Raw genomic sequence first — 57,671 nt, forward strand, 5'->3', positions numbered from 1 at the left:
GGGCGCGCGGGTCGGGCGTGACCAGGCTGTCGCCCCCGCCGTCGTTGTTCACCGCCGTACGTTCGACGACCCCGTGGATCCGGTCCCCGTCCGCCAGGGCGCGTTCCAGGGGTTTGAGGCAGACGGCGGCCACGCCCTCGCCCCGGACGAAGCCGTTGGCGGAGGCGGCGAAGGCGGCGCAGCGGCCGTCGGGCGAGAGCCCGCCGAAATGGGTGAGACCGACGGAGACGTCGGGGGCCAGTATCAGATTGACGGCGCCGACGATCGCGGCGTCCACCTCGCCCTGCCGCAGCGCCTGTACGGCCAGGTGCAGGGCGACCAGGGAGGAGGAGCAGCCCGATTCGACCGTGAGGCTCGGGCCGCGCAGCCGCAGGAGATAGCTGATCCGGGCGGCGAGCACGTCCAGCGCGCCGCCGACCAGACTGTGCTGGGTGGGCGGAACGCCGCGTTCCGTACGGAGGATCTCGTAGTCGTGCCACGAGGCGCCGACATAGACCCCGGTCCGGGAGCCTTCGAGATCAGCGGGGCGTAATCCGGCGTCCTCCACGGCGCGCCAGGCGGCCTCCGCGAGCAGTCGCTGCTGGGGGTCCATGTCGGCCGCTTCCCTCGGGGAGATCCCGAAGAAGCCCGCGTCGAACTGGTCCACTCCGTCGAGGAACCCGCCGACTGCCTGCACGTCCTTGCCGGGGTCGAGGGGACGGGCGGTGTCCCAGCGGTCGGCGGGTACGGGGCGGATGGATTCCCCGCGCCCGGTCATCAGGGTCCACAGACTCTCGGCGTCGGGGGCTCCGGCGAACCGGCCCGACATTCCGACAACGGCGATGGCGTTCGTATTATCCCGCATAAGATAATTCGTCCTTTGCCTACTGTCGCACGGCGAGGAATACGCGGAGTGTAATGCCGTGCGAGGATGTCGTGCACGGGTTCGGGTCTGCCCGTTTCCCGGCGTGGCGGCGCCCGATATCCGGCTCGTCCGCTTTTACGGCGGCCCGCCACCGTTCACCCCCGCCTGCCTGCGTTCCTTCTCCTCCACCGGGCCGAGATGCGCTGGTCAGCGGGGTGTGGAAGCAGGGTTTCGGGCGATCGCCGGGTGAAGATCCGATTGCGGCCGTCCAAGTGAAGAATTTCAAATCGGGTGCCGGCCCCGCGTTTCGCGAGGGACTTTCCCGGATATCCCGGGAGGAAATTAACCGTGCGCGATAACCACTGCCCGTGCTGCGGAAAGCACCGGGTGATCTTTCGCCGGAAAAGGGGAGATCCACGGACGGTGTTCCGGCCCCGGGTACGGGGCGCCGACGAATTTCCCGCCCCCGGGCGGAGGACTGTACGCCGCGTGGCCGGGCGCCCTGGAGTGTCCAAGTGAGGATTGTCCGTGGTGCTGCCGGTTTGGCTAACCGTCGGTCTGCTGCTGACTTGCCCCACTCCCGGGGGCCCCTCGCTGAGGGACAGGTCAGTGGTCGTCCCGGTCGAGAAGTAGGCGCACGAAGTCGTTGACGGGTCCGATGATGTCGAGGTCCTGGTCGAGCACCCACTGCAACTGGAGCCCGTTGAGCACGGCGTGGAAGAGCACCGCGGCGCTCTCGGGGCTGAGGTCGGCCCGCAGCCGACTGTCGGCCGCCTTGTCATGGAATCCCTGAGCGAACTGCGTGCGGCCACGTTCGTATCGCTCGACGAAGTAGTCGTGGGCGGGATGGTCCGTGCGAGAGGACGCGGCGGCGAGCTCGATCCACAGGCGCATCAGCTCGGGGGCCTTCTGATGGTGGCGGATGAGTTCGCCGAGGTAGGGCGCGAGTTGCTCCAGCCTGTCGACCTGCGCCAGGCCCCACTGCCACTCCTCGGAGTCCCGTTCGGCAAGTACCTCGGCGAGAAGCTCGTCCTTGTTGCGGAAATGATGGAGGAGGCCGGCGTGGGTGATGCCGGCCCGCTCCGCGATGTCCCGCAGGGAGGCTTTTGCGTAGCCGTTCTCGGCGAAGCTGTTGCGTGCTGCCCGTACGATCTCCGCTCGGCGGGCCGGTGTCTTGGCGTACGGCCCGCGCGCCTTTGCCTCACCCATGGTGCGCTCACCCTTTCAAGGAAGCCCGTTCGGACAGTTCCCGCGCAGCGACTCGGCATTAAAAGTTACCACATGGTTAGGATTTGCTGCGTCGGGTCTCGGGGGTGGGTGAAAGATATCGCCCCGGTGATGCGCGTCGATCGTGCGGATCGTGTGCTCGCGGCATTCGGACACAGGCGGGCCGGCGCTGAAGGACGGCACGGTTGAAGTGCGCTTCGGTGGGGGCCTCGCCGTTGGGGCGGCGGGCCATCAGGGCGATCGCGAGGTGGACCGTGGTCAGCGCAATGCGCTGACGGGCTGGGACCGTGTGTTCCGGTCGCTGCGCTGTCCACGGCGACCGACCAGGTACGCGGCCAGGGCGAGGAACGCGGCAACGGCGATGAGGGCGCAGACAGCACCCCAGCCCAGCTGTACGTAGGCGCGGGTGCCGGGCCACGACCCGGCACTGCCGCCGAGGAAGGCGCACGTCATGTAACCGGTGTTCAGACGGTTGCGGGCCTCGGGGCGCAGGGCGAAGATACGGGCCTGGTTGGCGACCTGGCCGCACTGCACCGCCACGTCCAGCAGGAGCAGTCCCACCGCCAGCGCCACGAGCCCCACCGCTCCGCCCAAGGAGCCCGCGGTGAGCACCGTCGCCGCGGCCATCGCGGCCAGGAGGGAGTCACAGCCCGCGGGGCCCGCGATGATGCTCGCCCACCAGCTTTCACCAGCGAGCGAACCGGGTCGGTCGCATGGACCGGGCATCGGCCGGCTCGAACAGGACCTCCGAACGCCCGGTCGCCCGCAGGGCGCCCGTACGTACGGTGGTTTGCCCACGCGACTGATCAAGTACGAGACGCCGTTCGAGAACGCCGGTCATTCTCCACGCCCCTTCGCCACAGAGCGAGTGGCACGGAAGATGCCTGCCGTGGCGGTCTCTGTGGTGCCGTCAGGGAAGACGACGCGTGCGGTGGCGGCCGGCGGCACGTCGACGGCGATGGTCAGTTCGTCGCCGGCCATCCGCCACTCGACGGTGATCGTGCCCTGCGGGGACTCGTGCGTGCCCCGGGCCCACTTCAGTGACGGGTGGGTGACGGGCGCGACCTCGAAGGTCTCCCAGGCGACCGACCCTGGTACCTGCCGCAGCCCCAGCGTGTGGGTGTGCAGGAAGCGGATCACGGCGCCCTTGCTGTAGTGGTTCAGGGAGTCGTGGGCGTCTCCGTTCTCGTCGACGCCCTCCCAGTCCTCCCAGATGGTTGTCGCGCCGCGGTCGAGCAGGTACAGCCAGGACGGGGCGGTGCGCCCGAGGAGCAGCTCGTAGGCGATGTCGGCATGGCCCGTGTCGCAGAGCACGGGGAGCAGGTCGCCGGTGGCGAGGAAGCCGGTGCCGAGGTGGGTGTCGGCGGCGCGGATCAGCTCGACGAGGCGCGCCGCGGCGGCCCCGCGTAGCTCCTCGGGGACGAGCCCGAGGGAGAGCGCGCGTACATAGGCGGCCTGGGTGTCGCCGGCGGTGCGTCCGTCGGCAGTGAGGAACTCGGTGCGCCAGGCGTCCCGGACGCGCTCGGCGGTCTCGGTGTAGCGGGCCGCGTCGCCGGTGCGGCCCAGCACCCTTGCGACGCGGGCGAGGGTCGACGTCGAGCGGTACAGGAACGCCGTGCCCACCTCGCCCTTGTCGCTCATGAACCACGCGAGGGGGTTGGTCCGGATCGGGTCGACGCGGGTGCCGTCGGCTGCCTTCGCCCTCGGCTCGGTCCACTCGCCCCAGTGGAAGGAGCCGTCCCAGAGGTACTGCTCGTGTGGCAGCGGCTCGGCGGAACGTTCGATACGGGACTGGTGGCGGGCGGTACGGGCGGTCCGCAGCGCCCACTCGACCCAGCGGACCATCGCCTCCGCGTTCTCGGCGAGGGCCTCCCGGTCGCCATAGGACTCGTACAGCTCCCAGGGGACGGCGACGATCGCGTCACCCCACCCGGCCGAGCCGGTCATCATGGCGAACCGGTCGTCGAGGTGGTGCTTGATGCGGCGGCCGTCGGGCGAGAAGTTGGCGATCCGGCCGTCGGACAACTGGTCGTCGCGGACCGAGCGGAGCCACTTGCGGCTGAAGCCGAGGACGTCGTACAGGCGCGTGGCGGTCGGCACGAAGACCTGGTAGTCGCCCGTCCAGGCGAGGCGTTCGCGGGTCGGGCAGTCCGTGGGCACATCGACGGCGTTGCCGCGGAAACTCCAATCAGCGATCTGGTGAAGGCGGTTGAGGTCGTCGTCGCCGCACGCAAAGGTGCCGGTGCGGCGCAGATCGGTGTGGACGACGCGCATCGTGAGGCTCGCGGCATCGAGCGGGGCGCCGTCGCGGCGGATACGCGCGTACCGGAAGCCGTGCACCGTGTGGCGCGGCTCGAACGTCTCGCCGAGGCCTGCGGAGACGGCCTCGTCGCGCTGGACGAAGGGAACCGGGTCCTCGCCGGGGCGCACGGAGTCCAGGTGGGCGGTCGTCAGGTCGCCGTCGGCTCCGACGTGCTCGCCGTAGTCGACGACGGTGCGGGTGTCTGCCGGTCCGAGGTCGCTCAGGGCGATCCAGCCGGAAGCGTTCTGCCCGAAGTCGGCGATCCAGAGGCCGTCTTCGAGTTGCTTGACCGAGTGTGCCGGACGCGACTCCATGATGCGGACGGGCGGCGCCGGCGACCAGTCGACCGAGGGCGCCTCGACCTGGTCGACGAGGACGGGCTGCCCGCTGCCGGGCCCGCCGCGGAAGTCGGTGGTCTGGCCGTCCATGAGGTCGGCCCGGGTGATGGCCGACGGTGTGCTCCGCCAGGTCTCGTCGCTGCGGATCACCTGGTGCGAGCCGTCCTCGTACGCGATGTGCAGCTCGGTGCGTGCGCCGAGCCGTGTCCCCCACCCGGCCGGCCGGCGGAACGCGCCGACCTGGCCCCGGTACCAGCCGTCGGAGAGGACGATCTCGATCACGTTTCCGCCCGCCCTGACGGCGGCCGTCACATCCGATGCCTGGGCGTAGAGCGTGCGGTCGTAGGAGGTGGACCCGGGCGACAGTTCGGCGGCGCCGGCCCGCTCGCCGTTCACGTACGCCTCGTACACGCCGAGCGCCGTCGCGTACAGCCGTGCCGAGCGCGCCCCGGCCCGTGCCGCGAACCGGGTCGTCAGGGCGTGGGCCGGACGCTTGCCATAGCCGGGGTCGCCGGATTCGGCCGGCGATATCCAGCGCGCCTGCCAGTCCTCGTCGAGGAGGCCGACCTCGAACGCGTGCCACTCCGACCACGCCGACGGGTCCTCGGTGTCACCGGCCCGGACCCGCCAGGCGACCTGCCGGCCGCTGCGCAGCGCCGCCCAGGGCCAAGGGAAGAACCGGTGTCGGCCGGGCGCGGTACGCACCGCGCGCTGCTGCGTGCCGTCCACGGTGCACTCCAGCTCGTATCTCTCCGCGCGTCCCGCGTTTGACGGCGGCTTCCACGACAGGCGGGGTGCGGGGCCCGATACGGCGAACTGGTCACCGCCGCTGTCAATGCGCAGGTCGTACGGTGCGTTGTTCATGCCCTGCCTTCCTGGCCTTTTTCGGAACTCGATGAACTCTGTTGTCTCTCAGGACGGTTGCCGCGGCGCGCGTACGGCTGGGGCGCCGCCCGGCGAGGGGGAAGAACGCCCCGCTACCGGACCGACGTGACCTTGAGCTTGATGATCAGGCCGCCGATCAGCGCGAGGACCGCACCGCTCAGGTAGAGCTGCGTGTAGTTCTTGTCGCCGCCCGTGACGCCGATGGTGATGATGAGCGGGGCGATCAGCGGGGCGATGGCGCTGGGGATCTTCTGCGCGAACGCGACGACCGCGAGATAGCGGCCGGCCTGGGCCCGGTCCGGTAGGACGGCGAACACGATCGCCTGGTCGACGGCGCTGAACACCGCGATGGCGAGTTGCATCAGTACCGCGCCGACGATGAGTTGGGGCAGCGAGTAGGCGAACGCCTCGATGACGGCCCCGGCGACAAAGATCGCGGAGCCGATCAGGGTGAACAGTTTGCGCCGGCCGAGCTTGTCGGAGAGGAAGCCGCCCCCGATGGCGCCGCCCGCTGCTGCCAGCACCCCGATGGTTCCGATCGAGGCCACGACGCCGGCGACCTCCTTGATGGGCAGGTCGAGCCGTTGGGCGTAGAAGAAGGTGCCGAAGGTGGTGTTGAAGTACAGGCCCATGAAGAAGACGAAGCGGCCGAGCCAGTTCCAGCCGAAGTCGGGGTACTTCCGGGGATCGAACCCGTAGCTGGCGACCAGGCCCCTGAGGGTCACAGCGCTCGTGTGGACGAGTGCACGAGAATCTCCTTCCGGCTTGAAGACCGGGAACAGCAGCAGCAAGGCAGCTCCGAGGACGCCCGGGACCAGGAACACCAGGAGGGTGCTGGAGGCTACCGCGTAGGCGATGCCTATGCCGATCACCGGTGCGATCTGGCTCGTGACGCCTGTCATGGCCGAGATACGGCCGCGCTGTTCCTCGGGTACGCGGTCGGCCTGGATGTTCTGGATGGCCTGCCCGGCCGTGGACCAGCCGACCATGCCGACAGCCCACGCCAGGCCCACCAGGAGGACGGTCGGTGCGTTGGCGATACCGAAGAGCGCGACGACGCCGAGGACCGTCCCGACGATCAAGTACGGTGTTCTGCGGCCGAGGCGGGAGCGCGTCCGGTCGCTCCAGAAGCCGATCAGGGGACTGATGACCAGGTAGACGAACTGGGCGGACCCGGTGACGTAACCGAGCAACTCCTCCCGCCCGGGGGCGAGGTCGGAGATCCGCAGGGCGAGCGAGTAGGACAGCGGCACCATCAGGGCCAGCGAGGCCCCGAAGTTGGCGATCATCATCCAGGCGATGTACCCCGCGCCGATTCTCTTCAGCGGCGGGGCCTCGATCCCGGAGGCAGGGGGCCCGGCCGGCTCCTCTTGCTCGTCCTTCGGCGGCCCTCCCGGCTCCTCGCCGCCGTCCTTCGCCGACTCGGTCGGCGGGGGTCCGGCCACGCTGATGTCGCGATCGTTGTGAGGCATGAGGGTCCCTTCGTCTCGTGAAGGCCAGGTGGCACGGCCGTTGGCGGAGGACGGCACACGGGCTCGTGGATGAAGCGGATGAACTGGTGGGGCTGAACGCGGAGCAACGCGTTGTCGGGCCCGCCTGACGATCGGCTGCCACCGGGTACGGGCACTACTGGACCGACCAGCCCCCGTCGGACGGGAGGACGGCGCCGTTGATGTTGATGCCGTCGTCACTGAGCAGAAAGGTGATGGAGGCCGCCAGCTGTTCGGCGGTGGCCAGGCTCGGAATCGCCTGCTGGAACGGGGCGAGGCGGGCTGAACCCGTCCGGGAGAGGTGCGCGGGCATCGGGATGCCGGTCGCCACGCCCCCGGGGGCCACCGCGTTGACCCGGATGCCGTGCGGACCGTACATGAAGGCGGCGGACCTGGTCAGGCCGAGGACACCGTGTTTGGAGACGGTGTACGCGGTGCCCGAGGAGTTGCCGCGTAGCGCCGCTTCCGAGGCGACGTTGACGATCGAGCCCGCACCTGCGGCGATCATGACCGGCAGGACCGCGCGGGACAGTTTGAAGCCGCCGGTGAGGTTGATGCCGATGACGCGATCCCAGACCTCGTCGGAGGTTTCGTGGACCGGTGAGAAGTCGTCGTTCACACCGGCCACGTTGGCGAGGGCGTCGATGCGGCCGTCGGCAGCCGTGACGATCCGGTCGATGTCATCCTGTCGGGTGATGTCGCCGACGACGACTGTCGCACGGTCGGGGAAGGACGAGGCGAAGGCTTCGAGGCGCTCGGCCGAGACATCCGCAGCGATCACGCGGCCGCCTTCCCGCGCGATGCGCGAGGCGGTCGCCCGGCCGATGCCGGCGGCCGCGCCGGTGACGATGACGGTCTTGCCGTCGAACCGTCCGGGCGTGACACGCTCGGTCCACCCGCCCGGCTCGTTCTCTTCGGTGGGCACGACGCCGTCGTTGACACGCAGCACCAGTTCGTCGACGACCGCCTGTGGCAGCTGCCCCTGGCTGACGACGACAAGTTGCTGGAGCGGGAGCGTACGGACGGGGGCGAGCATCTCCTGCGGTACCCCGGCCTGGTCCAGCAGCGCCTGGATGAGCGGCGCGCCTTTCGGGTGGGCCAGCCACGCGTCGATGGTGCTGTGCGCGGTGAGCGGCGGAGGAGGGGGAGTGGGCATGGTGGGGCGTCTCTTCTCAGTCGCTGGGGCGGGCGGCATGCCGCGATGGGAACGGGTCGGCGAGTGGTCGTACGGATCGCCGACGGCCCTGGCGGACCAGGGAGAGGGGAACGGGGAGAAGCGTCAGCCGTCGGTGGCCTGGCCGGGCTTGCGCCCGCCCAGGCCGTGCCAGCGGCGGCGGAGGGCGAACGCGGCCGTCTTCGGTTTGCGGTCGCGGGTGAACACGCCCTTCTTGTTGCCGTCGACGCGGTGGATGCCGGCGGAGGTCTGGAAGTCGGCGAAGTTCCAGACGTGTTCGCCGACGAACTCGGGGATGCGGTCGAAGACGCGGTGATACATGGCGAGGTAGTCGCTCTGGTACTCCTCGCTCCACGGGGTGTCCCAGACGGAGTGCAGGCCGGACTGCGTGTCGGCGCCGTACTCGGACATCATGACCGGCTTGCCGAAGCGCTCGGCCCAGCCGCGAAGGTCCCGCTCCAGGTACTGCTCGGCGGTCGCGAGGTCGCCGGTGAAGAGATACCAGCCGTAGTAGCGGTTGATGCTCAGTACGTCGAACAGGTCGCCGAGCAGGTCGTTCTGCGGCGTCGCGAACATGACCGCGGCGTAGGTGAGCGGGCGGGTCGGGTCGAGTTTGCGAGTCAGTTCGACCAGCGGCTCGAAGTACTCGCGGGCGCCGTCCTCGTTGGAGGCCGGCTCGTTGGCGAGGCACCACATCACCACGCTCGGGTGGTTCTTGTCCCGTTCGATCAGTTCTCGCAGGTGCTCGGCGTGGGCGTCGCGGGTGGTCCCTCCGAAGTTCTCCGGCGCGAAGGTCGGGGTCGGCGCGGCGCCGGTGAGACCACCCATGACACCCAGGTTGAGGCCGACGGCGGCGGTCTCGTCGATGACGACGATGCCCTGCCGGTCGGCGTAGTCGAGCACCTCCTCGGCGTACGGGTAGTGCGAGGTGCGGAAGGAGTTGGCGCCGGTCCACCGCAGGAGCTGGAAGTCGTGGACGAGGTAGGCGTCGTCGTGGCCCTTGCCCCGGACGGGGGTGTCCTCGTGCTTGCCGTAACCCGTGAAGTAGAAGGGTTCGCCGTTGATGAGGAACTCGGTGCCCCGTACTTCGACGGTGCGGACCCCGAAGGGCTGGGTGTAGCTGTCGACGGTCTCGCCGTCGGCGACCAGCTCCACCACGAGGTCGTAGAGGTAACCGGCGCCGGGCTGCCAGAGGGTGACATCCTCGATGCGGAGGACGCCCTCGGGGCCGTGTGCCTCCGCCACGGTCCGGCCCGCCTCGTCGACCGCGCGCACCTGGACGGCACTCACGTCGGCGGCCTCGCCGGCGGTGTCCACGTGGTAGTCGACGGTGCCTGTCGCGCCGTCCCGTCCGGTGACGACCGTGACGTCCTTGACGAAGGTCAGCGGTGTGCTGCACAGGCGGACCGGGCGCGCGATGCCCGCGTAGTTGTAGAAGTCGTGCAGGTACGACTGGCGTGCGCGGCCGTCGGGGCCGGTGGAGACGGTGCCGGGCGGGATCGTCTCGTTCGTCAGCCGGTTGTCGACGCCGACGGTGAGCCGGAACTCCGCGCCGGGGTGGACGATTCCGGTCAGGTCCGCCTCGAACGGGGTGTAGCCGCCGGTGTGTTCGGCCACGAGCCGGTCATCCACGTAGACCTGCGCGGCATGGGTGACGGAGCCGAAGCGCAGAATCACCCGCTCCTGCGCCCAGCCGCGCGGCACTCGCACGTCGCGCTGGTACCAGGCGACACCGACATGGTCACGGATCTCCGGATCGACGAACAGGTCGTTGTAGCTGGCGGGAACGGGGGCTTCGAGGGGCGGGGCGAGCCGCGAGGTCCACGGAGCGGCACCGGCGTGGGGGGCGAGGGCGAACCGCCAGAGGCCGTCGAGGCTGACTGTTTCGCGGGTGGGGCTGGTGCGGGGAGAGAGCATGGGGCTCCTATGGAGGACAGGTTCGGCCGGGGATCAAATCGTTCCTCCGGCGTCCGCGAGGAGCGTGCTCCCCGTCATGAAGGCCGAGAGGTCGCTCGCGCAGAACAGCACCACACGGGCGATGTCGTCGGGGACGCCGAGCCGGCCGAGCAGGCCCGGACGCATCACGGAGGTGATGTCCTCGGAGTCCGTGGGGGGCACGGCCGCCGCTGCCGCCGCCATGTTCCCCTCTGTCGGCACGTACGTCGGTGCGACGCCCAGGACGCGGATTCCCAACGGACCGAATTCCAGGGCAAGTTGTCGAGTGATGCCGCGGGCCGCATGCTTGGAGCCGACGTAGGCGGCGAGCCCGGGGGCCGTTCCCCGAAACCCGGCCGTGGAGACGACGTTGACGATGACGCCCCCGCTTTTGGCCTCGTGCATCCGGCGCGCGGCCTCCCGGCATCCGAGGAAGACACCGCGCGTATTCACGGCGAACACCTGGTCCCAGGTCCCGTCGGACATCTCTAGTGCGGGAACGTTGGGAAAGATCCCGGCGTTGTTGACCCAGATGTCGATCCCGCCGAGCTCCCGAACCGCGAGGTCGGCGGCCGCGGTGACGCTCCTGGCGTCGGTGACATCCATGTGGGCGGCCAGCGCGCAGCCCTGGCGGCCGGCGTTCAGGTCCTCGGCGACGGCGCTGGCGAGCTCCTGCTCGATATCGGCGATGAGCACGTCGGCTCCTGCTTCGACCATGCGCTCGGCGATGGCCCGGCCGAGGCCGCGGCCGGCGCCGGTCACGACGGCGCGCCGCCCGGACAGCGAGATCAGTTCGGCCAGGGAGCGAGACGAGACGTCGGGCACGGATACTTGCACGGTGTGTCCTTCCGGTGGCGGTACGGTCAGTTGCGAGCGCGGCGGGCGGTCTCGCCGAGCCAGGCGAGGCTGGGCTTGGGGCGGCGCTCGAAGGTCTTCCGGTCGACCTCGATCAGGCCGAAGGTCGGCTCCCAGTGGCCCCACTCGTAGTTGTCCAAGAGGCTCCAGTGCAGGTAGCCGCGTACGTCGACGCCGTCGGCGATCGCTGCCTCAAGGTGCTTCAGCGCCTCCCCGGTGTAGGCGATCCGGCGGGTGTCGTCGCGGGTGGCGATGCCGTTCTCGGTGACCAGGACGGGCATGCCGCCGGTGACCTCGGCGGTGTGCCGCACGGCGATGGCCAGGGCGTCCGGCCGGTAGGCGGTTCCCACGAGCGTGTTGTCCGGGTGCCGCGGGTGGGGCTCGATGCCGTCCAGGCCGACCCACTGGCTGGAGTACGACTGCACGCCGACGAAGTCGTCGCCGCGCGTTCCCGCCAGGTAGAGGTCTTCCCAGACGTACTCCAGCTCCCGTTTCTTCTCCTCGGCCCCCGGGCGGGCGACGAAGGCGCGGTTGGCGATCGTCCAGCCGACCTTGGCCGTGGTGTGCTCGCGCAGAACCTCCCGTACGGAGTGGTGCGCTTCGATCAACCGCTCGCCGATCTTCACGTCGGGGGCCGGCAGCGGCGGTCGCGGGCCCTCGTGATCGACAGTGGGGCTCTGCCACTCCCCGGCCGGCTGGTGGTTCCGCATGGCCTGCGCCATGCCGACCATGATGGCCAGCATGTTCGGCTCGTTCATGGTGACGATCCACTCGACGCCTTCGAGGATCGGGGCGACCGCCTCGGCGTACGCCCGGAACCGCTCGACCGCACGGTCGCCGAGCCAGCCGCCTTCCTGGGCGAACCAGAGAGGGCTGGTGAAGTGATGCAGAGTCACGACCGGGGTCAGGCCGAGTTCGAAGGCCGCCTCGATCATGCTCCGGTAGTGGGCGAGTTCGGCCCGCGAGATCATGCCGGGGACGGGCTCGATCCGGGCCCACTCGATGCCGAAACGGTACGCGTCGAGCCCGGCGGCGGCGAGCAGTTGCATGTCCTCGCGGTATCGGTGGTAGCTGTCGCAGGCGTCGCCGCTGCGTTCCATGCCGGGAATGTGCCCCTCGTTCGCCCAGAAGTCGCTGTTGAGGTTGTTGCCCTCGATCTGGTGCGGTGCGCCGGAGGCTCCCCAGAGGAATCCGGGAGCGAGTTCGGTCATCGTCGGCTGCCTTCCTGAGTGTCTGCGGTGACGGGCCTGGCGGCGTTGGCGCCTCGGCCGGGTCGCACGGGTGCGGTGGCCAACGGCTTTTGTGCGGAGGGGCGTTCAGAGGGCGGGGCGTCCTGTCCTGCCGGGCCGTTCTCGCGGGTGCCGCTCCGGGAGCGGGCGTTCACCCGCTCGCTGACGTACTGGATGAGGGCGAGGCCGGGGGAGTGGAGCGGGTAGGCGACGGCGGCGCGTTGCCGGAGGTGGACGAAGGGGCCGAGCGCACGTGCCGGCGCGGTGCCGAGCGCCGAGCCCGGTTCCTCGCAGACGATGAACCGGCCGGGCCGCGAGTTCCGCCGGGGTGCGGGTGGTGAGTGGGCATGGGCGGTTTTCCTTCGCTGGGGACCGGGTGGGCCGGGGCTCTTCGCCGATGTGCGGACAGGACGAAGGGTGAGCGTCAACTGTTACCATGCGGTTGGTTTTCGCTCGGAACATAGGCCGGGATCGGAAGAGGTGGGAAGACCGCCGGTCGGCTTCGTGACCATAGTGTTATGTGACGGCGGACTACGCGCGTGGCGGGAGGGAGCACCTGTGACTCAGGCGAAGACTCGCGGAGCGTTCGCGAAGACGGCGGCCCGAAGGGCGCGGATGCGTGGCCGGGGTGGGCGGCGGGAGGCGTTCTGCCACCGGGTGACGCGGTCCGCTGTCCGGTGAATCACGATCAAGTGCCGCGCCGACCGGTTCCCCTGACCGAATCGGCCGGAAGCCGTCGGCGCCGACCGTGGCGATCCGGCGGCGACGCACCACGGCCTCGCCCCCGTGGGGGCGTTACCTGGCCGGCTCTTCGACGGTGATCAGCACCTCGACCGGGTCGCAGTCCGGGGCGGTGGCGGTCAGGCGGATCGTGCCGGGCCCGGTCGGCAGGACCACGGCGAGTGCGCGGCCCTCGTAGGTGTGGTGCTCGGTCGCGTCGAACCGTTCCTCGTTCGACGGAGCGGCACTGCCGAAGCCGGTCAGTGTGCCGGCACCGGAGACGTCCACCCGTACGGGCCGGTCTGCCGCGGTGTGCACTGTTCCGGCCGGATCGACCAGAGTGACGGTGACGTAGGAGAGGTCGCCGACCCCCGCTGTGATGGCGGGCCGATCGGCTTCGGCGTGCAGCATGATGGGGGCGGTCGCGGTGCGCAGGATGTCCCGGCCGGATTCACGGCCGTTGCGGTAGGCGATCGCGACCAGTTCGCCCGGCTCGTAGGCTGTCTCGAACTCGGTGCGGAAGCGGTGTTGCTCGCCGGCCGGGTTGCGGCCGAGGGAACGGCCGTTGACCAGGAGTTCGACCTCCTCGGCGTCGCTGTAGACCTCGACCGTGACAGGGGCGGCCTCGTCACCGGGCCAGGTCCAGCCGGCGATGGTGTCGCTCCACGCCCACCGGCTGCTCAGGACGGTCCTGCCATGATGTCGCGGCCGCCGGACGGCGAGATAGGGCCGGCTGCGCAGACCGAAGACGATCTCGCGGTAATAGGAGGCGGGTCGTCGGTGGCCGGTGATGTCGAGGTCGCCGCAACCGGCCACCAGGTAGGGATACGGCGCGGTGAACGTGGGGCGTGGAGTGTCCGATGTGGAGTACTGCGGTCGGCCGATACCGGCCTCACCCAGATAGTCCCAGCCGGTCCAGGTGAAATCGCCGATGACATGGCTGTGCTGAGCGACCAGCCGCCACAGCTCGTCGATGCGGGTGGGGAAGGTTTCGGTGCCCAGGATGATCCGGTTGGGGAACAGCGTGCGGTCGCTCTCGTAGCGGATCTCCGAGTAGTTCATCCCGGCCACGTCGAGCACGCTGTAGGACTCGGCTGTGCGGGTGGTCACCAGCTCGGAGGCGGCGATGGCGTTCACATCGTTCCCGCTGTCGGCCATGAGGGTGTTGATACCGGTGCCCTCTTCGTCCTGGGACCGCAGCGCGGTGATGTCGGACAGCAGAGCCAGCAGGTTGTTGACCGCGTTGGTCAGGAAGCGGGTGTCGTCCAGCGCGCGGACTTTCGTGGCGAGTTTGCGGCCCCACGCGGCGCCGGCCGCGGTTCCGGTCTCGGGGATCTCGTTGCCGATCGAGTAGAGGACGACGCTGGGATGGTTGTGGTCCTTGGCCACCATCGCCTCGATATCGCGTTCCCACCACTCAGGGAAGCTCAGGCTGTAGTCGAACGGGCTCTTGCCCCAGGTCCATATGTCGAACGCCTCGTCCACCACGAGCATGCCGAGCCGGTCACAGGCGTCAAGCATCGCCGTGCTCATAGGGTGGTGTGACATGCGGATCGCATTGAACCCCGCGTCCTTGAGCAGCCGGACGCGACGCTCCTCGGCCCGGGCAAAGGTCGCGGCACCCAGCGGCCCGTTGTCGTGGTGCACACACGCGCCGCGCAGCTTGACCGTCTCACCGTTGATTCGCATCCCGTGGCGGGGGTCCAGGCGCAGGGACCTGATGCCGAAGGCGACCTCCACGGCGTCCGTACCCGTGATGGACACCGCGCAGGTGTACAGCGTGGGTGAGTCCGGGCTCCACAGCGAGGGGACCTGGACGTAGAGGCGCCGGCCGGCGGTGGCCGGTTCGCCGGGCTGTAGCGTGACCGGTGCGGTGTCGGACGCGACGACGGTCCCCGTGGCGTCGCGGATTTCGGTGACCAGCTCGACGGTGCGGACCTCGATCGAGTCGTTCTCGACCGTGGTCGCGACCTCTACCACCGCACGTTCGGCGTCGATGTCCGGGGTGGTGACGCGGACACCTTCCGGGCCGATGCGGACCACCTCCCCGATGAACAGCCAGGTGTCACGGTAGATGCCCGCGCCGGTGTACCAGCGGGAGTCCTGATGGGTCCGGCACTCCACGCGGATCTCGTTGTCCTCGCCGAACCGCAGGAACCGGTCGGCGTCGATGAAGAATTGCGAGTATCCGTACGGACGCTGCCCCGCGTAGTCGCCGTTGAGAAACACGACCGCGTCCCGGTAGACGCCCTCGAACTCCAGCACGATCCGCTTGCCCCGGTGTTCCTCGGCTACGAAGAACATCTTGCGGTACTCGTACGCTCCGCCGGGGAAATAGGCGGTCGCGCCGCCGTCCGTGGTGGCCTCGCGGTCGCGAGCGAGCATGGCGTCGTGCGGCAACGTCACCGGCTTGAACGGGACCACAGGGCCGGACAGTTCGGCGAAGGGGCTGACCTTTGAACGGAACTGCCAATTATCGTTGAAAGATGTGCGGATCACGTTGCTCCTCAAAGGTGAGTGAGAGGGCGATCTCGGCTACTGATCAGGGACAGCGAAGGTGAGGACGTACATCGGCGATCAGCTGCCCGGGAAGTCCTCAGGCTTGTGCGCGGAGCCTTCGCTGTACGGGATGCCGGAGAGGAAGACCTGGTGAAAGCGTTCCCTCGGTCAGGTCGAACAACGGCGACAGGGGCGCTGAGACGCGGCGTGCGCGCCACAACTTACCTGACGGGCCGCGCCTCCCTCGCGCTCCACGGCAGGGGCGGCCCGACTGGCGGGGCGGGGATTCAAGCTCGGTGGCCTGTTGGAACCTGTTGGCATCTGTGGTGACGTGGACCATATGTTCCACGTCCATGTGGCCCGGTCTCGACGGGCCCGCCGGTGTGGAGGGGCGACGTGTCCGACGGGTGGGCGCCTGGCGTGATCGGTGGCCCGGCAGGTGTCGTTGTCCGCCTGTTGCCTGTTGCCTGTCGCCTGCCGGGGCGCGGGGCGCGACCTGCGCCCCTTTGGCCAGGGTCCCAGTCTTTACGATCCGTGGCAGCGGCATCCCGAAGCGTGGCGGGCCGTGTACTCTCCACGTCGGGAATTTCGCTCGACCGGCGCGAGGGGGCCGGTCGCGCTCGCGCGTTGTGGAGATCTGTGTCCGCGCGTCGGGAAGTTCTGGATTGACGGCTGTGGACCAGGAGGCGACCAGTGGCGGGTAAGCGGGGAAGCTACGCGAAGTCCGAGCTTCGTAAGCAGGCGATCGGTGAAGCCGCGCTCGAACTCGTCATGGACCGGGGACACCGCGCCGTCACGGTGGCCGAGATCGCCGATCGTGTCGGCGTCAGTGAGCCGTTGCTCTTCTACCACTTCCCGTCCAAGGAGGCAGTGCTGGTAGCCGCGCTCCGCCAGTTCGACGCGGAGAACATCCGGCCACTCGGCGTCGGTGGCGCGATCGCGGACATGCCGACGCGGGCGGCTGCCGGTGTCCGACGTAAACACCTCGTCCATCTGCAGGCGGAGATGTCCGGCGCGGCCTTCGACGTGAACCATCCCGCGCGAGAGTACTTCCGCGACCGATGGGAGAGGTCCTTCCAGGTTGTCGCCGAGGACATCGAGATGCTCCAGCGGGACGGCGCCGTGCCCGGCGGGATCGATGCGAGACGCGCGGCGCGCGCGCTCCTCGCCACGTGGGAGGGGCTTCAGGTGCAGTGGATGCACGGTCCGGAGTTCGACATCCGCACCGAGTTCGCCGCGGTTATCCGTGCGCTTCTCGAACTGGACGAAGGTTTCGTCTTCGTGTAGGCAGTGGCGGCCTCACCGGTACAGCCCCGGGGTCGCGGCCCGGGATCCCGGGCCGGCGGGTGCTACCCTCGCCAATATTAAAGTCGGGTCAGTTTTCCCTGGGCCGGCTCGACGCGGTGCTGCCGAGAACCGGTTCTGGCTGGAGCGAGGGGCCGGCGAGGGGCTGGGGACGCGTCGGCATCGAGGGGCGTGGCCGGACGAGGGAAGTGAAATGGAACCCCTGACAGCGGTCCCGTGCGGCGGGACGGACGACCGTCCGGTCCTGCTCCGGCGTGAGTCTCGTCCGGAGTTCGACATCAATGACGTCGACGGACCGCTGTTCATGCTTGACCCTGAGTGGGGCGGGACCGTCCAGGTCGCCTTCTCCAAGCCGATGGATCCAACCGTCCCTGGCACTGTCGTGCTTGACGGCGATCCGGTGGACTATGTCCTGAAGGCACTGGCCACTGGGCGGGGGACGTCCTGGCTCCTGGGCATCAAGGTATTCGGCGTGTTGACGGAGTACGGCCGTGAGTACCCCTTCCATCTGGAGGGCTTCGCCGACACGGACGGCAATGTCATGGCGCCGACCGGCCTGGTGGTCGTCACGAGGTCGGCACGCGAGCCGGAGCCCGAGTTCGCCGAGTATGAACGCCTCGCCCGCCGGGTCGCCCAGGACGGCATCGTGCTCCTGAAGAACACCGGCGACGTACTGCCCCTCGACCACGGTCAGCTGAATGTGTTCGGCCGCGCACTGCACTTCTTCCGTACGGCCGTAGTGGGCGCAGGCAAGATCAACGCGCGCTACACGGTGGGCCTCCGGGAGGCGATCGACCGTCACGGGGGTTTCATCCTCAACCGTGAGCTTTCCGACTTCTACCGTACGGGTGGCGACACGGTGCCCGGCCCGGCGATGCTCGCACGGGCCAAGGCGCGCAGCAACGCAGGGATCGTTGTGCTCACCCGGTCGTCTGGCGAGAACATGGACAACTCCTCGGCCCCCGGCGAGTACTACCTGAGCGCCGACGAGGAGTCGCTGATCCGGTCGGTCGCGGAAACCTTCGACCGTACCGTCGTGCTCCTCAACACGCCTTATCCGATCGACGTCACCTTCGCCGAGCGGTACGGCGTGGACGCCCTCCTCCTGGCAGGGGTCGGCGGCATGCTGGCCGGGCCGGCGCTGCTCGACGTCCTCGACGGGACCGCCAATCCGTCCGGCCGCCTGCCGGACACCTGGCCCAAGGACATCACCGACGTCCCGGCCCACCGCAACTTCTACGACGGCGCCGGTGGTAAGCCGCGTCACACCGGCGACGCCGAGGTGTGGATCGACACGGTCTACGAGGAGGGTGTGTATGTCGGCTACCGCTACTTCACGACGTTCGGTGTCGAGGCGGCGTACCCGTTCGGGCATGGGCTGAGCTACACCACCTTCGCCATCGAACCAGGCCCACCGCGCGTCGATGGTGACAGGGTCTCCCTTTCGGCCATGGTGACCAACACCGGGGCCGTGGCCGGCCGGGAGGTCGTACAGGTTTACGTGGCCAAACCGGAGGGCGACCTCGACGAGCGGCCGGTGCGTGAGCTCGTCGACTTCGGGAAGACACCGGCGCTCGCACCGGGCGAGTGTCATGTCCTCGCTTTCGACCTCCCGTTCGACCGGCTGACCGGCTACGACGAGCGGGCGGGCGCCCATGTCGCGGCGGCCGGAAGGTACCGCTTCCATGTCGGGCGATCCGTGGTCGACACGGTCGAGGCCGGTGCGGTCGACCTACGGCAACCGGTTGGAGTGCGCCCCGTCGGCGTCCGGCTGGCCCCGGCCGAGCCGATCACTGTGTTGTCCTCCCGCGACCCGGTGGGCACCTGGCCCACGGGGGGACGTTCAGGCGTCAAGCCGGTCCCGACGGCAGTCGCCCCTGCCGATCGGACAGGCTCTGTCGGGTCCCCGCAGGCCGGTCCGGCCGCCCCGGTGACATCGCCGGTGACGTTCGCCGACGTGTGGGCCGACCCGGCTCTGGCCGGCGACTTCGTCGCGGGACTGACAGTTGAGCAGTTGGCCCGGCTGTCGGTCTGCGGGCAGGCAGGCTGGGGAATGGAGGGCATTGGCGTCGCCGGCATCCTGGCCCGGCCCGAGGGACTGGACATGCCCTTGTTCCAGGTGGCCGACGGCAACTCCGGGGTGAACGTGAACGTCCCGAACACCGGCTTCCCGACCACGGTCGTACTCGCCTCGACGTTCGACAAGGAGCTTGCGGAGTCGGTGGGCAGGGCGATCGGCGAGGAGGCGCGGGACGTGGGTATCCAGGTCCTGCTGGCCCCGGCTCTGAACCTGCACCGCCACCCCCTCAACGGGCGGCACCCGGAGTACTTCTCCGAGGACCCCCTCCTGGCGGGGCTGATGGCGGGGCACTATGCGCGGGGAGTCGAGTCCGCCGGAGTGGGGGCCTGCTACAAGCACCTGGCCGCCAACAACGCCGAATCGGCGCGTAAGCGCAATCAGTCGCTCGTCCCTGAGCGCGCGCTGCGCGAGCTCTACCTCAAGGCGTTCGAAGTAGCCCTGTCCGTTCACCGGGCCAGAACGGTCATGACCTCCTACAACGCTCTCAACGGCCGGCCTGCGTCCGCGAGCGCGGAGCTTCTGCGCGGGGTTCTGCGTCAGGACTTCGGCTTCGACGGCATGGTGATGTCGGACTGGAACGCATACGACACCTGCGCCGTGGTCGAGATGGTCGCCGCCGGGAACAACTGGATCACCCCTGGCTCGCCTGACGACGTCCACACGGCTCCCATCGTCGCCGCCGTCGCGGACGGCAGCCTGAGCCCGGAGCGCCTGCGCGCGAGTGTGACGCACGTCGTCCGCGTCGTCGCCGAATTGGCCGATCGCCCCGACGCCGCGGTGCGCTGACGCTTCGCGGCCGAATCCAGGCCGCCGAGCGCCTCCGGCCGGACCGTGCCCGCCGAGCGGGAGTACCCGGCTGAACCGTTGACGCCTGGCAGAGGCGGATGGCGTCGTGTCTCCGCCGCGCCCGACCTCGTGCGCCACCCCTCTGCTTCTGCCCGCCCTGGTTCTGGAAATGAATCGATTCATGAACCTTGCATGCCATTTAACAGGGGTGTTACGGTCTGCCAATCTTATAGGGCGCTCAGGTTTGGGCGGCCTTAGCGCACACACGGAGGCAAAGATGCCCAGCCGTAAGCCAAGGATCGTTCTTACTGTCGCCACAGTGCTCATCGCCGGCCTCACGGGCTGCTCGACCGGCGGGTCGGACTCGGACGAGCTGACGATCAACGTCGCCAATACCGCCACCGACCTCAGCGCGATGGACGCACTCTCGAAAGCGTTCGTGAAGAAGAATCCTGGCGTCAAGATCGACGTCGAGCCTCGTCCGCAGGGCACGGACGGCGAAAGTGTCGTGAAAACGCGGCTGAACAGTGGCGACCTCGGGGATCTCATGATGTACAACTCCGGTGCTCTCCTGGGGGACATCAACCCTGACCGCAACCTGGTGAAGGTCACGGAGGAGGCATGGGCGAAGAACACGTCCGAGCCGTGGCACAAGGCCGCCTCGGTGGACAAGGACCTGTACGGCGCTCCGGTCGGGGGGAGCTCCGGCGGAGGGATCCTCTACAACAGGGACGTCTACGACAAGCTGAAGCTCAAGATCCCGAAGACCTGGGACGAGCTGATCAACAACGCGCAGGTCATCAAGGAAGCCGGCCTCGTTCCCTTCGTCCAGACGTACAAGGACAACTGGACGGCTCAGTTCTTCGTCCTGGCCAACTACCACAACGTCCAGGTTTCCGTGCCCGGCTTCGCGGACCAGTGGACCGAGGGGCGCGCGAAGTTCGCCGATACCCCGGCGGCGATGGCCGGATTCGAGCACCTGCAACAGGTCCACGAGCTAGGCCTGACGAACAAGGACTACGCGACGGCTACGTACGACCAGGGCCAACAACTGCTCGCCTCCGGGAAGGCGGCGATGTACCCCCAGACCACGAGTGCGGTGCGCGCGATGACGCAACGCTATCCGGCGGCTGCGAAGGACATCGGGCTGTTCCCGATCCCGGGCGACGCTCCGGCGACGTATGGGCTGACCACGTGGCAGCCGCAGGGCCTGTACATCATGAAGGCGAGCGAGAAGCAGGAGCTCGCGAAGAAGTTCGTGGCGTTCGTCGCCTCCCCCGAGGGGTGCGACGCGTACGTCGCCGCCAGCGGCGCCACCGGTATCTCACCGGTGAGTTCGTGCAAGCTCCCGGACAACGCGACGCAGGCCGTCAAGGACATGGTCCCGTTCGTCGAGAACGGTGACGCCACACCGGCGCTGGAGTTCCTCTCCCCGGTGGCCACCACGTCTCTGGCGGACATCACCGTCGCCGTCGGCTCGGGCCTGACGAGCGCGGCGAAGGGGGCCAAGCAGTATGACGACGCCGCGGCCAAGTCGGCGAAGCAGCTCGGGATCAAGGGATGGTGACAGGCACGGGGCAGGGAAGCCGTCCACCACACGTGGACAGGTACACCTCCGGGGCATCGGCGGCAGGACCTCAGGAGACCGCCGGCGGTCCTCCCTCCCGGAGAAGGAACGCGTACCGTCTGTACCCCCGGTGGTTCTACCTTCCGGCGGCAGCGCTCTACATACCGCTGTTCCTGATTCCGACGATCATCTCGTTCTTCTTCAGTCTCACCCGCTGGACGCTGGACGACTTCACCTTCATCGGGCTGGAGAACTTCCAGACGCTGTTCCAAGACCCCACGATGCGGCTCGGGTTGGTGAACACGTTCGTCTACGCGGCGGTCACGACCGTCCTCAAAGTGGTCCTGGGGCTCTGGATCGCCATGTTCCTCGCGTCGCGCATCCGTGGTTCCCATATCTACCGCGCGATCGTGTTCTTCCCGGTGATCGTGAGCACCCTGGGCGTCGGCTTCACGTTCAACGCACTGCTCCAGCCCAACGGTGTCATGAACGACGCGCTGTCCCTTTTCGGCATCGCGGGCCCGTCCTGGCTCGGGGACCCCGACACCGCTCTCCTGTCGGTGGCGCTCGTCGACGTCTGGAAGGGGCTCGGCTTCGCCGCTGTCATCTACATCGCGGGCATCGTGTCGATACCCTCAGACGTCACGGAGGCCGCCCGAGTCGACGGCGCGGGCCGCTTCCAGGTGTTCCGGCACGTCACGCTGCCGCTGCTGCGCCCGGCGACATCGACCGTCATCATCCTGTCCGTCATCGGGGGCCTCAAGAGCTTCGAGATGGTTTGGTCCATGACTCAGGGCGGACCCGCGGGGCACTCCGACGTCATCGCGTCGCTCATCTACAAGCAGTACGCATCCGGGTTCTACGGGCTGTCGACGGCCGGCAACGTCGTCCTCTTCGTGATCGTCGCCGCAGTCGCGCTACCGCTTTCGTACTTCCTGAACCGGCGGGAGACCCAGCTGTGAAAGAACGGTCGCTGTCAGTTCTCCGTCATCTCGTGGCGAGCGTCCTCTGCCTGGTCGTCTTCGTGCTCCCGTTCGTCTTCATCGCGCTGACCGCGATGAAGAACACGCAACAGGCGGCGCTGCTCGAATTCTCGATGCCCACTTCCTGGCACTTCTGGGAGAATCTGACCAGCGTGGTGTCCGCTCGCAACTACCAGATAGTCCGGGCGTTCTTCAACAGTGTCGTGCTGACGGTCACCAGCGTCACGCTCGTCACCGTCGTCGCGGCAATGGCTGCTTTCGTCCTGCAGCGCAGGCCGAGCCGACTGAATGGGCCGATCAATTTCCTCGTGCTCACGAAGCTCATCATTCCGCCGGCAATCGTCCCGACCATCTGGACTTTGCAGAGCTTGGGAATCTACCGGACCCTCGGGAGCATGATCCTGCTGGAGGCGACGTTTCACTTCGCTTTCTGCATCATGCTGTTCAGAGCATTTCTCAGCACCGTGCCCCGCGAACTCGACGAAGCCGCGACCCTGGACGGAGCCTCGTCCGTCCGGATGTTCTTCAGTGTCGTCCTCCCCGTCATGCGGCCGGTGGTCGTGACCGCTGTCATCGTCACTTCGGTCGCGGTGTTCAACGACTTCACGAACCCGCTGTATTTCTTGCCGGGTGACGACAACGCCACTCTGCAGCTCACTTTGTTCAATTTTCAAAGTCAGTACAACACCGAATGGAACCTGCTCGCGATGGATGTCCTTCTGATCACGGCCCCGCCTCTGATCGCGTTCCTGTTCTTCAATCGAAAGATCATCGCGGGAATGGCAGCGGGAGCGGTGAAGTGACCTCAGCGGGCATCGACAGGCGAGCACTCGTCTCCCGGCACAACCCCGTATTCCACGAGCCGCACCCTGCCGATGTACTGACCGTCGGGAACGGGAACATCGCGATGACGGTGGATGTCTCAGGTCTGCAGACGTTCCCCGGCCACCACGAACTGCGGCCCGATCCCTCACGGGTGCCGCACACCGACATGAACGGCCTTCCACCGCAGCGTTCCCGCCCGTTCGCCAAGGACGACTTCCAGATACCCCTCCGCATACAGTCCAGTTGGGGGTGGTACGCCACGCGTGGCCGGCGTGACTATGACATGGCCGAGACGATGACGGCGTACGAGTCGCACCGAGGAACGGTCGAGTACCCGGACCGGATGGGCCTCCTCCGGGCGGGCGACGCGATCCCGGAGGAGTTGGAAGCCGGCGCATGGCTGAGCTTCAACCCGAGGCGGCTGCACCTGGGCAGGCTGGCGCTCGACACGTCGGGTGACCTCGCACCGCTGACCGAGCCGGCACAACTGTCCGACGTGCGTACCACGCTGGACATGTACAGCGGGATCCTCACGGCCCGTTACACGCTCGAAGGAGTGCCGGTCGTCGTGCGGACGGCCGTCGATCCGGAGTCGGACACCCTCGCGGTACGCATCGAGTCGGACCTGCTGCGTCGGGGTCTGGGCGTCTCGTGGGTGTTCGAAGACCAGAAGGACGACCTGGCCGCGTTCGAGCACCCGCTACGCGAGACGGTCCGCTGGAAGCGTGCCGAGCAGCGGCACCGGACGGCCGTGCGAACGGTCGAGTCGAGCGAATACGTCGTCGAGTTCACGACCACCGGCTCGATGGAGCCGGTCGGCGACCGACGGACGAGGTTCAGCACCGAGCGGGAAACGCTGGAGGCCACTGTCACCCTCGGCGGGACGAGCGTCGCGCCGCCGACGGGCGTCGACGCGGTGTTCGGAGCGTCGGCCCGGTGGTGGTCGTCGTTCTGGGAGAGTGGAGGCGCGCTCAGCTTCGAGGGAAGCACCGACCCACGCGCGCCCGAGCTCGAAAGACGGGTCGTGCTGTCCCAGTACCTGACCGCGGTCAACTGTGCCGGTGCCTCGCCTCCACAGGAGTCCGGCCTGGTGTACAACACGTGGAACGGCAAGTTCCACCTGGAGATGCACTGGCTCCACGGTGCTCACTTCCCGATGTGGGGAAGGGGTCACCTCCTTAAACGCAGTATCGCCTGGTACCACAAGTCCCTGCTCGCGGCGGAAGCCACGGCCACGCGGCAGGGCTATCAGGGTGCTCGCTGGCCGAAGCAGACGGATCTGTCGGGGCGGGAGTCGCCGAGCAACATCGGCTCCTTCCTGATCTGGCAGCAGCCGCACATCATCTATCTGCTCGAACTGCTCTACCAGGAGCGGCCCTCGACGGCGTTCCTGGAGGAGAACCACCTCCTCGTCGAGGCGACGGCCGAGTTCATGGCCGACTTCGTCGTCGAGGCCGAGGGCTCTTTCCAGCTCGGCCCGCCGATGATCCCCGCGCAGGAGACCTACGTGGGACAGCGTTCGACGAACGCGAACCCCACCTTCGAGCTGGCCTACTGGTCGTGGGCACTGCACGTGGCCAACCAGTGGAGAGAACGCCTCGAACGGAAGCGATCCGCACGGTGGGAGGACGTCAGCCGACGGATGCGGCCTCCGACGAGGCTCGACGACGACACCTATGCCGCCGTGTCGACACCGCCGTACCTGGTCCGCACGGACCACCCCTCGATGCTCATGGCGTACGGCTGGCTGCCTCCCGGCCTCCTCATCGACCAGGACGCCATGACCGCGACGTTCGACAGCGTGTGGCAGGACTGGGACTTGCAGTCCACGTGGGGGTGGGACTACCCGATCCTGGCCATGACGGCGGCCGAACTCGGTGACCTGGGAAAAGCGATCGAGGCATTGCTGTTCGACTCACCCAAGAACGTTTTCATCGCCAACGGTCACAGCCCGCAGATGCGCGGGTTCCTCTCCGTATACCTGCCGTCCAACGGTGCTCTGCTCGCCGCCGTGGCGCGGCTGGCGAGAACACACGGCCGGGGGAACGACCTGCCGGAGGGCTGGGCGATGCGGTGGGAGGGATTCCCCCAGACATAGCTGGAAAGCGCCTTCGGGCGGGAACGGGCGAATCCGAGTGCCCTGCCCCGGCGTGCGTGGGCCGCTCGCGGGAAGCGGCCGGGTCCGCCCGCCGGCTCCGCGACGAACAGCTCATGCCGGTGACCGAGGAGATCCACGCGGAATCGGGCGGGACCTGCGGCGCCCGTCGGATCACGCGCGCTCCGCGGCGCAAGGGTGTCGAGGCGGCCCGCTGCACCGTCGAGCGGCTGACGGCCTAACTCGGACTGGAGGGCGTGATCCGCGGCCGGCGGCGCAGCACCACGATCCCGGAGCCGTCGGCGCCCCGCCCGCCGGCTTCCCCGCCCGGCCGAGCGTGATGTACGTATATCCGATGACCATGTCTCCGATACCGCTTCGCAGCATCGATGACGAGGAGTTTGCTCCCTGGGCACGCATGATTGCCGATACCTACGGCATGGACCGCTCCGAAGAGGAACTGGCGGACCAACGAGCTGCGACAGATCTCGGGCGTACCTTGGCCGTCTTCGATGAGGGCGTGCCGGTTGCCGGAGCCTCCGTCTACAGCCGGGTGCTGACCGTGCCCGGGGGCGTCCTTCCCGTGGCGGGGATCGCCTCCGTGGGAGTGGCCCCGACGCATCGCCGACGTGGATTCCTCACCTCGATGATGCGCGCCCAGTTGACCGATCTGTACGAGCACCGGCGCGAGCCGATCGCAGTGCTTCGCCCCTCCGAGGCCGGGATCTACGGGCGCTACGGCTACGGTCCCGCGACGCTCGGGAACCAGATGCGCTGCGACCGGCGTGCCCTGCGCTTCCGTCCCGACACGGATTTCGGGGAGGGAACCGTCCGGGTGCAGCACGCCGACCAGGCCCGCCCTCTCCTGGAGAAGGTCTACGATCAGGCCCGCACCATGGCGGTCGGCTGGCCCGATCGACAGGCGGTCCACTGGGCGGTGCGCCTCGCCGACTATCCGCACCGGCGCGGCGCGTCGACCTCGCTGCGCTTCGCCGTACATCAGGAGAGCGACGGCCGCGCCACCGGTTACACCCTCTACCGGCACGGTTCCGTGCCGGACGGGCTCGGCGGCAGTGCCGGTGCGGTGCAGGTGGTTGAGCTGGCGGCGCTCTCGCGCCAGGCGTACGCAGCGCTGTGGCGCTTCCTCGCCGGTATCGACCTGGTGACCTGGATCGATTACGAGGGCGCCGTGGATGAGCCGCTGTCGCACCTGCTGGCCGAGGGGCGAGCGGTCCATGCCTCACCGGTCGACCGCCTCTGGGTGCGGCCCGTCGATGTCGACCGGGCCTTGGCGGGCAGAAGTTACAACCTCCCGCTCGACCTTGTCCTGGACGTGCGGGACGACTTCTGCCCGTGGAACACCGGACGCCACCGGCTGCAATCGGAGGGCGGGACGGCGGTCTGCGAGCCCACGACCGCCCCGGCCGATCTGTGCCTGACCCCAGCGGAACTCGGCGCCGCCTTCCTCGGGGGCACCACGCTGTCCGCCCTCTCGGCCGCGGGACGCGTCGAGGAACTGCGACCCGGCGCGCTTTCCCTCGCCTCGGCGGCCTTCCGCGGTGAACACGAGCCCTGGTACCCCGGCGGCTGGGCCTTCCCGCTCTACTGAACAGCCACCCGGAGCAGGCCGCGGCACAGCGCGGCGATGCCCGTGCCGACAGCCGCCGCAGTGCTGTCGCGCTTCTCATGAACATAGAACGCCAGGTGGGGAAGGCCACCGCCGCCGCAAGGGCGGACCAGGGCCTGGCCTCCGCTGTCTACAACCAGGCCGCCCTCGTCGCCTCCGACCTCGGCGTTCCAGAGCTGGCCCGCTCAATGTGTCACCAGCACGCTACGGTCTACCTCCACGCCCCCCTGCCGGCATGTCCGCGATCCGGGCCCTCGAACCCGTCGTCAACCTGGCCCGACTCCAGATCCGCGCCGGCCGCCCAGAGGGGGACCGTAAACCGCCTGCTCGCCCTGTACGACGCCGTCAGCACCGGTACCGAAGCCGACTTCGAGGGCTCACCGTCCCCGCCAGCGTCACCGCGAGCGCCGACCGCCACGAGGTGCGCGCCTGGCTGTGGCGAGTCCTCCTCGCCGACGGGACACGCACCATACCGACCACCGGACGCTGGACTGAAGCGCTCGCCCACATCGAAGAACACCGTGGTGCAGGGCAACGGATGCTCGACGGCCGCCAAGTCGGTTAAGTCGCCGTACTCGCCGCTCTCACCGGCCGAGACACCACCACCGCCGACGCATTCCTGGCCCACACGGAACCTGATCTTGACGCGCGTGTTGCCGCTCCCGAGCCTCGTACGGGAAGCGCTGAAGACGTTCCGCGCCACGCAGGCAGCGGAGTCTGGCGGCGGGCGAAGGGTACGAGGGCGGCGGGTACGTGCTCGCGGATGACCTCGGGGCGGCTCTGAACGGTCGGCAGCTCCGGGTGCGGGCCCACAAGATCATGGACGGGAACGGCCTTCGCAGGCTCCGTCTGTACGATGCTCGGGCGTCTTGCCTCACGTACCTCGCTCGCCAACAACGGTGTGCCAGATCACCTGCTCGCCATGTGGGCCGGGCACACGAATGTGAAGACGACGAAGAAGTGGTACGTAAAGCCGGACGTGGCGGACCTGCTTCCAGCGGCGGAGGCATGGGGAGGTCTCGCAGGGGGTGTGACAGACCGTGACAGATGAAGGTGTGAACCCGTGAGCGAAAGCAAGATCAAAACCCTGCAATACCGCCTTGACGGGCCAGAGCAGGCCCCGGTCCTGATCTTGGGACCCTCACTGGGTACCACATGGCACATGTGGGACCGCCAAGTGCCCGAGCTGGCCCGCCAGTGGCGGGTGTTCCGCTTCGACCTGCCCGGGCACGGCGGCGCGCCCGCGCACCCCGCCACCAGCGTCCCCGAGCTGGCCCAGCGGCTGCTGGCCACCCTCGACGGCCTCGGCATCCAGCGCTTCGGTTACGTGGGCTGCTCCATCGCCGGGGCCATCGGCGCCGAGCTGGCGCTGCGCCGGCCCGACCGGATCGCCTCGCTCGCGCTCGTCGCGGCCTCGCCCCGGTTCGGCACGGCCGACGAGTTCCGCCAGCGCGGGGTGATCGTCCGCGCCAACGGTCTCGACCCGATGGCCCGCACCGCGCCCGAGCGCTGGTTCACCCCCGGCTTCGCCGCCGCGCAGCCCGCCATCGTCGAGTGGGCCGTCCAGATGGTCCGTACGACCGATCCGGGCTGCTACATCGCCGCCTGCGAGGCGCTGGCCGCCTTCGACATCCGGGCCGAGCTGGGCCGTATCACCGTGCCCACCCTCGTCCTGGTGGGCGCCGAGGACCAGGTCACCGGGCCCGCCGAGGCGCGCACCCTGGTGGCGGGGATACCCGACGCGCGGCTCGCGCTGGTCCCCGGGGCCTCGCACCTGGCGCCCGTCGAGCAGCCCGCCGCCGTCACCGACCTGCTCGTGCACCACTTCGCCACCGCCTGGTACAACCCGTCCGACACCGCCACCGGACTGACCGTGATGCCCGACCGGGGAGGGCCCTCGGTCTCCGCGACGGTCGGCCCGGTCGCCGAGATCGCCCCCGCCGAGCAGCCCCAGCCCGTCACCAGCGGGCGCGCCGACCCGTACGACGCGGGGATGCTGGTCCGCAGACAGGTCCTGGGCGACGCCCATGTGGACCGTGCCATGGCCGCCGCCGACGAGTTCTCCGGCGACTTCCAGGAGCTGATCACCCGCTACGCCTGGGGCGAGGTGTGGACCAGGGACGGGTTGGACCGCCGGATGCGCAGCGCGGTGACGCTGACCGCGCTCGTCGCCGGCGGGCATCTGGAGGAGCTGGCCTTCCACACCCGGGCCGCGCTGCGCAACGGCCTCACCCCGGCCGAGATCAAGGAAGTGCTGATCCAGAGCGCCGTCTACTGCGGCGTCCCCGCGGCGAACTCCGCGTTCCGGGTGGCCAGGACCGTGATCCAGGAGGAGACCCGGCCCGAGGCGTAGCAGGATGGAGGGAGGACGACCATGGGGGAAACGGGGCGACGGGGGCAGTGGGGGACCGGCAGCGGTTCCGTGTGAGGAAGAGAGGCGGTCAGCGGTGAGGCTCACCAAGAAGACGCACGCTTGTGTCCGGCTGGAGAAGGACGGGCGCACGCTCGTCATCGACCCCGGGGCGTTCACGGAGGAGGACGCGACGCACGGCGCGGACGCCCTCCTCGTCACCCACGAGCACCCCGACCACTTCGACGAGGGCCGGCTGCGGGCCGGTCTTGAGGCCAACCCAGGGGCCGAGCTGTGGACGCTCGGCAGCGTCGCGGAGCGGATGTCCGCCGCCTACCCGGGCCGGGTCCACACGGTGGGCCACGGCGACACGTTCTCCGCGGCGGGCTTCGACGTCCGGGTCTACGGCGAACTGCACGCGGTGATCCACCCGGACATCCCCCGGATCACCAATGTCGGCTACCTCGTGGACGGCTCCGTCTTCCACCCCGGCGACGCGCTCACCGTCCCCGACCACCCCGTCGAGACGCTGCTGCTGCCCGTCCAGGCGCCCTGGAGCAAGGTCTCCGAGGTGATCGAGTACGTACGGGAGGTCAAGCCCGTGCGCTCCTTCGACATCCACGACGCGCTGCTCACGGACCTCGCCCGGCCCATCTACGACGGGCAGATCGGTTCCCTCGGCGGCGCCGGGCACAGCAGGCTGGCCTCCGGCGCCTCCGCCGAGCTGTAGCCCCGGCTGTCGGACCCCGCCGATAGGCTGTCACGCATGCGCATCGCCACCTGGAACGTCAATTCGATCACCGCCCGGCTGCCCCGGCTGCTGGCCTGGCTGGAGAGCAGCGGTACGGACGTGCTCTGCGTCCAGGAGACCAAGTGCACCGAGGAGCAGTTCCCCGCCGAGCGGCTCCGCGAGGCGGGGTACGAGTCGGCGGTGAACGCGACAGGGCGGTGGAACGGGGTGGCGCTGATTTCCCGGGCCGGCCTCGCCGATGTCGTGAAGGGAGTGCCCGGCGGCCCGCTCTACGAGGGCGTGGAGGAGCCGCGCGCGATCGCCGCGACCTGCGGCCCGGTCCGGCTCTGGTCGGTCTACGTGCCCAACGGCCGCGAGGTCGGCCACGACCACTACGCGTACAAGCTGCGCTGGTTGGAGGCGCTGCGCGACGCGGTCGCGGCGGACGCGGCGGGCCCGCGCCCGTTCGCCGTCCTCGGCGACTACAACGTCGCCCCGGCGGACGAGGACGTCTGGGACCTGTCCCGCTTCGAGGGCGCCACGCACGTCACCCCGGCGGAGCGCGCCGCGCTGGCCGCGCTGCGCGAGCAGGGCCTCGCCGACGTGGTGCCCCGCCCCCTCAAGTACGACCGCCCGTACACCTACTGGGACTACCGGGAGCTGGGCTTCCCGAAGAACCGGGGCATGCGCATCGACCTGGTGTACGGGAACGAGCCGTTCACCGGCGCCGTCAAGGACAGCTACGTCGACCGTGAGGAGCGCAAGGGCAAGGGCGCCTCCGACCACGCCCCGGTCGTGGTGGATCTCGACGTCTGAGAGCCTGTCGGGTGGCCTTCGATCGGAAAGTGGACGCGGTCTGGTGCACTGCGCTCGCTCCGCTCGCTCTGTCTCGGCGCATTGGTTCGTTCTTTGGATACCGAGCGCGATTCCAAGGCGGAGGACGGGAGTCGACGCGGGAGCGGATGGGGTCTCCCCTGGTCGAGCGAAGCCGAGACCTTGGGGATGACTGACGACAACGCCGGAAGCGTGCGTGCCAGGGCGTGGCCGCCCGGTCAGAGGTCGCCCGACAGGCTCTGATCCGGAAGGCGCCCCGCCGGGGCGGTGGGGCGCCCTCCGCGCGCCGTATGGTGCCCCGGCAGGGGGAGTGGCAGGCTGAGCGGTATGAATTTCTCCTTCCTGGACAACTGGCGCAAGCGGCACGACGGCGCGGACGGCACGCCGCTCGACTCCGCCGTCGGTGAGCCGGAAGGCGTGGCAGAACTGCTCTCCGAGTGCGAACTGCTGCGCGCCAGAGCGGGGCAGGACGGACTGGAACTGGACGACTCCCCGGCCTCGTTGGAAGCGCTCGACCAGTTGCCCCCGCGCTGGCGCGACGACCCGGAGGAGCTGCCCTGGCTGGGCAACGACGCGGGGCTCTATCTGGGTACGGTGATCGTCCGTACCGTCCCCGGCGCGATCTGGCACATCTGGCCGGGCGGTCACCCCGTCGTACGGCTGGCGTCCGGGCGGGAGATCCAGGTGGTCGAGGCGGGCCTCGACTGGGCCGCCACCGGGGCGCCGGAGCTGTCCCAGGTCTACGCGGAGGCGGCCGAGGCCTGACCTCGAAAGGCTTTCAGCAGTAAATACGGCTTATGCCCCATATGTGCGTGTCGTGGGCGAAGTCCCTTGGCGGGCTGGATAGTTTGCGCTGACCTCGACACAGCCGAGAGTGAGTGGGTGGGGCAGCGTATGGCCGGCGAACCGTTGATCGAGCTGCGTGGTGTCAACAAGTACTTCGGGCAGTTGCATGTCCTCCAGAACATCGACCTCACGGTCGACCGCGGTGAGGTCGTCGTGGTCATCGGCCCCTCGGGCTCCGGCAAGTCCACCCTCTGCCGGACGATGAACCGGCTGGAGACGATCGACTCGGGCCATATCGCCATCGACGGCAGCCCCCTGCCCGCCGAGGGCCGCGGGCTCGCCCGGCTCCGTACCGAAGTGGGCATGGTCTTCCAGTCGTTCAACCTCTTCGCGCACAAGACCGTGCTGGCCAATGTCTCCCTCGCGCAGATCAAGGTACGCAAGCGGAAGAAGGAGGACGCCGACCGGCGCTCCCGGGAACTGCTCAACCGCGTCGGCCTCGCCGACCAGGCCGGCAAGCTGCCCGCCCAGCTCTCCGGCGGCCAGCAGCAGCGCGTCGCCATCGCCCGCGCCCTCGCCATGGACCCCAAGGCGCTCCTCTTCGACGAGCCCACCTCGGCGCTCGACCCGGAGATGATCAACGAAGTCCTCGAAGTGATGCGGCAACTCGCGAGCGAGGGCATGACCATGGTCGTCGTCACCCACGAGATGGGCTTCGCCCGCTCCGCCGCCAACCGCGTCGTCTTCATGGCCGACGGCCGCATCGTCGAGGACCGCACCCCGGAGGACTTCTTCACCGCCCCCGCGAGCGACCGGGCGAAGGACTTCCTCTCCAAGATCCTCAAGCACTGACGGGGGTGCGGTTCGTGAGACACCCGCTGCGACACCTGCTGAGGCACCCGCTGCGACATCCGCTGAGACGTCCCGCGACGGCGCTCTCCGTGCTCCTGCTCGCCCTCCTCGCGGCAGCGTGCGGGAAGGCCGGCAGCCCGCCCGTGAAGGGCCCCCGGGCCGACGCGCTGCCCCGCTACCACGTCGACACCGGCTTCCGGCTGCCCTCCTCGCCCACCTGGGAGAAGGCCGAGCGCCGCGGCTATCTGATCGTCGGCGCCAAGGAGGACCAGCCGTACATGGGCGAGAAGGACCCCGCCACCGGCGTCTACTCCGGCTTCGACATCGAGATCGCCAAGATGATGTCGGCGTCCCTCGGCTTCGAGCCGAAGACCATCCGCTTCCGCACCATCGCCTCCGCGAACCGCGAGACCGCCCTCCAGAACGGGCAGATCGACTACTACGTCGGCACGTACACCATCAACGCCAACCGCAAGAAGCTCGTCGGTTTCGCCGGCCCGTACTACATGGCCGGCCAGTCCCTCCTCGTACGGACCGACGAGCACGGCATCGAGGGGCCGCGGGACCTCGACGGCAAGCGGGTCTGCTCCGCCTCCGGCTCCACCCCGTACCAGCGTATCCAGCAGGACTACCCGCGCGTCCAGCTCGTCGGCTACGACACCTACTCGGCCTGCGTGGACAACCTGCTGACCTACCAGGTCGCCGCCGTCACCACCGACGACACCATCCTCCAGGGGTACGCGGCCAAGGTGCCCAAGGAGCTGAAGGTCGTCGGCAAGCCCTTCTCCAAGGAGCCGTACGGCATCGGCGTCCCCCGCTCCGACAACGCCCTGCGCCTCGCGCTCGACGACGCGCTCGCCGTCCACGAACGCGACGGGGACTGGCGGAAGGCGTACGACGCGACCCTCGGCCTCTCCGGCCGCAAGGCGACCCCGCCGCCGCCCATCGACCGCTACCCGGCGAGCTGAGGCCGCGCCATGAACGTACTCACCGACAACTTCTCCCTCTACGGCGAGGGTTTCCTCGGCACACTCGAACTGACCGTCTACGCCTCGCTGCTGGCGCTCGCCCTCGGCTTCGTCATGGCCTCCTTCCGGGTGTCGCCCGTACGCTCCCTGCGCGCGCTCGGCACCGTATGGGTCACCGTGCTGCGCAACACCCCGCTGACCCTGCTCTTCTTCGCCGTCGTCCTCGGACTGCCGCGCTTCGGACTCGTCCTGCCCTTCCAGCTCTTCGCGGTCCTCGCCCTCGGCTGCTACACCTCCGCGTTCATCTGCGAGGTGCTGCGCTCCGGCATCAACACCGTCCACAAGGGGCAGGGCGAGGCGGCCCGCAGCCTCGGGATGAGCTTCGGCCAGACCCTCGGCGACGTCGTACTGCCGCAGGCGTTCCGTACGGTCATCCCGCCCGTCGGCTCCACACTGATCGCGCTGGCCAAGAACTCCGCGATCGCCGGTGCGTTCAGCGTCACCGAACTCCTCGGCACCTACAAGGTCCTCAGCGAGAGGGGCTACAACATCGTCTGGTCGTTCGTCTGGATCGCGGTGGGCTATCTCATCATCACCCTGGCCATCAGCGCGCTGTTCCATGTGATGGAGAAGCGCTGGGGAGTCGCCCGATGAGCCGGTCGACCGCCCTCTACGACATCCCCGGGCCGCGCACGCGGCGCCGCCACCGCACCTACGGGCTGGTGGCGACAGCCGTGATCGCCGCGCTCGTCGGCTGGCTGATCCACCTGCTCTTCGACACCGGCCAGTTCACCGCCGTCAAGTGGGACCCCTTCACGTACCAGGGGATCCAGGACCTGCTGCTGCGCGGTCTCGGCAACACCCTCAAGGCGTTCGGGTACGCGGCGGTGCTCTCGCTCGCGCTCGGCGCGGTCCTCGCCTGCGGCCGGCTCTCCGACCACCGGCCGGTGCGGCTGCTCGCCACCGTGCTGGTCGAGTTCTTCCGGGCGATGCCCGTACTGGTGATGATCTTCTTCATCTTCGTGGCGCTGAAGGTGCAGGCCCTGCCCGCGCTGGTGGCGGGTCTGACGCTCTACAACGGCTCCGTGCTCGCCGAGGTCTTCCGTACCGGAGTCCACGCGGTGGAGCGCGGTCAGCGGGAGGCCGCGTACGCGCTCGGCATGCGCAAGACGCAGGTCATGACGTACGTGCTGGTGCCGCAGGCGGTCCGCGCCATGCTGCCCACGATCATCAGCCAGTTGGTGGTCGCTCTCAAGGACACATCGCTCGGTTATCTCATCACCTACGAGGAGTTCCTCCATGCCGGCAAGCTCATCGCCTCGAATCTCGACTACGATTTGCCGTTCATCCCTGTGGTGATGGTGATTTCGCCGATCTACATCGGGATGTGCATGCTGCTCTCCTGGTTCGCCCACTGGCTGGCCGGGCGTCAGCGGCACAACCCGAGAACCGAGGCCGTGGGAGCCGCCCCGGCCGCACCAGGGACGCTGCTGCCGGGCGGGCAGTAGCGCAGGGCAGTGGCCCGCCCGGCAGACAGCCGGAGATCACTTCTCGTACGGCGGCGGTACCCGGCGGAGACGACGGGCGGCCGGCGCACGGGACGAAGGTCAGCTGTCGCCGGTCGGGTTGTGCTCGGCTCCCCGCCGCTACTCGGCGGGCTCGGGGGCGGGCTCCGGCAGCGGGGTCCGGGCCGCGCGCCCTCCCCGACGGTCAGCCGCGCCAGCAGGACGTACTCGCGGACGCCGGCCTCCGCGAGATAGCGCTCGGTCATCAGCGCCACCTGATCCGCTCCCGGCTCGCGCGGGAGGCCAAGCGCTGGCCGGCCGAACGCCGTCTGGCCTGGGGCCAGGCGCTGGAGCGCCTGCGCGAGCAGGGGCACGCGTGGACGCGCATCCGCACCATGACCGGCATCGGTGACCGGCTCGGAGAGCTGCTGATCGATGAATGGGTCACGCACCGCACGGTGACCGCGTCGCGGCCTGCGGCGGTCGTGGTGGACCTGCCGCTCCCGGAGCCCGGGAGCGCGCCGCAGCCCGCCTTCCCCGCGGTTCCCGGCCGTCGTCACGCGTGGGTCCGCCGCGCCGGGCGCATCACCGATGCGCACTACCGCGGCCAGACCGAGGACGGCGCGTGGATTCAGCTCCAGCTCCGTACCGGCAAGGGCCAGTCCCTCGCTTTCGTCCGCTCGAAGGACGTGCGGATCTATCACCCCCAGCCGGTGGTGATTGTCACCTACATCGGGAGGCCGGATGAGCAGCCCACCACGCGCGCCGGCTGAGATCCGGCAGCCCAAGCACCTGAGCCACAGCGCCAAGGAGACTCTGGAGCGCTGTGCGAAGTCGTAATTCCTGAAATACATGGCACGGGCTCCGCAACGCCCAGCGCTATGGAGCGCAGGCGGCACCGCCGTCCATGAGACGACGGAGCTGTACGACCCTAAAGCGTTCACGACGCCGGGAGCCGTCGGCCGCGCCTGGGAGCGTCTTTTCGCAATACAGCTCGACAAGATCCGCGAGAAGGAGCCCAACGAGAATCTGTGGCGCCGGTCGGCCGGCGAGGACATCGAGACCTGGCAGCGAATCGGGCTCGGCTTCGTCCAGTCGTACATCTCCTGGCGCGAGCGCTCCCCGTGGGAAATCTGGACGACGCCGACCCGTGAGCCGGCGATCGAACGCTGACGTCCAAGATGCTCATCGAAGGCGGCTGGCGCAAGGCTGCGGGGTACGCCGAGCTGAAGGCGGACCTGGACGCGTGGGCGGCCGGCCGCTGGGCCCAGGGCCCAGGTGAAGCCCGGCTGCGTCTGCGGGCTGACCGAGAGGTACACCGCAGGACAGAAGGGCTACAGCAGGCACGGCATCCCCACGGGGCAGTGCCCTCGGCACCAGGAGGGGTAATGCAGGACGGAGTACCCAGAGGCGAAGACGCTGCCGCGTGGCTGCGCGAGCACTTCAAGGACGACGACGCGCCGAGGGTCAGCATTGCCTGGCGCGACGAGGAGCCTGACCCCGTCGCCTATCAGCGAATCCTCGAAATTCTATTCACCCCCCGCCCGGGCCCCTCAGCCACATAGGGTTGCGACCACATGGGTGACCCCGGCGGCGCTACCAACGCCCCGGGGCCTGGCCAGTCTGGGAGGACTGACATGAGCAAGACTCTCATGTCCGCGATCGAAACGGCGGACAGGGGTACGCGAGCTCGGATTCGAGCCGTGGACTACCTCCGAGTGAGCACGGAAGAACAGAAAAAGGGCTATGGCATCCAGTACACGGGCAAGAAAACCGCCCAGTACATCGCCAAGAAGGACTGGGCGCACGTCAACACATATGTTGACGAGGGGGTGAGTGGCAGTCTCCCCGCCCACGAGCGCGAAGGTCTCGCCCGACTGATGCGGGACGCCCGCGAGAGCCCGCGGCCGTTCGACATGGTCACGGTTTTTGAGGGCCGCGCGATCGGCCGTCTCGGCCAGGCTTTCTGGCCCTGGGGCTGGGAACTGGAGAAGCTAGGCATCTACGTAGCCGTCGTCAAGGACGATTACGACAACTCGACGGCTCCCGGCCGTAGCAGGATGCGCAAGGACGCCGACTACGCCGAAGAGAAGCGCGAGAATATCAGGACGCGCACTCAGGGCGGCATTCAGGAGAAGGCTGAGGACGGGCTGTACCCGGGCGGCAGGGTGCCGTTCGGCTGGTGCGTGACTGAGCAGGGGAAGAAGGGGCTCTCTCACTACACAGTCAGCGAGTCGGAGTCCAAGACGTCTCGTCGTGCGCGGGAAATCTTCGTCGCGAAGCGAAGCTGGTACGCCGTGGCCCTGACGCTGAACGCTGAGGGGCTGCACCAGCGCAACGGCAAGCCCTGGTCGCGAAAGAACATCCGTATGCGGATGCTCAACGATGCTGTGCTTAAAGGGCAAGTGGTCTACCGCGGCAAGTCTGCCGCGCGGGACCGGGACGGGAACACCGTCTTCGGGGAACCGGTCGTCATCGAGCTTCCCCAGTTCTTCACTCCGGAGGAGATTGAGGAGCTGAAGGTGGCAGCCAGGGCTGCACCGAGGGCGGTCGCCACGGATACGCGCGTCTACATCCTGCGCGGGATGTTCGCCAGCGAATGCGGCGCGCTGTACCGCGGGCATCGGAATCACGAGAACTCCGTGATCTACCGGTGCACTGGTCGCGACGAGGAGTACGCCGGAGCAGGCGGCACCTGTTCGTGTCCGCCCCTGGAGGCGGAGCACACGGAGGCGCAGGTCTGGTGTGACGTGATGGCGCTTCTGGGTGACGCCGAGCGCATGAAGGCCATGGCCATGGACCGGATCAACGCCGTAGCGGATCGGCAGGTGGACTACACCGCCCGAATTGCGCAGCTTGATCAGCAGATTGCGGAGCAGACGGACGTAATCGACGTGACCATGGTGGCGGCCGCGAGGCAGGCCGCCAAGCGCGGCTTGCGTGGCGCCAAGGCCGAAGAGGCCGTGGAGCGAGCCGTCGAGCCTTTGGAGGAGAACCGTACGGCGCTGGAGAGGCTGCGGCGTGACGTCGTGGCCTGGCAGCGGGAGGCAGAGAGCGCGACACAGCAACTACGGGATTTCGAACGCCTCGCAGAGATGGCGCGGCGGAACTTGCGCGATCTCCATCCGGCGGAGAAGCACGAACTGTTGACCCGATTGGAGATGGAGGCCCACGTAGTTCGCGCCGTCGCGCGTCAGCAGGGGGTGAGGTGCACCGTGCGAGCGTGGTTCACCGAGCGCGGGCGGGGCGTGCCCATTCTGACCGATGCAGGATGGGAGCGTATCAAGCCTTTGATGGGCGGCTCCCGGTCAACGCTGGACAGGAGGCTCGTCGTGGAGTCACTGCTCCACAAGGCCCGTACAAACCTGCGCTGGCGGGATATGCCGGAGACCTACGGCAACTATCGCTCGCTTTCCACGCAGGCGCAGCGCTGGCTAACGTCCGGTACGTGGACGCGAGCCATGGAAGAACTGAAGGACGCGGAGACGGTGCCGGCCTGGCGGCCGGAGCAGACTGAGATCTGCGTCAGCCTGCGGCCACTGGCCATTGAGTCCAGCCTCGGTGACGAGGACCGCGAAGGTTGGTCGACGGGCCGCCCAGACAGAACTCCGTACGCTCGCCGAACCCCTGGCGCGCGGTGTCGTGCTGGACGATGTCCGCGTGCGCGCCGCAGTCCTTGATCAGCGCGGAGAGCTCCAGCAGGGCGGAGACGTCGTAACGGTGGACGGCGCCGTCACTGCCCGCCTTGCGGTTGACGACCAGCAGGCACTCGGAGTTGGCGGGCAGCCCGAAGAACGCCTGCTTCCTGCGCAGCCTGCGCTGCCAGAGAGAGGTACGGGCGAGCCAGCCCAGGGCGGCGCTGACACCCGCGGCGACAACGCCGAGCACGATGTTGCGTATGTCGTCATTCATGGCCGCGCATCGTAGCCGCAGCACGCGCCCGTGTCAGAGGCGGTCCTGACGATGCCGGTACGCGGCGGATACGCTGCGGCCGGACAGTCACCGACTGGCCCCATCGCCGACCGGAGGTACCTGATGCGTCGCTCCACCGCGCGGAATCTCTCGCTCATGGCCGTCACCGCCACGCTGCTCTCGGTCGCCGCCGCGGCGCCGCCCGGGGCGGCCCCGGGCCCGCCCGCGCAGGAGCCGCCGGTGAAGGTGCCGGTGGCGACGGGGTACGGGGGAGCGGTCGCCAGCGTCGACGCGGACGCCTCGGCGGCGGGCATCGAGGTCCTCAGGAAGGGCGGCAACGCCGTGGACGCGGCCGTCGCCACCGCCGCCGCGCTCGGTGTCACCGAGCCGTACTCCGCGGGCATCGGCGGAGGCGGCTACTTCGTTCACTACGACGCCGCGTCCCGTACGGTGCACACCATCGACGGGCGGGAGACCGCGCCGGCCTCCGCCGACAGCTCGCTCTTCCTGGAGAACGGCAAGCCGATCCCGTTCGCGGACGCCGTGACCAGCGGACGGAGCGTCGGCGCCCCCGGCACCCCGGCCACCTGGGACACCGCGCTGCGGGCGTGGGGCAGCCGGTCGCTCGGGCAGGTGCTGAAGCCCGCGGAGCGGCTGGCGAAGGACGGCTTCACGGTCGACGCGACCTTCCGCGCGCAGACCCAGTCGAACCAGGCCCGGTTCGCGGACTTCCCCGACACCGCCAGGCTCTTCCTGCCCGGCGGCCAACTGCCCGTCGTGGGCTCGGTGTTCAAGAACGCCGACCTGGCGCGTACCTACCGGGAACTGGGCCGCGAGGGCACCGGACTGCTCTACCGGGGCGCCCTGGGCCGCGACATCGTCCGTACGGTCCGCACACCCCCGGTCGACCCGGCGGCGGACCGCACGGTGCGCCCCGGTGATCTGACGGCGCGGGACCTCGCCAACTACCGCACCAAGCGTCAGGCACCCACCAAGGTCTCCTACCGAGGGCTCGACGTGTACGGCATGGCGCCCTCGTCCTCCGGTGGTACCAGCGTCGGTGAAGCCCTCAACATCCTTTCCCGTACGGACCTTTCGAAGGCGTCGCAGACGGCCTATCTGCACCGGTACATCGAGGCGAGCCGGATCGCCTTCGCGGACCGGGGACGCTGGGTCGGGGACCCGGCCTTCGAGGACGTCCCCACGAAGGGGCTGCTCTCGCGGCGCTTCGCGGACTCCCGCGCCTGCCTGATCAAGGACGACGCGGTCCTCAAGAGCCCGCTGGCGCCCGGAGATCCGGGCGATCCGACCCCGTGCGCACCGGGCGGCACCGCCGCGCCGACCACGTTCGAGGGCGAGAACACCACGCATCTCACGGTCGCCGACAAGTGGGGCAACGTCGTCGCGTACACCCTGACCATCGAGTCGACGGGCGGCAGCGCGATCACCGTGCCGGGGCGGGGCTTCCTGCTCAACAACGAGCTGAGCGACTTCTCGTTCGCCCCGGCCAACCCGGCGGTCCACGACCCGAACCTGCCGGGCCCGGGCAAGCGGCCGAGGTCCTCGATCTCCCCGACGATCGTCCTGGACCGGCACGACAAGCCCGTCCTCGCGGTCGGTTCGCCGGGCGGCGCGACCATCATCACCACCGTGCTCCAGACGCTGACGGGCACCCTCGACCGCGGGCTGCCGCTGGTCGAGGCGATCGCCGCGCCCCGCGCCAGCCAGCGCAACGCGGCCGCCACCGAGCTGGAGCCGGGGCTGTGGGACAGCCCCGTACGGCAGCGACTGGAGGCGCTCGGGCACACGTTCACCCAGAACCCGGAGATCGGCGCGGCCACCGGGGTGCAGCGGCTGCCCGACGGGCGCTGGCTGGCGGCGGCGGAGAAGGTGCGCAGGGGAGGCGGCTCGGCGATGGTCGTCCGCCCGGCGGGCGCCGCGCGCTGACCCTGGCGGGTCGGCGCCGGCCCCGGCGGGCGGCGCGGACCGGCCAGGGCCCGCGCGCTGCCCCCGGCCGGTCGGCGCCGACCCCGGCCGCTCCCCGCTGATCCCGGTCCGTCCCCACCGGCGTCCCGTGAGTTTCAACTCGATGAGGACAAAGTGTGGACGGTTCGAGGCACTCTTCGTACGCTGGGCGTCGCTCTCGCACGGAAGGTCCGTCCCCGGCCGCGCTGCCCCGCAGCGCACAGCAGGAGGAAGAGTGACGCCCCGCACGCACCAGAGCGCCCCCAGCCATCGCCGTACCCCCCGAAGATTCGCCGGGCTGCTCCTCGCGGCCCTGCTCACCGGCGGCCTCGCCGCGCCCGTCGCCGCGGCGGACGAGAAACCCTTCGGTGACCTGCCGCCCCAGGAACCCGGGGTCACCCTGCGGGTCTTCGACATCCAGTCCCCGCTGAGCAAGCTCTGCGACCTCAAGCCCGCCCAGACCCCCAACGTCGACAAGCTGATCCCCACCGTCGACTGGTCGTCCACCGACGGCTTCGGCTTCACCGACAACTTCGTGTCGCAGATCATCGGCAACCTCCAGGTCCCCGAGGACGGCACCTACGCCTTCCGCCTGATCAGCGACGACGGTTCGCGTCTGTTCCTCGGTGACAAGAAGGTCATCGACCACGACGGACTCCACGGCGCCGAACCCAAGGACGGCGAGATCGCCCTCCTCCCCGGCTACCACCCCCTGCGGATCGACCACTTCGACCGCGGCGGCGGACAACAGGTCACCCTCCAGTGGAAGCCACCGGGCGCGGACTCCTTCACCCTCGTCCCGAACTCCGTGCTCAGCACCGACGCCGGCGTCGTGCGGGTCACCGCCCCCGGCCGCAAGGAGTGCGAGGGCAGTTACGACACGCCCGGCGACGGACTCCCGCTGACCTCGGTCAACCCCGGTTACGCCCTCACCGATCTGCGCCCCGAGGGCTTCGAGCCACAGGTCTCCGCGATGGACTGGCTGCCCGGCGGCCGGCTCGCCGTGACCACCTGGGGCGGCAGCGCCAAGACGGAGGGGGAGGTGTACGTCCTCGACCATGTGACGGGGGACACCGGCCCCGAGAAGGTCACGTACACGAAGATCGCCGGCGGCCTGAAGGAGCCGATGGGGATCAAGTACGTCGACGGAAAGCTGTACGTCTCGGAGAAGCACCAGCTGACCGAGCTGGCGGACACCAAGGGCGAGAACACGGCGGGCGAGATCCGCAAGGTCGCCGAGTGGCCGTACGGCGGCAACTTCCACGAGTTCGCCTTCGGACTGCTCTACGAGGACGGGAACTTCTATCTGAACCTGTCCGTCGCCATCAACCTGGGCGGCGCGACGACCGTCCCGCAGCCCGCCCCGAACCGCGGCACCACCGTCAAGGTGAACAAGAAGACAGGAAAGGTCAGTTACCTGGCCGGCGGCCTCCGCACCCCCAACGGCATCGGACGGGGCCCCGGGGGCGAGCTGTTCGTCACCGACAACCAGGGCGGCTGGCTGCCCGCCTCCAAGCTGGTCCATGTGAAGAAGGACCGGTTCTTCAACCACTACACCGAGCCGGACGGCCCGTTCGACGACCGTACGGTCACCAAGCCGGTCCTCTGGCTGCCGCAGAACGAGATAGCCAACTCGCCCAGCACACCGCTGCTGTTGAAGAAGGGGCCGTTCGCCGGCCAGATGCTCTTCGGCGATGTCACCTACGGCGGAATCCAGCGCGCCGACCTGGAGAAGGTGAAGGGCGAGTACCAGGGCGCGGTGTTCCGGCACACCCAGGGCCTGGAAGCCGGGATCACCCGCATCAGCACCGGACCGGACGGCGCGATCTACGCGGGCGGCCTCGGCGCCGACGGAAACTGGGGCCAGGAGGGCAAGCTCCGCTTCGGCCTCCAGAAACTCACGCCGAACGGAAAGACCGCCTTCGACATCAAGACCATGCGCGCCACCCGCGACGGCTTCGAACTCACCTACACCCAGCCCCTGTCGGAGGAGACGGCCGCCAAGCTGACCGAGGGCGCCTACTCCGTCGAGCAGTGGCGGTACGTCCCCACCCCGGCGTACGGCGGCCCCAAGATCGACGAGGAGGTCCTGCCCGTCGCGGCCGCCCGGCTCTCCGACGACCGGCGCAAGGTCCGGCTCACCATCCCGGGGCTGAAGACCGACCGGGTGGTGCATCTCCGCTCGCCGCGCCCGTTCGCCTCGGCCATCGGTGAGCAACTCTGGTCCACCGAAGCCTGGTACACGCTGAACGCCCGCCCGGGACCCGAGCAGCCCGTCACCTCGTACGACGCCGAGTCGGCGCGCCTGACCGGCGGGGCGGACATCGACACCGAGCACGCCGGGTACACCGGCGGCGGCTTCGTCGACGGCTTCGGCACCCAGGGCGCCACCGCCACCTTCGAGGTCGACGCGCCCGCGAAGGGCGACTACGACCTGGCACTGCGCTACGCCAACGGCCCCAACCCCTTTGCCGGGACCAAGACCATCGGCGTCGGCGTCAACGGCGGGCAGACCCGGCAGACGAGTCTCCCCTCCACCGGTGCCTGGAACCGCTGGTCCACGAAGACCGAGCGGTTCACCCTGAACAAGGGCCGCAACACCCTCACGTACACCTACCGGCCCGAGGACACCGGACACGTCAACCTCGACATGGTCGAGGTACGCAGACCCGGAAGCCGGATCGACCTGTTCTCCGGCGGCAGCGTCTCCACCGCGTGGCAGCACACCGACGGTCGCGCTGTCGAATGGCCGCGCGCCGCCGAGAACTCCATCGAGGTGTGCTGCGGCGACATCCGCACCAAACAGGCCTTCGGCGACTTCCGGCTGCACGCCGAGTTCCGGGTGCCGAAGCTGCCGGACGACGTCACAGGACAGGACCGCGGCAACAGCGGCATCTACCTCCAGGAGCGGTACGAGATCCAGATCCTGGACTCCTTCGGAGTGGAGGAACTGGCCGCGAACGAGGCCGGGTCCATCTACAACAAGAAGGCCGCCGACCTGAACGCCGGCACCGCGCCCGAGACCTGGCAGACGTACGACATCGTCTTCCGCGCGGCCCGTTTCGACGCCGAGGGCCGCAAGACCGAGGACGCCAGGATCAGTGTGGAGTGGAACGGCCGCACGGTCCACGACAACGTGGCGGTGGACGGCCCGACCGGCACCGGCGACGCCGAATCCGCCGCGGCGGGCGCGATCCGGCTCCAGGACCACGGCAACAAGGTCCGGTTCCGGAACGTCTGGATCGAACCGCTGGACTGACGGCCCCGGGAGGGGATCCGCGAACCCGGGCCGGCCGTGCGTGGTGGACGGACACCACCGTGCGCGGCCGGCCCCGGCAGGCCTCAGAGCGCCGTCAGGATCCGCGGGCCCTCGTCGGTGATCGCCACCGTGTGCTCCACGTGGGAGGCGCGGCTGGAGTCGAGGGTACGGACCGTCCAGCCGTCGTGGGCCGTGAAGCTGCGGTCCGTACCGCTGCCCGTCAGCATCGGCTCGATCGCCAGGACCATGCCGTGGCGCAGCCGTATGCCGCGACCCGGGCGGCCCTCGTTCGGGACGCCCGGGTCCTCGTGCATCGCCCGGCCCACACCGTGGCCGCCGAAGCCCGCGGGGATGCCGTACCCGGCCGCGCGGCAGACCCGGCCGATCGCGTGCGCGATGTCGCCGATCCGGTTGCCGACCCGGGCCGCGGCGATGCCCGCCTCCAGCGCCTCGTACGACGTGTCGATCAGCCGGAGGTCGTCCGGGCGGGCGCGGCCCACCGTGAAGCTGACCGCCGCGTCCCCGACCCAGCCGTCGAGGACCGCACCGCAGTCGATCGACACGAGGTCGCCGTCGGTCAGCCGGTAGGAGCCGGGGATGCCGTGCACGATCATGTCGTTGACGGAGGCGCAGATGACCGCGGGGAAGGGCGTGGGCGCCCAGCCGGGGTGATAGTCGAGGAAGGGCGAGCCGGCCCCCGCCTCGCGCAGTACGGCGCGGGCGGTCTCGTCGAGCGCGCGCAGCGAGACCCCCACGGCGGCGGCCTCGCGCACGGCTGTCAGCGCTTGGGCGACGACCCGGCCGGCGTCCCGCATGGCGTCCAGGGACGCGTCGGTTTTGATCTCCACCATTCCAATAACTATACCGGTCGGTGAGGGCGCCCCGGAATCGCCCGGCCGGTATTACAATGACGGAATGGTACGGACCCCTCTCACCATCGAAGAGCGCGAGCGCGGCGAACGGCTCGGCCATCTGCTCCGCGAGGCGCGCGGCTCACGGAGCATGGTGGAGATCGCCGCCGTCGCCGGACTCTCGCCCGAGACGCTGCGCAAGATCGAGACCGGCCGTGCCCCGACCCCGGCCTTCTTCACGGTGGCCGCGCTGGCCGCGGCGCTGGGCCTGTCGATGGACCGGATCGCGGAGAGCTGCACACCGGTACCGGTCTGACGTCACGGCCTCGGGTGCCGGTCGGGACGCCACGCCGCGTCCGAACCGGTGCCGGTACGGCGCCGTGCGCCCGAGCCCTGGACGGACGGTGCGGGCGCGGTGCGTAGGCTTGCCACGGTGACGATCCTCGGCGACCTCGCCCGCTCCCGCTATGTCAGTCTCACCACCTACCGCAAGGACGGTACGGGGGTCGCCACCCCCGTCTGGCACGCGGTGGACGGGGATGAGCTGTTCGTCTGGACCCGCTCCGACTCCTGGAAGGTCAAGCGGCTCCGCGCAGACCCCCGCGCGGTGGTGGCGGTCTGCGATGTGCGCGGGCGGATCGCCCCCGGCGCGCCGACCGCCGAGGGCACCGCGCGGCTGCTCGAAGGGGCGGACCTGGACCGGGTCCTGAAGCTCATCGCCCGCAAGTACACCTGGCAGTTCTGGCTGGTCGACGTGCCGGCCCGGATCGCACGGCGCGGCAAGCGCCCGCACACCGGGATCGTCGTCACCTTCTGACGCCCGGGTTCCGCCGCCCGGCGAGGAGGGCATCGCACCCTCCCCGAAAACTGTCTGTATTCGGCCCGTAACACACCTGCGGTCGAATGCCTCGGACCGGAGTGGTTCGCTTCGGCACGGGAGGGGCGAGACAGCGATGGCGGTACGGCAACTCCCGGTGGAGATCGGGACGTTCGCGCGGTACTTAACGGACCTGACGACACTGCTCGACCCGGGCGCCGGCTGGTACGGAGTCTTTCTCCACCGCGACCCCGAGGGTCTGCGGGCCTGCCTCGGCGGCACCGAGATCCCGCCCTGGGACGTGGTGGAGTCGCTGCTCCAGGACTTCGCGGCCGGGCGCGACACGCACACCGTCGCCAGGGAGGGCGAGCGGGCAGGGCGGCTCCACTCCGCCGCGGCCGGGGCGTACGACCGGCTCCCCGGCGGCGGCGAGGCGCTCACCGAACGGCTGCGGCTGATGGACCGGGAACGGACGCACGCGGCGGGCCGGGCCGAGGAACTGGTCCGGCTGCTCCGTACGACACCCGAGGGGGCGCCGGGCGGGCGGCAGCTCACCCATGACCTGGCCTGGATCCGCGACGACCTCGCCCGCGCCACCGCCCGCTGCTCCGAACTCCGCGCCAGACTGGCGGCGTTGCCAAGGCCGGACGCCGCAGCTCCGGCCCGGGCCGCCGACGCCGCCGGGCCGGTCCCCGCCCCCAAACCCCCGCGGAAGAAGCGCACACCACGGGGCGCCCGCTTCGCCGGGATCGAGGTCGACGAGGTCCAGGAGGCCGAGGAGCCGCCGCCCGCCCCCGTGTCCCCGGCACCGTCGGCCGCCGCGCCCGCCACCCCGCGCGGCGCCCGGTTCGGCGGCGCGCCCGTCGCACCCCGGCGCGAAGCGCCCCCCGCGCCCTCGCCGGAGGACCACCGCGCCGCCGTCGAGACCGTCGCCGAACTGCGCAGGCTGCGCGCAGAGGGGCGCACGGGCGAGGCGCATGTCGTGCTCTGCGAGGCGGCGGGCCGCCCGCCGGAACAGCTCCCCCCGCTCGCCGCGGAACTGCACCGCGCCGGGCTCGGCGCCGACTGGGCCGAACTGCTGTGGGAGGCGGCCTTCCTGCCGCCCGCGCGGCTCGCCGCCGCGGCCGGGGCGCTCGCCGCCGCAGGCCGTGACGACGACTGCGGGCAGTTGCTGCGCCAGGGGGTCTCCCGGCCGGCCGCGGAGATCACCGACGCCGTGCTCGCACTGGGCGAGGCGGGCCGCGCGCACGAGGCGCGGGCGCTGCTCAGCGCCTTCGTACAGGCGCGTGCGCCGGAGGAGGCGGCGCTTCTCGCCGCGCCCGATCCGCGCCGTCTCGTACCGCAGCTTCTTGACGCGGCGCGCGCCGTGTCGGCCTCCCGTGAGCGCGATGTGGTGCATGCTCTGCGGGTGGCCGGATTCGCGCCGGGCTGAGCCGGGCGGCCCCGCCGTCCACCGCTGTCGACCGCTCGGGTGTGAAACAGAGTCGACTCTGCGGGTTAACGACGATGGTCTTGCCCCCGTGTGAGCCGGGGCTTACGTTCTCCTCCTACGCAAACTCTACGTGCGTAGAGCTGACCGAAGCACCCGCCGAAGGAGCAGCTCGTGGCCCGAGTCGTACGCGCCGCACTCGTCCAGGCGACCTGGACGGGCGACACCGAATCCATGATCGCCAAGCATGAGGAACACGCCCGCGAGGCGGCCCGGCAGGGCGCGAAGATCATCGGATTCCAGGAAGTCTTCAACGCCCCCTACTTCTGCCAGGTGCAGGAGCCGGAGCACTACCGCTGGGCCGAGCCCGTCCCGGACGGGCCGACCGTCACCAGGATGCGCGAGCTGGCGCGGGAGACCGGAATGGTCGTGGTGGTCCCGGTCTTCGAGATCGAGCAGTCCGGCTTCTACTACAACACCGCGGCGGTGATCGACGCCGACGGCTCGTACCTCGGCAAGTACCGCAAGCACCACATCCCGCAGGTCAAGGGGTTCTGGGAGAAGTACTACTTCAAGCCCGGGAACGCCGGCTGGCCGGTGTTCGACACCGCCGTCGGCCAGGTCGGCGTCTACATCTGCTACGACCGCCACTTCCCCGAGGGCTGGCGCCAGCTCGGCCTGAACGGCGCCGAGATCGTGTACAACCCGTCCGCCACCTCGCGCGGCCTCTCCAGCTACCTGTGGCAGCTCGAACAGCCCGCCGCGGCCGTCGCCAACGAGTACTTCGTCGCCGCGATCAACCGCGTCGGCCAGGAGGAGTACGGCGACAACGACTTCTACGGCACCAGCTACTTCGTCGACCCGCGTGGCCAGTTCGTCGGTGAACCGGCGAGCGACAAGGCCGAGGAACTGGTCGTACGGGATCTGGACCTGGCGGTGATCGAGGAGGTGCGCCAGCAGTGGGCGTTCTACCGGGACCGGCGCCCGGACGCGTACGAGGGGCTGGTGCAGGCGTGAGCGACCTCCACGACCGCCACCGCGCCGTCCTGCCCGACTGGCTCGCGCTCTACTACGACGAGCCGATCGAGATCAGCCACGGCGAGGGCCGCCATGTCTGGGACGCCGAGGGCAACCGCTACCTCGACTTCTTCGGCGGCATCCTCACCACCATGACCGCCCACGCGCTCCCCGAGGTCACCAAGGCGGTGACCGAGCAGGCCGGCCGGATCATCCACTCCTCCACCCTCTATCTCAACCGCCCGATGGTCGAACTCGCCGAGCGCATCGCGGCGTTGTCGGGCATCCCGGACGCCCGGGTCTTCTTCACCACCTCCGGCACCGAGGCCAACGACACGGCGCTGATGCTGGCCACCGCGTACCAGGGGTCCAGCCAAGTCCTCGCGATGCGCAACAGCTACCACGGCCGGTCCTTCTCCACCGTCTCCATCACCGGCAACCGCGGCTGGTCGCCCACCGGACTCTCCCCGCTCCAGACGCTGTACGTGCACGGTGGCGTCCGCAACCGCGGGCCCTACGCGGGGCTCACCGACGAGCGGTTCATCGAGGCGTGCGTCGCCGATCTGGAGGACCTGCTCGGCCACACCCGTACACCCGCCGCACTGATCGCCGAACCGGTGCAGGGCGTCGGCGGGTTCACCGCCCCGCCCGACGGGCTGTACGCCGCGTTCCGCGAAGTCCTCGACCGGCACGGCATTCTGTGGATCAGCGACGAGGTGCAGACCGGCTGGGGCCGCACCGGGGAACACTTCTGGGGCTGGCAGGCGCACGCCGAGAACGGGCCGCCGGATCTGCTCACCTTCGCCAAGGGCATCGGCAACGGCATGTCCATCGGCGGGGTCGTCGCCCGCGCCGACATCATGAACTGCCTGGACGCCAACTCCATTTCGACCTTCGGCGGCAGCCCGGTCACCATGGCGGCCGGCCTGGCCAACCTCGCGTACCTCCAGGAGCACGACCTCCAGGGCAACGCCCGCCGCGTCGGCGGTCTGCTCATCGAGCGGCTGCGGGCCATCGGCGCGTGTGTCGACTCCGTACGCGAAGTACGCGGCCGGGGGCTGATGATCGGCATCGAGCTGATCAACCCCGCGACCGGTGAGGCCGCGCCGCGCACCGCCTCGGCCGTGCTCGAAGCGGCCCGCGAGGGCGGTCTGCTGATCGGCAAGGGCGGCGGCCACAACACCAGCGTGCTGCGGATCGCCCCGCCCCTCTCGCTGACCGTCACCGAGGCCGAAGAGGGCGCCGCGATCCTGGAACAGGCCCTGCGGGGCGCCTGATCCGGCGATCCGCCCGGCCGGGTAAGCCCCGGTCCGGCCGCGTACGCCCCGGCCGCGTACGCACCCGCTCCGGGCCGTCCCGGTCCGGCCGTACGCGGCCGGACCGCACCCCGCCCCCTCCTCCGACCGTACGAAAAGGGAGCGCCACCAGCATGAGCAGCACCCGCACCCTGATCCGCGGCGGGCTCGTCGTCACCGCCGCCGACGAGACCCACGCCGATGTCCTGATCGAGGACAGCAGGATCGTCGCCCTCGCCGCGCACGGTTCCGACGCCGCCGCGGGCTGGACCGCCGGCCGTACGATCGACGCCACCGGCAAGTACGTCATCCCGGGCGGTGTCGACGCGCACACCCACATGGAGATGCCCTTCGGCGGCACCTTCGCGGCGGACACCTTCGAGACCGGCACCCGCGCCGCCGCCTGGGGCGGCACCACCACCATCGTCGACTTCGCCATCCAGGCCCCGGGACAGTCGCTGCGCGCGGGGCTCGACGCCTGGTTCGCCAAGGCCGACGGCAACTGCGCCATCGACTACGGCTTCCACATGATCATGGCGGACGTCAACGAGAGCTCGCTCAAGGAGATGGACCTGCTCGTCCAGGAGGGCGTCACCAGCTTCAAGCTGTTCATGGCCTACCCGGGCGTCTTCTACAGCGACGACGGCCAGATCCTGCGGGCCATGCAGCGCGCCTCGCACAACGGCGGGCTGATCATGATGCACGCCGAGAACGGCATCGCCATCGACGTCCTCGTCGAACAGGCCCTGGCCGCCGGGCACACCGACCCGCGCTACCACGGCGAGGTGCGGAAGGCCCTGCTGGAAGCGGAGGCCACCCACCGGGCGATCCAGCTCGCGCGGGTCGCGGACGCCCCGCTCTACGTCGTGCACGTCTCCGCGGAGGAGGCCCTCGCCGAACTGGCCGCCGCCCGCGACAAGGGGCTGCCCGTCTTCGGGGAGACCTGTCCGCAGTACCTCTTCCTCTCCACCGACAACCTGGCGGAACCGGACTTCGAGGGCGCCAAGTACGTCTGCTCCACCCCGCTGCGGCCCAAGGACCACCAGGCGGCCCTGTGGCGCGGGCTGCGCACCGACGACCTCCAGGTGGTCTCCACGGACCACTGCCCGTTCTGCTTCTCCGGCCAGAAGGAGATGGGCCGCGGCGACTTCTCCAAGATCCCCAACGGGCTGCCCGGCGTGGAGAACCGTATGGACCTGCTCCACCAGGCCGTGGTCGAGGGGCACATCACCCGGCGCCGCTGGATCGACATCGCCTGCGCCGCCCCGGCCCGGATGTTCGGCCTCTACCCGCGCAAGGGCACCATCGCGCCGGGCGCCGACGCCGATGTCGTCATCTACGACCCGGGCACCGAGCAGACCGTCTCCGCCGAGACCCACCACATGGACGTGGACTACTCCGCGTACGAGGGCAAACGGCTCACCGGCCGGGTCGAGACGGTGCTCTCCCGGGGCGAACTCGTCATCGACCGGCGGGAGTTCACCGGCCGGGCCGGACACGGCCAGTACACCCCCCGCTCTCTCTGCCAGTACCTCGACTGAACCAGGAGCGACAGCGATGGACTTCGGACTCGTCCTCCAGACCGACCCGCCCGCCTCCGCCGTCGTCGACCTCATGCGGCGCGCGGAGCACAACGGCTTCCGATACGGCTGGACCTTCGACTCGGCCGTGCTCTGGCAGGAGCCGTTCGTCATCTACAGCCGGATCCTGGAGCACACCACCAACCTGACCGTGGGCCCCATGGTCACCAACCCGTCCACCCGGACCTGGGAGGTGACCGCCTCCACCTTCGCCACCCTCAACGAGATGTACGGCAACCGCACCGTGTGCGGCATCGGCCGCGGCGACTCCGCCCTGCGCGTGGCGGGCCGCAAGCCCAACACCCTCGCGACTCTCGGGGAGTCGATGGGCGTCATCCGCGATCTGGCGGAGGGCCGCGAGACCACCGTCGACGGGAAGACACTGCGGCTGCCCTGGGTACGGGACGGGAGACTGCCGGTGTGGATGGCGGCGTACGGGCCCAAGGCACTGGCCCTCGCCGGGCGGAAGGCCGACGGTTTCATCCTCCAGCTCGCCGACCCGTTCCTCACCGAGTGGATGGTCAAGGCGGTGCGCACGGCGGCCTCCGACGCCGGACGCGACCCGGATTCGATCACCATCTGTGTCGCCGCGCCCGCCTATGTGAGCGACGACCTCGCCCACGCGCGGGAGCAGTGCCGGTGGTTCGGCGGGATGGTCGGCAACCATGTCGCCGATCTCGTGTCGCGCTACGGGGAGCACTCCGGGCTCGTACCGGACGCGCTCACCACATATGTCAAGGAGCGTGAGGGGTACGACTACAGCCACCACGGCCGGACCGGCAACCCGTCGGCGGACTTCGTCCCCGACGAGATCGTGGACCGCTTCTGTCTGCTCGGTCCCGTGGCGGCGCACATCGAGAAGCTGAAGGCGCTGCGCGCGCTCGGCGTCGACCAGTTCGCCCTCTACGACATGCACGACGCGAAGGAGGCGACGATCGACGCGTACGGCGCCGAGATCATCCCGGCGCTCCAGGACTGACCCGCGGGGCCTCGACCCCGCCCCCGGGGACCGGCCCGGGTCACCGCTCACCTCGCAACCCGCTGCCCGCACGGCCTCGTTCGACGTCCCCGTCCCCGCCCGCCCTCGAACGAAGGGTCCCGCCGCCATGACCGCGACCGTACCGCCCGCATCCTCCGCCGACGGACCGATAGCCGACCCCGGGGGCCGCGTCGAGCTGCCGCCCGGCGAGGTCCCCCAGGACAGCCGCTTCGCCAACGCCGATCTGCTGCCCGTCCCGGTGGCGCGGCGGAACTGGACGACGTACAACTTCGCCGCGCTCTGGGTCGGCATGGCGCACAACATCCCGTCCTGGCTGCTGGCGTCCGGCCTGGTCACCCTGGGCATGGACTGGAAGCAGGCGGTCCTCACGATCGCGCTGGCCAATGTGATCGTGCTGCTGCCGATGCTGCTGACCGGGCACGCGGGGCCGAAGTACGGCATCCCCTTTCCGGTGCTCGCCCGCGCCTCGTTCGGGCTGCGTGGCGCCAATCTGCCCGCGCTGATCCGCGCCGCCGTCGCCTGCGCGTGGTTCGGGATCCAGACCTGGATCGGCGGGCAGGGCATCTTCGTCCTGCTCGGCAAGATCTTCGGCGGCTGGGCGGAGGCGTCGCGGATCGGCGGCCAGCCCTGGACGCTCTGGCTCTGTTTCGTGCTCTTCTGGGCGCTCGAACTCGCCATTATTTACCGGGGGATGGACACCCTGCGGCGGTTCGAGAACTGGGCGGCGCCCTTCGTGATCGTCGGCGCGCTGGTCCTGCTGGTCTGGATCACCGTCAAGGCGGGCGGCCTGGGGCCGCTGCTCGACCAGCCGTCCGCACTGGGCTGGGGCGCGGAGTTCTGGCCCGTCTTCTTCCCCTCGCTCATGGGGATGATCGCCTTCTGGTCCACCCTGTCGCTGAACATCCCCGACTTCACCCGCTTCGGCGCGGGCCAGCGCGCCCAGATCCGCGGACAGTCCCTCGGTCTGCCCACGACCATGACGCTCTTCGCACTGCTCTCGGTCTTCGTCACCTCCGGATCGCAGGCGGTGTACGGCGCCGCCGTCTGGGACCCGGTCGAACTGGCGGCGAAGACGGACAATGTCTTCGGACTGGTGTTCGCACTGGTGACCGTGCTGGTCGCAACGGTCTCGGTGAACATCGCGGCCAATGTCGTCTCGCCCGCCTACGACCTCGCCAACCTCGCCCCGAAAGTCATCAACTTCCGTACGGGCGCCCTGATCACCGGGGTCATCGGCGTCCTCATCATGCCGTGGAAACTCACCGCCACGCCCGAGTTGTACATCTTCACCTGGCTCGGTCTGGTCGGCGGACTGCTCGGTACGGTCGCGGGCATCCTGATCGCCGACTACTGGATCGTCCGGCGCACCGTGCTCGACCTCGCCGCCCTCTACCGGCCGGGCGGACCGTACTGGTACACGCGCGGCTGGAACCCGCGGGCCGTGGCCGCCTTCGCCGTCGGCGGGGTGCTGGCGGTGGGCGGCTCCCACTCCGCGCCCGGGAAGGGCCCCTTCCCCGAGGACGGGCTGATCCCCTTCCTGCGGCCGCTCGCGGACTACGGCTGGGCGGTGGGGCTGGCCGCCTCGCTGGCCGTGTATCTGGTCCTGACGCTGCCGTCCGGGCGCCGGGGCGCGAAGATGGTCACGTACGAGTGACCAACGCCCCCGCCGGGCCCGGCCGCACACACCGGGCCCGCGGAGGCCGGTGTGAAAGTGGTGCGGGTGTGAAGCTGACGATTCTCGGCGGCGGCGGGTTCCGGGTCCCTCTGGTGTACGGCGCTCTCCTCGGCGACCACGCGGAGGGACGGGTCACCGAGGTCACCCTCCACGACCTGGACGCCGGCCGGCTCGGCGCCATCGCCCGGGTCCTCGCCGAACAGGCCCGGTCCGTCCCCGACGCGCCCACCGTGACCGCCACGACCGATCTGGACGAGGCGCTGCGCGGCGCCGACTTCGTCTTCTCCGCGATCCGCGTCGGCGGGCTCGAAGGGCGCGCGGCGGACGAGCGGGTCGCGCTGGCCGAGGGCGTCCTCGGGCAGGAGACGGTGGGTGCGGGCGGCATCGCGTACGGGCTGCGCACCGTGCCCGTCGCCGTCGACATCGCCCGGCGGGTGGCGCGTCTCGCACCGGACGCCTGGGTCATCAACTTCACCAACCCGGCGGGACTGGTCACCGAGGCCATGTCCCGCCACCTCGGCGACCGTGTCATCGGCATCTGCGACTCACCCGTGGGTCTCGGCCGCCGGGTCGCGCGGGTCCTCGGCGCGGACCCCGACCGCGCGTGGATCGACTACGTCGGCCTCAACCACCTCGGCTGGCTGCGCGGACTGCGCGTCGACGGCCGCGACGAACTGCCCCGGCTGCTCGCCGACCCCGACGCCCTCGGCTCGTTCGAGGAGGGCAAGCTCTTCGGCGCCGACTGGCTCCGCTCGCTCGGCGCCGTCCCCAACGAGTACCTGCACTACTACTACTTCAACCGCGAGGCCGTCCTCGCCTACCAGCAGGCCGAGCAGACCCGCGGCGCCTTCCTCCGGGACCAGCAGGCCCGCTTCTACGAGGAGGTGGCCCGCCCCGGCGCCCCCGCGCTGCACACCTGGGACCGGACCCGGGCCGAGCGCGAGGCCACGTACATGGCGGAGAACCGCGAGGCCGCGGGGGCCGGTGAGCGGGACGACGACGACCTGGAGTCCGGCGGCTACGAGCAGGTCGCGCTCGCGCTGATGCGGGCCGTCGCCCGCGACGAACGCACCACGCTCATCCTCAACGTCCGCAACCGGTCGACGCTCGCCGCGCTCGACGCCGAGGCGGTCATCGAGGTGCCCTGCCTCGTGGACGGCAACGGCGCGCACCCCGTCACCGTCGCCCCGCTGCCGTACCACGCCACCGGGCTGGTCTGCGCGGTCAAGTCGGTCGAGCGCGAGGTGCTGGCCGCCGCCGAGAGCGGTTCGCGCGCCTCGGCCGTCGCGGCCTTCGCGCTGCACCCGCTGGTGGACTCGGTGACCGTCGCCCACCGCCTGCTGGACGGCTACCGGGCCGTACACCCCGGCCTGGCCTACCTCGACCGCCCGTAACCCGCCGTCCGGCGGCAGCCGGTCCGCCACCGCAGCGTTTACCGTCCCGCGTCCACCGTCCACCGTCTCCGTCCTCGTCCCACGTCGGAACCGTTCCCTTCCCGAAGGAGACAGCGCATGGCTCTCGCCCCCTTCCATCTCGCCGTCCCGGTCGACGACATCGAGGCCGCCCGGAGGTTCTACGGCGGTGTGCTCGGCTTCGCCGAAGGCCGGTCGGACACCCGGTGGATCGACTGGAACTTCGGCGGCCACCAGGTCGTCACCCACCAGGTCGGCGACGGTCCCTCCGGGACTCCCCGGGACGCCGTCGCCGGCACCAACCCCGTCGACGGGCACGAGGTGCCGGTACCGCACTTCGGACTCGTCCTGCCCGTCCCGGAGTTCAAGGAGCTGGCGGCCCGGATGACCGCGGCCGGCACCGCGTTCGTGATCGAGCCCTATGTCCGCTTCGAGGGCGAGCCCGGCGAGCAGTGGACGATGTTCTTCCTCGACCCGGCCGGAAACGCCCTGGAGTTCAAGGCCTTCGCGGACCTCGGCCGGCTCTTCGCGGCCTGACGGGGATCGGTCCGGCGCCGGCGGACGCCGTCTCCCGAATGGGCGACGGCGCCCGAATTGCCGTGCCGGGTTACCCGATCTTCATCGAAAACCCCGCCCGAGCGCGGGCCTCACTCTTGTCGTGGGTCTGTATGCGAAATACGGTCGGCGGTATTCCTTGATCGGCTCCTGGCGGGAGGCAGAATCTCGTGCGCCGAACACCTCTCGGACTCATCGCGCTCGCCCTGACCGTGCTCCTCTCCGGCTGCGCCTCGCTCCAGTCGTCCGCGACCGGGACCGGCGAGGTACGGATGACCGACGACCGGCCCGTACGCGACGGCGGCACCCTCACCGTCGCCCTCAACGCGGACCCCGACAAGCTCGATCCGAGCCTCGCCCAGACCCTCGTCGGCCGTACCGTCTTCGCGGGCATGTGCGAGAAGCTGTACGACATCGACCAGCACGGGACGATCGTCCCGCAGCTCGCCACCGCGCTGCCCGCCGTCTCCGCCGACGGCCGGACCGTCACCGTACGCGTCCGCCGCGACGCCCGGTTCAGCGACGGCACCCGGCTCGACGCCCGCGCCGTCGCCGGCTCGCTGCTGCGCCACCGCGATCTGCCGGGCTCCGCCCGCGCCACCGAACTCGCCCCGCTGGAACGGGTGGAGGCCACCGGGCCCGACACCGTACGCCTCACCCTGAAGCAGCCGTACGTACCGCTCACCGGGGTGCTCGCCGACCGTTCCGGGATGGTCATGTCCCCGGCCGCGCTGGCGAAGTACGGCAAGAACTTCACCAACCACCCCTCCTGCGTCGGTCCGTTCCGCTTCGTCGAGCGGGTCGGCGGCGACCGGATCGTGCTCCGCAAGGACCCCCGCTACTACGACGCGGACCGGGTCCGTCTCGACCGCGTGATCTACAAGCCGATACCCGACGGCACCGTACGCCTGGCCAATCTGCGCTCCGGCGACATCCAGATCGGGGACCAGATGACCCCCGTCGATGTCCGTGGCGCACAGAGCGAACCGAAGCTCCAGGTCTTCAACTCTCCGTCCCTCGGCTACCAGGGCATCGGCCTCAACGTCGGCAATGTGCGCGGACTCGGCGAGAAACCGGGAAGGATCGACACCCCGATCGCCCGGGACGTCCGGGTCCGTGAGGCGTTCGCCCTCTCCCTCGACCGGGAGCTGATCAACAAGGTCGTCTTCCAGGGGATGTACGAACCGGCCTGTGGCCCCGTCTCGCCCGGCTCCGCCCTCGCACCGGGCGTCGACCCCGCGCGCTGCCCGCAACGGGACGCCGCACGGGCCAGACGGCTGCTGGCCGAGGCGGGCGTGAGAACCCCCGTCCGGATGGAGCTGAAGGTCTCCACGACCCCCGAGTCCAGCAGACTGGGACAGGTCGTCCAGGCCATGGCCAAGGAGGCGGGCTTCGCGGTCACCCTGCGCCCCACCGAGTACGCCACGCTGCTGGAGGAGACCGACTCCGGTGCCTTCGACGCGTTCACCAGCGGCTGGTCGGGACGGCTCGACCCGGACGGCAACATCGCGAGCTTCCTCGGCACCCGGGGCGCGATGAACGCGTACGGGCTCTCCGACCCACGGATCGACGAGCTGATCGCCCAGGGCCGCAGAGAAGCCGACCCCAGTGAACGCGCCTTGATCTACGAGGAGTTGACACGCCGGGCCAACGCCGAACACGCCCTCGTCTATGTCTACCGGCAGAAGAACTACGCCGTCGCCACGAAGGCGGTCGCCGGGGTCCGGATCTACGGCGACGGACTCGTCCGCGTCACGACCGCCGGATACGCCCGATGACCCGCCATCTGCTCACCCGGCTGCGCCAGTCGCTGATCACTCTCTTCCTGGTGAGCGTCGTCGTCTTCGCGGGCGTCAGGGCCCTGCCCGGCGACCCCGCGCTCGCCCTCGCCGGGGAGGAGCGCAGCCCCGAAGCGCTGGCCGCCGTCCGGGAGAGCTACGGTCTCGACGACAACCTCGCCGTCCAGTACGGGCGTTACGTCGGGCATGCTCTCACCGGCGATCTGGGCACCTCCTCCCGTACCGGCCTGCCGGTCGCCGACGCCATCGCCGAGGCCCTGCCCGTCACCCTCGAACTCGCCGCGCTCTCCCTGCTGCTGGCCGTCGTGGTCGGC

44 protein-coding genes and 2 pseudogenes (2 of these 46 running past the window's edge) are annotated in these 57,671 nt (G+C 69.7%); 34 read left to right on the forward strand and 12 right to left on the reverse strand.

Features of this window, described 5'->3' with window-relative positions; all coding sequences use genetic code 11:
- The 10 genes from ACIQ7D_RS00715 to ACIQ7D_RS00760 all read right to left on the reverse strand — a co-directional run.
- Positions 1-844, reverse strand: partial view of an SDR family NAD(P)-dependent oxidoreductase gene (locus tag ACIQ7D_RS00715; RefSeq protein ID WP_403931836.1) — the beginning only. The gene continues 5,474 nt to the left of window position 1, outside the view; 844 of the gene's 6,318 nt are visible here — the first part of the coding sequence; it begins with the start codon at positions 842-844; its stop codon lies off the left edge, out of view.
- Positions 845-1,450: 606 nt separating this feature from the next.
- Positions 1,451-2,053, reverse strand: coding sequence for a TetR/AcrR family transcriptional regulator (locus ACIQ7D_RS00720; RefSeq protein ID WP_403931839.1), 603 nt, complete (start codon positions 2,051-2,053; stop codon positions 1,451-1,453).
- A 276-nt stretch (positions 2,054-2,329) separates the two neighbouring features.
- Positions 2,330-2,698 carry a hypothetical protein gene (locus ACIQ7D_RS00725; RefSeq protein WP_403931842.1) on the reverse strand — a complete coding sequence of 123 codons (369 nt, stop codon included), beginning with the start codon at positions 2,696-2,698 and terminating at the stop codon, positions 2,330-2,332.
- Positions 2,699-2,908: 210 nt separating this feature from the next.
- Positions 2,909-5,575 (reverse strand): family 78 glycoside hydrolase catalytic domain, encoded by a 2,667-nt coding sequence (locus tag ACIQ7D_RS00730; RefSeq protein WP_403931845.1) that lies wholly within the window; start codon positions 5,573-5,575, stop codon positions 2,909-2,911.
- A 113-nt stretch (positions 5,576-5,688) separates the two neighbouring features.
- The gene (locus ACIQ7D_RS00735) at positions 5,689-7,068 is read right to left on the reverse strand and encodes an MFS transporter (protein ID WP_403931848.1); all 1,380 of its coding nucleotides are present in this window, start codon (positions 7,066-7,068) and stop codon (positions 5,689-5,691) included.
- Between the two features lie 154 nt (positions 7,069-7,222).
- Positions 7,223-8,242: an SDR family NAD(P)-dependent oxidoreductase gene (locus ACIQ7D_RS00740; RefSeq protein WP_403931850.1), complete on the reverse strand. Its 1,020-nt coding sequence runs from the start codon at positions 8,240-8,242 to the stop codon at positions 7,223-7,225.
- 123 nt (positions 8,243-8,365) lie between these two features.
- Complete coding sequence (uidA, locus tag ACIQ7D_RS00745; RefSeq protein ID WP_403931853.1) at positions 8,366-10,177, reverse strand: beta-glucuronidase; 1,812 nt, start codon at positions 10,175-10,177, stop codon at positions 8,366-8,368.
- A 33-nt stretch (positions 10,178-10,210) separates the two neighbouring features.
- On the reverse strand, positions 10,211-11,032 hold the full coding sequence (locus tag ACIQ7D_RS00750; RefSeq protein ID WP_403931856.1) for an SDR family NAD(P)-dependent oxidoreductase: 822 nt from the start codon (positions 11,030-11,032) through the stop codon (positions 10,211-10,213).
- A gap of 26 nt (positions 11,033-11,058) precedes the next feature.
- Positions 11,059-12,261, reverse strand: a complete 1,203-nt coding sequence (locus ACIQ7D_RS00755; protein ID WP_403931859.1) for a family 1 glycosylhydrolase — start codon at positions 12,259-12,261, stop codon at positions 11,059-11,061.
- Between the two features lie 813 nt (positions 12,262-13,074).
- On the reverse strand, positions 13,075-15,498 hold the full coding sequence (locus tag ACIQ7D_RS00760; protein ID WP_403931862.1) for a glycoside hydrolase family 2 TIM barrel-domain containing protein: 2,424 nt from the start codon (positions 15,496-15,498) through the stop codon (positions 13,075-13,077).
- Between the two features lie 693 nt (positions 15,499-16,191).
- On the opposite strand from ACIQ7D_RS00760, the gene ACIQ7D_RS00765 reads away from it, so the two are divergent.
- The 20 genes and pseudogenes from ACIQ7D_RS00765 (at position 16,192) to ACIQ7D_RS00860 (ending at position 38,471) form a co-directional block, all read left to right on the forward strand.
- On the forward strand, positions 16,192-16,785 hold the full coding sequence (locus ACIQ7D_RS00765) for a TetR/AcrR family transcriptional regulator (RefSeq protein WP_403931864.1): 594 nt from the start codon (positions 16,192-16,194) through the stop codon (positions 16,783-16,785).
- Positions 16,786-16,996: 211 nt separating this feature from the next.
- Positions 16,997-19,669 carry a glycoside hydrolase family 3 protein gene (locus ACIQ7D_RS00770; protein WP_403931867.1) on the forward strand — a complete coding sequence of 891 codons (2,673 nt, stop codon included), beginning with the start codon at positions 16,997-16,999 and terminating at the stop codon, positions 19,667-19,669.
- Between the two features lie 277 nt (positions 19,670-19,946).
- The gene (locus tag ACIQ7D_RS00775) at positions 19,947-21,236 is read left to right on the forward strand and encodes an ABC transporter substrate-binding protein (protein ID WP_403931869.1); all 1,290 of its coding nucleotides are present in this window, start codon (positions 19,947-19,949) and stop codon (positions 21,234-21,236) included.
- Positions 21,237-21,268: 32 nt separating this feature from the next.
- Positions 21,269-22,198: a carbohydrate ABC transporter permease gene (locus ACIQ7D_RS00780; RefSeq protein WP_403931872.1), complete on the forward strand. Its 930-nt coding sequence runs from the start codon at positions 21,269-21,271 to the stop codon at positions 22,196-22,198.
- 32 nt (positions 22,199-22,230) lie between these two features.
- Positions 22,231-23,022: a carbohydrate ABC transporter permease gene (locus ACIQ7D_RS00785; protein ID WP_403931874.1), complete on the forward strand. Its 792-nt coding sequence runs from the start codon at positions 22,231-22,233 to the stop codon at positions 23,020-23,022.
- The gene (locus ACIQ7D_RS00790; RefSeq protein WP_403931877.1) at positions 23,019-25,142 is read left to right on the forward strand and encodes a hypothetical protein; all 2,124 of its coding nucleotides are present in this window, start codon (positions 23,019-23,021) and stop codon (positions 25,140-25,142) included. The genes ACIQ7D_RS00785 and ACIQ7D_RS00790 overlap by 4 nt, the downstream gene beginning before the upstream one ends.
- 56 nt (positions 25,143-25,198) lie before the next feature.
- Complete coding sequence (locus tag ACIQ7D_RS00795; RefSeq protein ID WP_403931879.1) at positions 25,199-25,381, forward strand: IS3 family transposase; 183 nt, start codon at positions 25,199-25,201, stop codon at positions 25,379-25,381.
- 119 nt (positions 25,382-25,500) lie between these two features.
- On the forward strand, positions 25,501-26,748 hold the full coding sequence (locus ACIQ7D_RS00800; protein WP_403931882.1) for a GNAT family N-acetyltransferase: 1,248 nt from the start codon (positions 25,501-25,503) through the stop codon (positions 26,746-26,748).
- Between the two features lie 77 nt (positions 26,749-26,825).
- A pseudogene (locus ACIQ7D_RS00805) lies at positions 26,826-27,403 on the forward strand (hypothetical protein); the annotation flags it as partial.
- Positions 27,404-27,928: 525 nt separating this feature from the next.
- Positions 27,929-29,119 carry a 4-carboxymuconolactone decarboxylase gene (gene pcaC, locus ACIQ7D_RS00810; protein ID WP_403931884.1) on the forward strand — a complete coding sequence of 397 codons (1,191 nt, stop codon included), beginning with the start codon at positions 27,929-27,931 and terminating at the stop codon, positions 29,117-29,119.
- A gap of 94 nt (positions 29,120-29,213) precedes the next feature.
- On the forward strand, positions 29,214-29,846 hold the full coding sequence (locus ACIQ7D_RS00815; RefSeq protein ID WP_403931887.1) for an MBL fold metallo-hydrolase: 633 nt from the start codon (positions 29,214-29,216) through the stop codon (positions 29,844-29,846).
- Between the two features lie 36 nt (positions 29,847-29,882).
- Positions 29,883-30,662 (forward strand): exodeoxyribonuclease III, encoded by a 780-nt coding sequence (locus ACIQ7D_RS00820; protein ID WP_403931889.1) that lies wholly within the window; start codon positions 29,883-29,885, stop codon positions 30,660-30,662.
- 345 nt (positions 30,663-31,007) lie between these two features.
- The gene (locus ACIQ7D_RS00825; RefSeq protein WP_403931892.1) at positions 31,008-31,445 is read left to right on the forward strand and encodes a DUF6278 family protein; all 438 of its coding nucleotides are present in this window, start codon (positions 31,008-31,010) and stop codon (positions 31,443-31,445) included.
- Positions 31,446-31,574: 129 nt separating this feature from the next.
- Positions 31,575-32,318: an amino acid ABC transporter ATP-binding protein gene (locus ACIQ7D_RS00830; protein WP_403933735.1), complete on the forward strand. Its 744-nt coding sequence runs from the start codon at positions 31,575-31,577 to the stop codon at positions 32,316-32,318.
- Between the two features lie 62 nt (positions 32,319-32,380).
- On the forward strand, positions 32,381-33,286 hold the full coding sequence (locus tag ACIQ7D_RS00835; protein WP_403933737.1) for a glutamate ABC transporter substrate-binding protein: 906 nt from the start codon (positions 32,381-32,383) through the stop codon (positions 33,284-33,286).
- Between the two features lie 9 nt (positions 33,287-33,295).
- Positions 33,296-33,940: an amino acid ABC transporter permease gene (locus ACIQ7D_RS00840; RefSeq protein WP_403931894.1), complete on the forward strand. Its 645-nt coding sequence runs from the start codon at positions 33,296-33,298 to the stop codon at positions 33,938-33,940.
- Positions 33,937-34,794 (forward strand): amino acid ABC transporter permease, encoded by an 858-nt coding sequence (locus ACIQ7D_RS00845; protein WP_403931895.1) that lies wholly within the window; start codon positions 33,937-33,939, stop codon positions 34,792-34,794. Before ACIQ7D_RS00840 ends, ACIQ7D_RS00845 begins: the two co-directional genes overlap by 4 nt.
- A gap of 392 nt (positions 34,795-35,186) precedes the next feature.
- Positions 35,187-35,564, forward strand: a complete 378-nt coding sequence (locus tag ACIQ7D_RS00850; RefSeq protein ID WP_403931898.1) for a hypothetical protein — start codon at positions 35,187-35,189, stop codon at positions 35,562-35,564.
- Between the two features lie 79 nt (positions 35,565-35,643).
- A complete protein-coding gene (locus tag ACIQ7D_RS00855; RefSeq protein ID WP_403931900.1) occupies positions 35,644-35,964 on the forward strand; it encodes a hypothetical protein in 321 nt (106 codons plus the stop codon).
- A gap of 464 nt (positions 35,965-36,428) precedes the next feature.
- Positions 36,429-38,471: a recombinase family protein gene (locus tag ACIQ7D_RS00860; RefSeq protein WP_403931903.1), complete on the forward strand. Its 2,043-nt coding sequence runs from the start codon at positions 36,429-36,431 to the stop codon at positions 38,469-38,471.
- Here ACIQ7D_RS00860 and ACIQ7D_RS00865 read toward each other — a convergent pair.
- Positions 38,353-38,703: pseudogene (locus ACIQ7D_RS00865) on the reverse strand (hypothetical protein); the annotation flags it as partial. The gene ACIQ7D_RS00860 and the pseudogene ACIQ7D_RS00865 overlap by 119 nt on opposite strands.
- 123 nt (positions 38,704-38,826) lie before the next feature.
- Here ACIQ7D_RS00865 and ggt point away from each other — a divergent pair.
- Together ggt and ACIQ7D_RS00875 are read left to right on the forward strand one after the other, a co-directional pair.
- On the forward strand, positions 38,827-40,650 hold the full coding sequence (gene ggt / locus ACIQ7D_RS00870; protein WP_403931906.1) for a gamma-glutamyltransferase: 1,824 nt from the start codon (positions 38,827-38,829) through the stop codon (positions 40,648-40,650).
- Positions 40,651-40,903: 253 nt separating this feature from the next.
- Entirely contained in the window at positions 40,904-43,927 is a 3,024-nt protein-coding gene (locus ACIQ7D_RS00875) for a family 16 glycoside hydrolase (protein ID WP_403931908.1), read from the forward strand.
- Between the two features lie 83 nt (positions 43,928-44,010).
- Here the strand turns inward: ACIQ7D_RS00875 and map are convergent, their stop codons facing one another.
- Entirely contained in the window at positions 44,011-44,778 is a 768-nt protein-coding gene (gene map, locus ACIQ7D_RS00880; RefSeq protein WP_403931910.1) for a type I methionyl aminopeptidase, read from the reverse strand.
- 64 nt (positions 44,779-44,842) lie between these two features.
- On the opposite strand from map, the gene ACIQ7D_RS00885 reads away from it, so the two are divergent.
- The 12 genes from ACIQ7D_RS00885 to ACIQ7D_RS00940 all read left to right on the forward strand — a co-directional run.
- Positions 44,843-45,094, forward strand: a complete 252-nt coding sequence (locus ACIQ7D_RS00885; protein ID WP_385001308.1) for a helix-turn-helix domain-containing protein — start codon at positions 44,843-44,845, stop codon at positions 45,092-45,094.
- Positions 45,095-45,217: 123 nt separating this feature from the next.
- Complete coding sequence (locus tag ACIQ7D_RS00890; RefSeq protein ID WP_403933739.1) at positions 45,218-45,595, forward strand: PPOX class F420-dependent oxidoreductase; 378 nt, start codon at positions 45,218-45,220, stop codon at positions 45,593-45,595.
- 136 nt (positions 45,596-45,731) lie between these two features.
- Positions 45,732-47,027 (forward strand): hypothetical protein, encoded by a 1,296-nt coding sequence (locus tag ACIQ7D_RS00895; RefSeq protein WP_403931914.1) that lies wholly within the window; start codon positions 45,732-45,734, stop codon positions 47,025-47,027.
- 171 nt (positions 47,028-47,198) lie between these two features.
- The gene (locus ACIQ7D_RS00900; RefSeq protein WP_403931915.1) at positions 47,199-48,041 is read left to right on the forward strand and encodes a nitrilase-related carbon-nitrogen hydrolase; all 843 of its coding nucleotides are present in this window, start codon (positions 47,199-47,201) and stop codon (positions 48,039-48,041) included.
- Positions 48,038-49,318 carry an aspartate aminotransferase family protein gene (locus ACIQ7D_RS00905; RefSeq protein WP_403931918.1) on the forward strand — a complete coding sequence of 427 codons (1,281 nt, stop codon included), beginning with the start codon at positions 48,038-48,040 and terminating at the stop codon, positions 49,316-49,318. The genes ACIQ7D_RS00900 and ACIQ7D_RS00905 overlap by 4 nt, the downstream gene beginning before the upstream one ends.
- Positions 49,319-49,470: 152 nt before the next feature.
- Positions 49,471-50,877, forward strand: a complete 1,407-nt coding sequence (gene hydA / locus ACIQ7D_RS00910; protein ID WP_403931920.1) for a dihydropyrimidinase — start codon at positions 49,471-49,473, stop codon at positions 50,875-50,877.
- Positions 50,878-50,893: 16 nt separating this feature from the next.
- Complete coding sequence (locus ACIQ7D_RS00915; protein ID WP_403931923.1) at positions 50,894-51,895, forward strand: TIGR03842 family LLM class F420-dependent oxidoreductase; 1,002 nt, start codon at positions 50,894-50,896, stop codon at positions 51,893-51,895.
- 127 nt (positions 51,896-52,022) lie between these two features.
- On the forward strand, positions 52,023-53,570 hold the full coding sequence (locus ACIQ7D_RS00920; RefSeq protein ID WP_403931926.1) for an NCS1 family nucleobase:cation symporter-1: 1,548 nt from the start codon (positions 52,023-52,025) through the stop codon (positions 53,568-53,570).
- A 68-nt stretch (positions 53,571-53,638) separates the two neighbouring features.
- Entirely contained in the window at positions 53,639-54,985 is a 1,347-nt protein-coding gene (locus ACIQ7D_RS00925; protein ID WP_403931928.1) for a 6-phospho-beta-glucosidase, read from the forward strand.
- Positions 54,986-55,102: 117 nt separating this feature from the next.
- Positions 55,103-55,540, forward strand: a complete 438-nt coding sequence (locus ACIQ7D_RS00930; protein WP_403931930.1) for a VOC family protein — start codon at positions 55,103-55,105, stop codon at positions 55,538-55,540.
- Positions 55,541-55,728: 188 nt separating this feature from the next.
- Entirely contained in the window at positions 55,729-57,336 is a 1,608-nt protein-coding gene (locus ACIQ7D_RS00935; RefSeq protein ID WP_403931933.1) for an ABC transporter substrate-binding protein, read from the forward strand.
- Positions 57,333-57,671, forward strand: partial view of an ABC transporter permease gene (locus tag ACIQ7D_RS00940; RefSeq protein ID WP_403931935.1) — the beginning only. 615 nt of this gene lie beyond the right edge of the window; the window shows 339 of its 954 coding nt (coding positions 1-339); it begins with the start codon at positions 57,333-57,335; its stop codon lies off the right edge, out of view. Before ACIQ7D_RS00935 ends, ACIQ7D_RS00940 begins: the two co-directional genes overlap by 4 nt.

Source organism: Streptomyces sp. NPDC096310 (assembly GCF_044763125.1).
In the GTDB taxonomy this organism is placed as follows: domain Bacteria; phylum Actinomycetota; class Actinomycetes; order Streptomycetales; family Streptomycetaceae; genus Streptomyces.

Bases quoted from the DNA above. Each gene is read 5' to 3' on its own strand.
- ACIQ7D_RS00720 (WP_403931839.1), bottom strand. From the start codon at position 2,053: ATGGGTGAGGCAAAGGCGCGCGGGCCGTACGCCAAGACACCGGCCCGC.
- ACIQ7D_RS00725 (WP_403931842.1), bottom strand. From the start codon at position 2,698: ATGGCCGCGGCGACGGTGCTCACCGCGGGCTCCTTGGGCGGAGCGGTG.
- ACIQ7D_RS00730 (WP_403931845.1), bottom strand. From the start codon at position 5,575: ATGAACAACGCACCGTACGACCTGCGCATTGACAGCGGCGGTGACCAG.
- ACIQ7D_RS00735 (WP_403931848.1), bottom strand. From the start codon at position 7,068: ATGCCTCACAACGATCGCGACATCAGCGTGGCCGGACCCCCGCCGACC.
- ACIQ7D_RS00740 (WP_403931850.1), bottom strand. From the start codon at position 8,242: ATGCCCACTCCCCCTCCTCCGCCGCTCACCGCGCACAGCACCATCGAC.
- uidA (WP_403931853.1), bottom strand. From the start codon at position 10,177: ATGCTCTCTCCCCGCACCAGCCCCACCCGCGAAACAGTCAGCCTCGAC.
- ACIQ7D_RS00755 (WP_403931859.1), bottom strand. From the start codon at position 12,261: ATGACCGAACTCGCTCCCGGATTCCTCTGGGGAGCCTCCGGCGCACCG.
- ACIQ7D_RS00770 (WP_403931867.1), top strand. From the start codon at position 16,997: ATGGAACCCCTGACAGCGGTCCCGTGCGGCGGGACGGACGACCGTCCG.
- ACIQ7D_RS00775 (WP_403931869.1), top strand. From the start codon at position 19,947: ATGCCCAGCCGTAAGCCAAGGATCGTTCTTACTGTCGCCACAGTGCTC.
- ACIQ7D_RS00800 (WP_403931882.1), top strand. From the start codon at position 25,501: ATGTCTCCGATACCGCTTCGCAGCATCGATGACGAGGAGTTTGCTCCC.
- pcaC (WP_403931884.1), top strand. From the start codon at position 27,929: ATGTGGGACCGCCAAGTGCCCGAGCTGGCCCGCCAGTGGCGGGTGTTC.
- ACIQ7D_RS00820 (WP_403931889.1), top strand. From the start codon at position 29,883: ATGCGCATCGCCACCTGGAACGTCAATTCGATCACCGCCCGGCTGCCC.
- ACIQ7D_RS00825 (WP_403931892.1), top strand. From the start codon at position 31,008: ATGAATTTCTCCTTCCTGGACAACTGGCGCAAGCGGCACGACGGCGCG.
- ACIQ7D_RS00830 (WP_403933735.1), top strand. From the start codon at position 31,575: ATGGCCGGCGAACCGTTGATCGAGCTGCGTGGTGTCAACAAGTACTTC.
- ACIQ7D_RS00840 (WP_403931894.1), top strand. From the start codon at position 33,296: ATGAACGTACTCACCGACAACTTCTCCCTCTACGGCGAGGGTTTCCTC.
- ACIQ7D_RS00845 (WP_403931895.1), top strand. From the start codon at position 33,937: ATGAGCCGGTCGACCGCCCTCTACGACATCCCCGGGCCGCGCACGCGG.
- ACIQ7D_RS00850 (WP_403931898.1), top strand. From the start codon at position 35,187: ATGACCGGCATCGGTGACCGGCTCGGAGAGCTGCTGATCGATGAATGG.
- ACIQ7D_RS00855 (WP_403931900.1), top strand. From the start codon at position 35,644: ATGGCACGGGCTCCGCAACGCCCAGCGCTATGGAGCGCAGGCGGCACC.
- ACIQ7D_RS00860 (WP_403931903.1), top strand. From the start codon at position 36,429: ATGAGCAAGACTCTCATGTCCGCGATCGAAACGGCGGACAGGGGTACG.
- ggt (WP_403931906.1), top strand. From the start codon at position 38,827: ATGCGTCGCTCCACCGCGCGGAATCTCTCGCTCATGGCCGTCACCGCC.
- map (WP_403931910.1), bottom strand. From the start codon at position 44,778: ATGGTGGAGATCAAAACCGACGCGTCCCTGGACGCCATGCGGGACGCC.
- ACIQ7D_RS00885 (WP_385001308.1), top strand. From the start codon at position 44,843: ATGGTACGGACCCCTCTCACCATCGAAGAGCGCGAGCGCGGCGAACGG.
- ACIQ7D_RS00895 (WP_403931914.1), top strand. From the start codon at position 45,732: ATGGCGGTACGGCAACTCCCGGTGGAGATCGGGACGTTCGCGCGGTAC.
- hydA (WP_403931920.1), top strand. From the start codon at position 49,471: ATGAGCAGCACCCGCACCCTGATCCGCGGCGGGCTCGTCGTCACCGCC.
- ACIQ7D_RS00915 (WP_403931923.1), top strand. From the start codon at position 50,894: ATGGACTTCGGACTCGTCCTCCAGACCGACCCGCCCGCCTCCGCCGTC.
- ACIQ7D_RS00920 (WP_403931926.1), top strand. From the start codon at position 52,023: ATGACCGCGACCGTACCGCCCGCATCCTCCGCCGACGGACCGATAGCC.
- ACIQ7D_RS00930 (WP_403931930.1), top strand. From the start codon at position 55,103: ATGGCTCTCGCCCCCTTCCATCTCGCCGTCCCGGTCGACGACATCGAG.